Source organism: Rhizobium sp. AN73 (assembly GCF_030757975.1).
Taxonomy (GTDB): Bacteria; Pseudomonadota; Alphaproteobacteria; order Rhizobiales; family Rhizobiaceae; genus Agrobacterium; species Agrobacterium arsenijevicii.
Genome location: NZ_JARWME010000001.1, coordinates 1,806,649 through 1,864,319, shown reverse-complemented (window position 1 = coordinate 1,864,319; position 57,671 = coordinate 1,806,649). Strand labels below are relative to the sequence as shown.

At 59.5% G+C, this 57,671-nt stretch carries 48 protein-coding genes and 1 pseudogene (2 of these 49 only partly in view); 25 read left to right on the top strand and 24 right to left on the bottom strand.

Going from position 1 to position 57,671, the window contains the following annotated elements:
* The 3 genes from RBH10_RS08320 to RBH10_RS08310 all read right to left on the bottom strand — a co-directional run.
* On the bottom strand, positions 1–280 hold the 5' portion of the coding sequence (locus RBH10_RS08320) for a carbohydrate ABC transporter permease (RefSeq protein WP_045020668.1). The gene continues 569 nt to the left of window position 1, outside the view; 280 of the gene's 849 nt are visible here — the first part of the coding sequence; its start codon is at positions 278–280; its stop codon lies off the left edge, out of view.
* On the bottom strand, positions 273–1,211 hold the full coding sequence (locus RBH10_RS08315; RefSeq protein ID WP_045020670.1) for a carbohydrate ABC transporter permease: 939 nt from the start codon (positions 1,209–1,211) through the stop codon (positions 273–275). The genes RBH10_RS08320 and RBH10_RS08315 overlap by 8 nt, the downstream gene beginning before the upstream one ends.
* A 72-nt stretch (positions 1,212–1,283) precedes the next feature.
* Positions 1,284–2,585 (bottom strand): extracellular solute-binding protein, encoded by a 1,302-nt coding sequence (locus RBH10_RS08310; protein ID WP_045020672.1) that lies wholly within the window; start codon positions 2,583–2,585, stop codon positions 1,284–1,286.
* A gap of 196 nt (positions 2,586–2,781) precedes the next feature.
* Between RBH10_RS08310 and RBH10_RS08305 the strand changes: the two genes are divergently transcribed.
* The 3 genes from RBH10_RS08305 to RBH10_RS08295 are packed head-to-tail and all read left to right on the top strand — an operon-like array spanning position 2,782 to position 5,794.
* On the top strand, positions 2,782–3,981 hold the full coding sequence (locus RBH10_RS08305; RefSeq protein ID WP_281037460.1) for an ROK family transcriptional regulator: 1,200 nt from the start codon (positions 2,782–2,784) through the stop codon (positions 3,979–3,981).
* 53 nt (positions 3,982–4,034) lie between these two features.
* Positions 4,035–5,135 carry a Gfo/Idh/MocA family protein gene (locus RBH10_RS08300; RefSeq protein ID WP_281037461.1) on the top strand — a complete coding sequence of 367 codons (1,101 nt, stop codon included), beginning with the start codon at positions 4,035–4,037 and terminating at the stop codon, positions 5,133–5,135.
* A 17-nt stretch (positions 5,136–5,152) separates the two neighbouring features.
* Positions 5,153–5,794, top strand: coding sequence for a ThuA domain-containing protein (locus RBH10_RS08295; RefSeq protein ID WP_003510737.1), 642 nt, complete (start codon positions 5,153–5,155; stop codon positions 5,792–5,794).
* Between the two features lie 194 nt (positions 5,795–5,988).
* On the opposite strand, the gene RBH10_RS08290 is transcribed toward RBH10_RS08295, so the two are convergent.
* Positions 5,989–7,347, bottom strand: a complete 1,359-nt coding sequence (locus RBH10_RS08290; protein WP_281037462.1) for an amidase — start codon at positions 7,345–7,347, stop codon at positions 5,989–5,991.
* Between the two features lie 333 nt (positions 7,348–7,680).
* Between RBH10_RS08290 and RBH10_RS08285 the strand changes: the two genes are divergently transcribed.
* The 3 genes from RBH10_RS08285 (at position 7,681) to RBH10_RS08275 (ending at position 11,922) form a co-directional block, all read left to right on the top strand.
* Entirely contained in the window at positions 7,681–10,023 is a 2,343-nt protein-coding gene (locus RBH10_RS08285; protein WP_281037463.1) for an EAL domain-containing protein, read from the top strand.
* A 30-nt stretch (positions 10,024–10,053) separates the two neighbouring features.
* Positions 10,054–10,947 carry an amino acid ABC transporter substrate-binding protein gene (locus tag RBH10_RS08280; RefSeq protein WP_281037464.1) on the top strand — a complete coding sequence of 298 codons (894 nt, stop codon included), beginning with the start codon at positions 10,054–10,056 and terminating at the stop codon, positions 10,945–10,947.
* 72 nt (positions 10,948–11,019) lie between these two features.
* A complete protein-coding gene (locus RBH10_RS08275; protein WP_281037465.1) occupies positions 11,020–11,922 on the top strand; it encodes an amino acid ABC transporter substrate-binding protein in 903 nt (300 codons plus the stop codon).
* Positions 11,923–11,967: 45 nt separating this feature from the next.
* Here RBH10_RS08275 and minE read toward each other — a convergent pair whose 3' ends face one another.
* The 3 genes from minE to minC are packed head-to-tail and all read right to left on the bottom strand — an operon-like array spanning position 11,968 to position 13,809.
* Entirely contained in the window at positions 11,968–12,228 is a 261-nt protein-coding gene (gene minE, locus RBH10_RS08270; protein WP_035199409.1) for a cell division topological specificity factor MinE, read from the bottom strand.
* Positions 12,225–13,040 carry a septum site-determining protein MinD gene (gene minD / locus RBH10_RS08265; RefSeq protein ID WP_045020689.1) on the bottom strand — a complete coding sequence of 272 codons (816 nt, stop codon included), beginning with the start codon at positions 13,038–13,040 and terminating at the stop codon, positions 12,225–12,227. The genes minE and minD overlap by 4 nt, the downstream gene beginning before the upstream one ends.
* A 37-nt stretch (positions 13,041–13,077) precedes the next feature.
* A complete protein-coding gene (minC, locus tag RBH10_RS08260; RefSeq protein WP_281037466.1) occupies positions 13,078–13,809 on the bottom strand; it encodes a septum site-determining protein MinC in 732 nt (243 codons plus the stop codon).
* Positions 13,810–14,215: 406 nt separating this feature from the next.
* On the opposite strand from minC, the gene RBH10_RS08255 reads away from it, so the two are divergent.
* The 7 genes from RBH10_RS08255 (at position 14,216) to uxuA (ending at position 21,412) form a co-directional block, all read left to right on the top strand.
* Positions 14,216–14,902, top strand: coding sequence for an HAD family hydrolase (locus RBH10_RS08255; RefSeq protein ID WP_281037467.1), 687 nt, complete (start codon positions 14,216–14,218; stop codon positions 14,900–14,902).
* Between the two features lie 370 nt (positions 14,903–15,272).
* Entirely contained in the window at positions 15,273–15,989 is a 717-nt protein-coding gene (locus tag RBH10_RS08250) for a FadR/GntR family transcriptional regulator (RefSeq protein ID WP_281037468.1), read from the top strand.
* A 62-nt stretch (positions 15,990–16,051) separates the two neighbouring features.
* Entirely contained in the window at positions 16,052–17,026 is a 975-nt protein-coding gene (locus tag RBH10_RS08245; protein WP_281037469.1) for a sialic acid TRAP transporter substrate-binding protein SiaP, read from the top strand.
* A 61-nt stretch (positions 17,027–17,087) separates the two neighbouring features.
* Positions 17,088–17,660, top strand: a complete 573-nt coding sequence (locus RBH10_RS08240; RefSeq protein WP_045020696.1) for a TRAP transporter small permease — start codon at positions 17,088–17,090, stop codon at positions 17,658–17,660.
* A 4-nt stretch (positions 17,661–17,664) separates the two neighbouring features.
* A complete protein-coding gene (locus RBH10_RS08235; protein ID WP_281037470.1) occupies positions 17,665–19,071 on the top strand; it encodes a TRAP transporter large permease in 1,407 nt (468 codons plus the stop codon).
* A gap of 69 nt (positions 19,072–19,140) precedes the next feature.
* Positions 19,141–20,187 carry an L-idonate 5-dehydrogenase gene (locus tag RBH10_RS08230; protein ID WP_281037471.1) on the top strand — a complete coding sequence of 349 codons (1,047 nt, stop codon included), beginning with the start codon at positions 19,141–19,143 and terminating at the stop codon, positions 20,185–20,187.
* A gap of 16 nt (positions 20,188–20,203) precedes the next feature.
* Complete coding sequence (gene uxuA, locus RBH10_RS08225) at positions 20,204–21,412, top strand: mannonate dehydratase (RefSeq protein WP_281037472.1); 1,209 nt, start codon at positions 20,204–20,206, stop codon at positions 21,410–21,412.
* 28 nt (positions 21,413–21,440) lie between these two features.
* Here uxuA and RBH10_RS08220 read toward each other — a convergent pair whose 3' ends face one another.
* The gene (locus RBH10_RS08220; protein ID WP_281037841.1) at positions 21,441–21,794 is read right to left on the bottom strand and encodes an antibiotic resistance protein VanZ; all 354 of its coding nucleotides are present in this window, start codon (positions 21,792–21,794) and stop codon (positions 21,441–21,443) included.
* 244 nt (positions 21,795–22,038) lie between these two features.
* Here RBH10_RS08220 and RBH10_RS08215 point away from each other — a divergent pair, with 244 nt between their 5' ends.
* A complete protein-coding gene (locus RBH10_RS08215; RefSeq protein ID WP_281037473.1) occupies positions 22,039–23,550 on the top strand; it encodes an aldehyde dehydrogenase (NADP(+)) in 1,512 nt (503 codons plus the stop codon).
* A gap of 57 nt (positions 23,551–23,607) precedes the next feature.
* Here RBH10_RS08215 and RBH10_RS08210 read toward each other — a convergent pair whose 3' ends face one another.
* Genes RBH10_RS08210 through RBH10_RS08195 form a run of 4 tightly spaced genes read right to left on the bottom strand, consistent with a single transcriptional unit; the run spans position 23,608 to position 28,458 of the window.
* Positions 23,608–24,606: a TRAP transporter substrate-binding protein gene (locus RBH10_RS08210; protein WP_281037474.1), complete on the bottom strand. Its 999-nt coding sequence runs from the start codon at positions 24,604–24,606 to the stop codon at positions 23,608–23,610.
* Between the two features lie 16 nt (positions 24,607–24,622).
* Entirely contained in the window at positions 24,623–26,455 is a 1,833-nt protein-coding gene (locus tag RBH10_RS08205) for a TRAP transporter large permease subunit (RefSeq protein ID WP_281037475.1), read from the bottom strand.
* Positions 26,456–26,482: 27 nt separating this feature from the next.
* Positions 26,483–27,610, bottom strand: a complete 1,128-nt coding sequence (locus tag RBH10_RS08200) for an LLM class flavin-dependent oxidoreductase (RefSeq protein WP_281037476.1) — start codon at positions 27,608–27,610, stop codon at positions 26,483–26,485.
* Positions 27,607–28,458, bottom strand: coding sequence for an ABC transporter substrate-binding protein (locus tag RBH10_RS08195; protein ID WP_281037477.1), 852 nt, complete (start codon positions 28,456–28,458; stop codon positions 27,607–27,609). The genes RBH10_RS08200 and RBH10_RS08195 overlap by 4 nt, the downstream gene beginning before the upstream one ends.
* Before the next feature lie 211 nt (positions 28,459–28,669).
* Between RBH10_RS08195 and RBH10_RS08190 the strand changes: the two genes are divergently transcribed.
* Positions 28,670–29,035, top strand: coding sequence for a helix-turn-helix transcriptional regulator (locus tag RBH10_RS08190; RefSeq protein ID WP_097170444.1), 366 nt, complete (start codon positions 28,670–28,672; stop codon positions 29,033–29,035).
* Between the two features lies 1 nt (position 29,036).
* Complete coding sequence (locus RBH10_RS08185) at positions 29,037–29,666, top strand: glutathione S-transferase family protein (protein ID WP_281037478.1); 630 nt, start codon at positions 29,037–29,039, stop codon at positions 29,664–29,666.
* Between the two features lie 6 nt (positions 29,667–29,672).
* Here RBH10_RS08185 and RBH10_RS08180 read toward each other — a convergent pair.
* Positions 29,673–31,507, bottom strand: a pseudogene (locus RBH10_RS08180) (dipeptide ABC transporter ATP-binding protein).
* A gap of 49 nt (positions 31,508–31,556) precedes the next feature.
* Positions 31,557–32,753 carry an aminotransferase class V-fold PLP-dependent enzyme gene (locus RBH10_RS08175; protein ID WP_281037480.1) on the bottom strand — a complete coding sequence of 399 codons (1,197 nt, stop codon included), beginning with the start codon at positions 32,751–32,753 and terminating at the stop codon, positions 31,557–31,559.
* Between the two features lie 74 nt (positions 32,754–32,827).
* Between RBH10_RS08175 and RBH10_RS08170 the strand changes: the two genes are divergently transcribed.
* Positions 32,828–33,679: an IclR family transcriptional regulator gene (locus RBH10_RS08170; RefSeq protein ID WP_372339774.1), complete on the top strand. Its 852-nt coding sequence runs from the start codon at positions 32,828–32,830 to the stop codon at positions 33,677–33,679.
* 6 nt (positions 33,680–33,685) lie between these two features.
* On the opposite strand, the gene RBH10_RS08165 is transcribed toward RBH10_RS08170, so the two are convergent.
* From RBH10_RS08165 to RBH10_RS08145, 5 genes are all read right to left on the bottom strand, one after another.
* Entirely contained in the window at positions 33,686–34,180 is a 495-nt protein-coding gene (locus RBH10_RS08165; protein ID WP_281037482.1) for a RidA family protein, read from the bottom strand.
* An 85-nt stretch (positions 34,181–34,265) separates the two neighbouring features.
* Positions 34,266–35,489: an amidohydrolase/deacetylase family metallohydrolase gene (locus tag RBH10_RS08160; RefSeq protein ID WP_281037483.1), complete on the bottom strand. Its 1,224-nt coding sequence runs from the start codon at positions 35,487–35,489 to the stop codon at positions 34,266–34,268.
* 1 nt (position 35,490) lies between these two features.
* Positions 35,491–36,366: an ABC transporter permease gene (locus RBH10_RS08155; protein WP_281037484.1), complete on the bottom strand. Its 876-nt coding sequence runs from the start codon at positions 36,364–36,366 to the stop codon at positions 35,491–35,493.
* A complete protein-coding gene (locus RBH10_RS08150) occupies positions 36,366–37,307 on the bottom strand; it encodes an ABC transporter permease (protein ID WP_045020724.1) in 942 nt (313 codons plus the stop codon). Before RBH10_RS08150 ends, RBH10_RS08155 begins: the two co-directional genes overlap by 1 nt.
* Positions 37,308–37,413: 106 nt before the next feature.
* A complete protein-coding gene (locus RBH10_RS08145; RefSeq protein ID WP_281037485.1) occupies positions 37,414–38,940 on the bottom strand; it encodes an ABC transporter substrate-binding protein in 1,527 nt (508 codons plus the stop codon).
* Between the two features lie 516 nt (positions 38,941–39,456).
* Here RBH10_RS08145 and RBH10_RS08140 point away from each other — a divergent pair.
* From RBH10_RS08140 to RBH10_RS08120, 5 genes are all read left to right on the top strand, one after another.
* Positions 39,457–40,581: a glycosyltransferase family 4 protein gene (locus RBH10_RS08140; protein WP_281037486.1), complete on the top strand. Its 1,125-nt coding sequence runs from the start codon at positions 39,457–39,459 to the stop codon at positions 40,579–40,581.
* A gap of 55 nt (positions 40,582–40,636) precedes the next feature.
* Positions 40,637–41,674, top strand: a complete 1,038-nt coding sequence (locus tag RBH10_RS08135; protein WP_281037487.1) for an acyltransferase family protein — start codon at positions 40,637–40,639, stop codon at positions 41,672–41,674.
* 411 nt (positions 41,675–42,085) lie between these two features.
* Positions 42,086–43,282, top strand: coding sequence for a polysaccharide biosynthesis/export family protein (locus RBH10_RS08130; RefSeq protein WP_281037488.1), 1,197 nt, complete (start codon positions 42,086–42,088; stop codon positions 43,280–43,282).
* A 302-nt stretch (positions 43,283–43,584) separates the two neighbouring features.
* Positions 43,585–44,886 (top strand): efflux RND transporter periplasmic adaptor subunit, encoded by a 1,302-nt coding sequence (locus tag RBH10_RS08125; RefSeq protein WP_281037489.1) that lies wholly within the window; start codon positions 43,585–43,587, stop codon positions 44,884–44,886.
* The gene (locus tag RBH10_RS08120; protein ID WP_281037490.1) at positions 44,883–48,026 is read left to right on the top strand and encodes an efflux RND transporter permease subunit; all 3,144 of its coding nucleotides are present in this window, start codon (positions 44,883–44,885) and stop codon (positions 48,024–48,026) included. The genes RBH10_RS08125 and RBH10_RS08120 overlap by 4 nt, the downstream gene beginning before the upstream one ends.
* Before the next feature lie 5 nt (positions 48,027–48,031).
* Here the strand turns inward: RBH10_RS08120 and RBH10_RS08115 are convergent, their stop codons facing one another.
* From RBH10_RS08115 to RBH10_RS08095, 5 genes are all read right to left on the bottom strand, one after another.
* Positions 48,032–48,613, bottom strand: coding sequence for an invasion associated locus B family protein (locus RBH10_RS08115; protein ID WP_281037491.1), 582 nt, complete (start codon positions 48,611–48,613; stop codon positions 48,032–48,034).
* Complete coding sequence (locus RBH10_RS08110) at positions 48,613–52,590, bottom strand: autotransporter domain-containing protein (RefSeq protein ID WP_281037492.1); 3,978 nt, start codon at positions 52,588–52,590, stop codon at positions 48,613–48,615. Before RBH10_RS08110 ends, RBH10_RS08115 begins: the two co-directional genes overlap by 1 nt.
* A gap of 220 nt (positions 52,591–52,810) precedes the next feature.
* Positions 52,811–53,335, bottom strand: coding sequence for a flavin reductase family protein (locus RBH10_RS08105; protein WP_281037493.1), 525 nt, complete (start codon positions 53,333–53,335; stop codon positions 52,811–52,813).
* Entirely contained in the window at positions 53,335–54,228 is an 894-nt protein-coding gene (locus tag RBH10_RS08100; RefSeq protein ID WP_281037494.1) for an aldo/keto reductase family oxidoreductase, read from the bottom strand. The genes RBH10_RS08105 and RBH10_RS08100 overlap by 1 nt, the downstream gene beginning before the upstream one ends.
* Positions 54,228–55,385: an LLM class flavin-dependent oxidoreductase gene (locus RBH10_RS08095; protein ID WP_281037495.1), complete on the bottom strand. Its 1,158-nt coding sequence runs from the start codon at positions 55,383–55,385 to the stop codon at positions 54,228–54,230. Before RBH10_RS08095 ends, RBH10_RS08100 begins: the two co-directional genes overlap by 1 nt.
* A 100-nt stretch (positions 55,386–55,485) precedes the next feature.
* Here RBH10_RS08095 and RBH10_RS08090 point away from each other — a divergent pair, with 100 nt between their 5' ends.
* The 3 genes from RBH10_RS08090 to RBH10_RS08080 all read left to right on the top strand — a co-directional run.
* On the top strand, positions 55,486–56,190 hold the full coding sequence (locus RBH10_RS08090; RefSeq protein WP_281037496.1) for a GntR family transcriptional regulator: 705 nt from the start codon (positions 55,486–55,488) through the stop codon (positions 56,188–56,190).
* A gap of 335 nt (positions 56,191–56,525) precedes the next feature.
* A complete protein-coding gene (locus RBH10_RS08085; RefSeq protein WP_281037498.1) occupies positions 56,526–57,602 on the top strand; it encodes an ABC transporter ATP-binding protein in 1,077 nt (358 codons plus the stop codon).
* 53 nt (positions 57,603–57,655) lie between these two features.
* Positions 57,656–57,671 carry the beginning of an ABC transporter substrate-binding protein gene (locus tag RBH10_RS08080; protein ID WP_281037499.1) on the top strand. It continues 1,220 nt past the right edge of the window, so 16 of the gene's 1,236 nt are visible here — the first part of the coding sequence; its start codon is at positions 57,656–57,658; its stop codon lies beyond the right edge, outside the window.

Genomic DNA, 57,671 nt, shown 5'->3' with positions numbered 1-57,671 from the left:
AGACGGTGAGCGTCAGGAACACCGTCAACAGCGCGATGACAAGCGAATTGAAGATCTGCAGCCAGTAGCGCTTGCCGAAGAGAATATCGCCGTAATTGGCCCATTGCCATTCGGCCGGCACGCCGAACGGGTTGACGCGCAGGTCCCCCAGCGTCTTGAAGCCGCCGAGCGCCGTGGTGAGCAGCGGGATGAGCACGATGGCCGCGATGATACTGAGCGAAACGTAAAGATACAGCTTCGTTTGCAGGGGCATGCGGACGGAAGTGGACGTATCAGTCATGGCGCATGAAAATCCTTTTGTAACCGAAGGCGAGCGTCACGCAGATGATGAAGAGAACGACGCCGACTGCACTGCCAAGCCCCACCTGCATGCGCATGACGCCGTAGGTGTAGAGGAAGGTGACCATGGTTTGCGTGGAGTTGGACGGGCCACCGCCGGTGAGCGGCATGATCATGTCGAAAAGCTGCAGCGAGCCGATCACCGCAAAGAAGACGGACAGGCGCACGGTGGAGCCGAGCATCGGCAAGGTGACGTATCGGAATTTCTGCCAGCCGGAGGCACCGTCGATTTCCGCCGCTTCCAACACGTTCTTGTCGACGGATTGAAGACCGGCGATGAACAGCATCATATGGAAACCGAAATATTTCCAGACGATGACACCGAGCACGGCGTAGATCGCCACATCCTTGTCGGCAAGAACGTAAGGATTGGCGAAACCGAAGAAATTGGAGATGGCGGCGAACAGGCCATAATCGCCATCATAAACGAAACGCCAGATCAGGCCGGCCGCGACATCCGCCAGAACATAGGGCAGGAAAAAGACCAGCCGGAAGGCGACGACGCCCGGAATTCGGTGGGCCAGCATCATGGCGAGCCAGATCGCCAGCGGAATTTGGATCAATACGGAAATCAGAATGATGATGCCGTTATTCATCAATGCCTGCGAAAAGGCGGCATTGCCGAACAGGATCTGAAAATTCTTCAGGCCGACAAAATCCGTCGGCGTGCCGTAACCGTTCCAGCGGTAAAGGCTGTACCATGCCGCCTCGCCCATGGGCAGGATGACGAACAGGGTGAAAAGCAAAAGTGCGGGCGGCAGAAACACCAGAAGTGTCAGCGCCCGGTCATGCGCGACCGAGCTTTGCTTGCGCTTCGTCTTAGATGCGCCGCGCGCCGGTATGGACGCAGAAGTCATGGAAATATCCGTCATCTCTATCCGCTTTCATTCAGGCAGATACTGCGGCGCCGCGTCTTTCGCGCGGCGCCGTCATGGAACCGAAACTCAGCGAAGCTCGAAAGCGTCCTGAATTTGCTTGGCGCCCTCTTCCGCGCTCATCTGGCCGGAAACGATCTCGACGGAGACATCGTTGACGACGCGGCCAACGGCGGCGCCCAAAGTCTGGTCGAAGAAGTTCTGGTGCCAGGTGGAGGCGGCAAGCTGCTTGGCCGAATCCGCCAGCAGCGGGTTCTTGACGGCACCGGCAGCACCGGTCGCAACCGGCAGGATCATGCCGGCAGCGGCCAACTTCTCTTCGCTTTCCTTGCTGGTCAGGAAGGCTGCGAAATCGATCGCTTCCTTGGAGGCATTTTTCGTCAACGCCCAGCCGTTCAATCCGCCCAGCGTATCGGTAGCCTTGCCGGCACCGCCTTCAACGACCGGAAACGCAAAGCGGCCAATGTTTTCAGGCGCCAGCCCCTTGCCGTCACCAGCATTCTTGCGCTGGTTCGCTTCGGTATTGTCGAAGCCAAGGATCATCGCCGACTTGCCGTCACCGAAGACGCCAAGCGCCTGCGGCCAGGTGGAGCCGAGATAACCGGGCTGGAAGGGTTCAAGCTTGCCGAATTCGGCCAGCTGTTCGCCCGCCTTGATGATGGAAGGATCCATGAAACCTTCGCCCTCGCCCTTGCGGGCTGCATCGAACACGGCTTGGCCGCCGTTGCGCATGACGAGATAGCTCCAGTAGAAATGGATCGGCCATTTTTCACCGCCGCCACCGGCGATCGGAACGATGCCAGCTTCCTTGATTTTCTTGACCGTGGCGCCGAGATCGTCCCAGGTCTTGATGTCTTCGGCCTTCACGCCGGCCTTGGCAAAAAGCTCTTTGTTATAGAAGAAGCTGACGAGGCTGACGCGGTAAGGCACGGCCCAGACCTTGCCGTCAAACGACAGACCATCGATTGCGGCCGCACTATAGGCTTGGCGCAGCTTGCCGCCATCGGCGTCGAAAACTTCCGTCAGGTCCTTCAGCGCACCGGTTTTGGACTGTTCTTCAAGAACACCGCCACCCCAGCTATAAAAGAAATCGGGAACGTCGTTGGATTGCAGCAGGGTAGGCAATTTTGCCTTGAACGCCTCGTTTTCGAGAAACTGCAGTTGAATATCGACACCCGGATGTTTGGTCTCGTATTCCTTGGCAATCTCCTCCCAGACAGCCACGGATTTCGGGTCCAACTCCACATGCATCCATTTAACGACCGTTGCGGCCGAGGCGCTTGCGGCGCCGAGCATGAGAGCAATGCTTGTCGTCGTGGCAAAGCTAATCAGCCTGCCGCTCAGGCTTGCGCCTGCGTGCCTAATCGTCATGATCGTGATCCTCCCTCGGGGATTTCCTCATTTATTCCCCAATGCGGATTAATTCACATTAGGCCTCGCTCAATGTCAAGGCAGGTTGCCGATTTTTTGCGCGAACGGCTTGACACACCCCTCCCCTACACCGTTATTTAATCCGCAATCCGACATAAATCAGCTTTAGAACCAGCATCGATCGCAGCAGGACACCATGAAGACCGCAGACCCAGAACTGATGCGCGCGATCAACAGGCTAAGCGTGCTGGACAGCATCCGCCGCCATGGACCGATCTCCCGGGTGGAAATCAGCGAAAGAACGCAGCTTTCCACCACTACCGTCTCGGCGATCACCGCATCGCTGCTTGATGACGGGCTGATTTTGACCCGTCACCTCGGAGATATCCGCACCGAGGGCGCACGCGGCAGGCCACGGGTGATGCTGGAACTGAACCCGGATGCGGCCCGCGTGGTGGGCGCTAAGATCGCGGCAAGCCGCATGGTTTTCGTCGTCACAGATTTCTGCGGCAACGTGCTGTCCACCCTCGCCCTGCCGATCCGCGTCGACCGCCAGCCGATAGGCGTCATTGCCGATCTAGTGGAGGATGGGGTGCGGCGATGCGTTGTCGATGCCGGGCTTTCGCTTGAGGATGTGGACATGGTCTGTCTCGGCCTGCCGGGTGTCATCGAACACCGCACCGGCAGGATCCGTAGCAGCCCTATTCTGCGCGAAGTGAACGTCGATTTCGCCGAGGAAATGACGGCGCGGCTGAATTCTCCGACCATCATCGAAAGCGACGCCCACGCCATTACGCTTGCCCATCACTGGTTCGGCCATGCGCGCGATCTGGAAGACATGGTGCTGATCTCGCTCGAGCAGACACTCGGGCTTGGCGTGCTGCACCAGAATCAGCTGTTTCGCGGCGCCGGCGGCCTCAGCCACAATCTCGGCGACCTTGTCATCGGCCTTGCCAGCGAGGGCACTGTGCGACTGGCGAGCCAGGCGGGTGAAAATGCCATTCTCGGCTCTCGCCCGGTAGACGGGCGTTTTGCCGAGGCGATCCGGCTCGGTCGCGGCATGCAGCATGCCCATGCGCTGATTGCGGCGGAAGATAGCGACCTGATCACGGCGGCCTTGCGCGCCGGGGCGGCACTTGGCCTGACGCTTGCCAATATCGTCACCTTGTTTGCGCCGCCACGGGTCATCATCACCGGCTCCAGCCTCGAACTCGGCGAGCCTTTCATCACCAGCATTCGCAACAGCTACAACGCCGCGGTGCCGCCATCGCTGGCCGGCGTCGCCGAGCTGGTTTTCGACGTTGCGAGCGACGAATTATGGGCGCAGGGAGCTGCGGCCGTCGCACTTTACGAGCTTTACGAATCGCCATGGAACACAACCGGGCCAGCGCTCTAGCCGACAGGATATAGAGCGGGCTTCGGCATTTCTGATTTACGGGAGGAAATCACATGAACAAGGTCGGTATCGGCATCATCGGCTGCGGCAACATCTCCAGCGCCTATCTCAAGGCCATGGCGTCGTTTCCCATTCTCGACATTCGCGGACTGGCGGATATGAACGAGGAGGCCGCGAAGGCACGGGCGGACGAATTTGGCCTTCAGGCAAAAAGTATCGACGCATTGCTGTCCGATCCTTCCGTGGAAATCATCGTCAACCTGACGATCCCCAAGGCACATGTGGAAGTGGGGCTGCGGGCGCTGGACGCCGGCAAACACGCCTATTCGGAAAAACCGCTCGGCATCAATTTCGCGGAAGGCAAACGCCTTGCGGATGCGGCAAAAGCCAAGGGCCTGCGCATCGGTTCGGCCCCGGACACCTTCCTCGGTGGCGGGCACCAGACCGCACGCCGCTTGATCGACGAGGGCGTGCTGGGCCAGCCCGTCGGCGGAACGGCGACCTTCATGTGCCCCGGCCATGAGCGCTGGCATCCCAACCCGGCCTTCTATTACGAGGTCGGCGGTGGTCCGATGCTGGATATGGGTCCCTATTACATCACCGATCTCGTCAACCTGTTCGGCCCGGTCGCCAAGGTGGCGGGCTTTGCCTTTGCACCGCGCAACGAACGCCTCATCACCAGCGAGCCGAAGAACGGCGAAAAAATCCCCGTCCATGTCGCGACCCATGTTTCCGGCGTACTGGCATTCAAGAACGGCGCGGTGGTGCAGGTGGGCATGAGCTTCGATGTGGCGGGACACAAACATGTGCCGCTGGAAATCTACGGCACCGAAGGCACACTGATCGTGCCCGATCCCAATTATTTCGGCGGCGAGGTGCAATTGCTGAAAAAGGGTGGCCAATTCGAGCCGCAGGCACTCTCTTCGCCCTATGCTGACGGCAATTACCGTTCCATCGGCGTCGCCGACATGGCCTATGCCATCCGCGAAAACCGCCCGCACCGCGCCAATGGCGACCTTGCCCTGCATGTGCTGGAAGTGATGGAAGCCTTCCAGACGGCATCGGACAGCGGCACGACCGTTTCCATCACCACCGAGGTGGAGCGCCCTGCTCCCCTTGAAACTTCGCTGGTCGACGGCCAGCTCGGCAAATAATCCCGAGGAGGAAATAAATGCGCGAAGCACTCATCGTTTGGGGCGGCTGGAGCGGCCACGAGCCGCAGGAATGCGCCACCATCGTCAAGGACATTCTGGAAGAGGACGGTTTCAAGGTCTATGTCGAGCACAGCACGGAGGCTTTCGCCGATCCTTCCGTGCATGATCTGAGCCTTGTCGTGCCGATCGTCACCATGTCGAAGATCGAGAAAGAAGAGATCAAGAACCTGACGGCCGCCGTGGAAAACGGTGTCGGCATTGCCGGTTTTCACGGTGGAGCGGGCGACAGCTTCCGTGACTGCGTCGAATACCAGTTCATGATCGGCGGCCAATGGGTCGCCCATCCCGGCAATATCATCGATTACCACGTCAACATCACCCGCCCCGACGACCCGTTGATGGAGGGAATTTCCGATTTCCCCTACACATCGGAACAATATTACATGCATGTCGACCCTTCCAACGAAGTGCTGGCGACGACGAAATTCACTGGCGACCATGCCTGGTGGATCGACGGCGTGGTGATGCCGGTGGTGTGGAAACGCAAATACGGCAAGGGCCGCGTCTTCTATTCGGCACTCGGCCATCAGGCCAAAGAGTTTTCCGTGCCGCAGATGAAGACCATGTTCCGCCGCGGCGCCAACTGGGCGGCGCGCTGAGGCCTATCGGGAGCGGCTGCCCGCGACAGTAGGATTTCGGCCCCGTCCTGTACCCACGCGACGACGTCATCCTCGGCCTTGTGCCGAGGATCTAACCACGCATCAAAAATCAATCGACAGCAGATCCTCGGGACAGGCCCGAGGATGACGGAGGATGGGTTTTTACGTTACCGACGACCCGAGGGGATGATCGCTCAACCCCGCACGATCTCTTCCGCAGCCATCGCCACGCCCAGAACGTGGTCGTCCGTGCCGTGCAGGCCGGAAAGCAGCAGGCCAACCGGCATTCCCGCCTCACCCGTTCCACAAGGGATGGAAACGCCGCAGAGATCGAAAAAATTGCCGATCTGGGTGTTGCGCAGGGTTTTCGCATTCATGGCGAAGAACGCCTCGTCATTCTCGACAAGCGGCGCGACTTTGGCCGCGACATGCGGCAATGTCGGCGACACGAGCAGCTCGTTCTTGCCGATCATGCCGGAAAAAGCTGCCGTCATGCGTTCGCGCGCCTCGATAATGGCGATGTAATCCGGCATGGAGATATTCGCGCCGAGCTTCGCTCGCGCAACCACACGCGGGTCCATGCGTGCGGCATCCGCACCTTCCAGCCGCGCTTTGTGCAGGGCAAAGGCTTCCGCCGTCACCAACGCACCCTTTTCCTTGATAAGATCGAACAGTTGCGAAAAGACCGGAAATGCCTGCCGCCGCACCGAAGCGCCGGCGCGAACAAGCCGTTCCACCGCCTGCTCGAAAGCTGCTGCGACACCCTCCTCGATACCATCGAAAAACACCGTTTCCGGCACGACGAGCGACAGGCCGGACAAAGGCGCCCGCGCCAGATCCGCGACCGCCTTGCCGCGCATGGCCGCATCCACCCACACGGCGTCCTGCACGGTGCGGGTGAGCGGCCCGAGCGAATCGAGACTTTTCGCCAGCGGATAAACGCCGCGCATCGAATAACGGCCACGGCTTGCCTTGTAACCCACCACACCATTAAAGGCGGCGGGAATGCGCACCGATCCGCCAGTATCCGTACCAATCGCCACCGGCACCAGACCGGCCGCCACGGCCACGCCCGCACCCGATGAAGAGCCTCCCGGCAGGCGGTGGCCATTCGTGGAGGCGGGGTTGCGCGGCGTACCATAATGCGAGTTGATGCCGAGCCCCGAAAAGGCGAACTCACTCATATTGGTGCGGCCGACGCAGACCATTCCGGCCTGCTTCAGCGCGCTTACCACATCCGCATCGCGGGAAGCAGGAGCATCGTTCGAAAGTACCGTCGAACCGGCGGTGGTCGCCATGCCCTCGAGATCGAAAAGGTCTTTCCAGGCCACCGGAATACCATCGAGCACGCCACAGGAGCGGCCCTCGCGAATACGTTTTGCGGCACTTTCCGCGTCCGTCATGGCCCGCGCCGCCGTCAGACCGACAAAAATTGCCTGATCGTCGTCCTTACCGATTGCATCGAGCGTCTCTTCCGCCAGCGCGCGCGGATCGAGATGGCCGCTCTGGATGAGAATGGAAAGCTGCGCGATGTTTTTGCCCTTGTGAGCCATGATATGTTCCTTGAAACCGGCACGTTGCGCACAAGATGCCGTTTATCGGCCGCTTGGCAAGGCCAATCACCACACCCTTTGCAACCAGAAAGCCCGCTTGAGGAAAGCGCAAAAGACGCCATACTGCATCGGTGTCCCGCCGCAAGCGTTTTGATTTTTCAACCTCAGGTATACGTGCGTTACACTGTATATAAGCGGCGACTATAAAAAGACGGATTAATTCTTAATCGCATCTAAACTTTGTTGAATTATTTAGCAGACACCATTGAAATACATGCCCTATAAAAATTCCATAAAACAATCATAACGCGACATCGCGGGGGAATATCGCGAATGGAAGAGACTGCCTATCGGGGGATAGATAGACAGACTGAACCCGGCCATACGCCTCACTCGGCGACGGAGCCGACAACCAGCCGCTTTTCGCGGCGGCGTTCGCTCGCCAGCAAGATAACCCTGATATTTCTGGGCGGCGTCATCTTTTCCTACAGCATCGGCGCACTCGTAGGCTGGTACATGTTCGTTGCCGCCGCCAGCGAGCAATGGCTCAATCAGGCCCGCGTCAATTCGCAGATCGCCAGCGCCACCCTGCGCAGCATCTACACCTATGTCAGCGTCACCGCCGACACCGACGGACAGGTCAACGGCATATTGACCGACAAGCCGATCGGTGACGACGCATCCATTCTCGTCACCGGCTTCAACCCCAGCGACGTTCTTGCGCTCATCGGCGCGCAGACCAAGAATGCCGTCTGGCTTTTCCGTTACGACGAGGCCGATTCGGGCTTTCGACAGATCGCAGCGGCCTTCGACAACGCCACCGACGATGACGAAAAACCACTTGCCACCGATCCCATTTTCTCCCGAGATGCCGTTGCCGCGCGCTTCGCCACCGGTTTTGCTACAATTGGCGATTCCAGCCACTATATCGGCCTGCTGCCGATCATCAGTACGGAAACGAAAAAGCCGATCGGCGCAGTCGCCGTCAGCATCGGCGGTTCGGACGAGCTTTATGGCGCGCAACGCAAACTGATCTACAATTCGCTTGTCGCCCTGATCGTGGTTCTGACCGTGACCGGCGTTCTCGTGACGCTGATCGCCAGACACTTTCTGAAACCGGTTCCGGCTCTGGTGCAGGCAACACTCAGGATCGCCCGTGAGGAAACCGATGTCGTCACGCCGTTTCAGGAGCGACGGGACGAGATAGGCGACATGGCCACCGCCATCGAGACGCTGCGGGAGGCGGTTCTGGAACGCGGACGCCTCCGGCAGATACGCGACATGGCGCAGCAGCTGGAACATATGGCCCATCATGATGCGCTGACAGGGTTGCCCAACCGCGTGTTGCTGATGAAGACGCTGGAGAACCGTCTCGAACATCTTTCTACCTCTAGCCAGCCGTTCAACGTCATGTTGCTCGATCTCGACCGCTTCAAGGCCGTCAATGATACGCTGGGGCACGCGGCGGGCGACGCCCTGCTGGTGGCCGTAGCCTCGCGGATTTCCTCCGTGCTCGGTGAAAACGATATGGTAAGCCGGCTCGGCGGCGACGAATTCGCGATCATACAATCGGTGACCGGTAACTGTCGGGAGGATGCGGGCGCACTGGCAAAGCGGGTGGTGCATGCGGTCTCGCGCAGCTTCAGCCTTGAAGGCAGCCATATCAGCGTCGACACCAGCATCGGCATCGCCTGCGCGCCCGATCACGGCACCTCCGCCACCCAGCTTCTGCAACATGCGGACCTCGGCCTCTACCGGGCGAAATCCATGGGATGCGGCTTTTTCGTTTTTTACGAGCCCGGCATGGACATGGCGGCGCAGCACAAGCATGCGCTCGAAATAGACATGAAATCCGCCCTCGAAAACCACGAGTTCGAACTGTATTACCAGCCCGTGGTCAACCTGGAGAGCGGCCGTATCGTCGCTTACGAGGCCCTTGCCCGCTGGCGGCACAGCAAGCTTGGCATCATCACGCCGGACCGGTTCATCACGCTTGCCGAAGAAAACAATTTCATCAAGCCGTTGGGCGAATGGGTTCTGGCGCAGGCCTGCATGGACGCCATGACCTGGCCTCGGGATATCCGGCTTGCCGTCAATCTTTCCGCCGTGCAGCTTTGCAATGACGACATCGTACCGATCGTCGACAGAGCGCTTGAGACATCCGGCTTTCCGGCCGAGCGTCTGGAACTGGAAGTGACGGAAACGGCGATGCTGGAACGCGACAGCAGCGCCAGGGCCTTAAAGCTGCTGAAGGAAATGGGCGTTCGCCTCGTGCTCGACGATTTCGGCACCGGTTATGCCGGGTTGAGTACGCTGACGCATGTTGCCTTCGACAAGATCAAGATCGACCGCGAATTCGTGTCCGGCCTGCCGGAAAACCCCATGTGCTCGGCCATCGTCAACACCATCATCGACATGGCCGAACAGATCGGCCTGAAAGTCACCGCCGAGGGTGTGGAAGACAAGGAACAGGTCGAGGCGCTCAAGCTTTCCGGATGCGACGAGGCGCAGGGCTATTATTTTGCCGAGCCCGCGCCGCTTGCCCGGATACTCAAGAACCGTGCCGTCATCGCTCAAACCGGAAACGACGAATATTGCGACGGAGACGATCAGTCGCCTCGCGATGTGGGACGGCCGATGCAGGACACCTATTGCCCGCCACAAAAAGCGATTTGAGAACCCGGCCGTCAGCCAAAAGGACATAAAATGCGCATTTCAGTATTTTGCCTTTTCCTCACATGCTTTGCCCCCATCACTCCGGTGCACGCCGCCGGCGAAGGCGACACGCTTCGGCAGATTGCCAAGACCGCGAAAATCCGCATCGGTTATCGTGAGGCCGAACCGCCATTTTCGTACCTACTGCCGGACGGAGAAGTCACCGGCTTCTCGACCGATCTCTGTCGTGCGATCAGCGAGGATATCCGCACGCAGTTGAAGCTCGACAGGCTCGACATCGAATATGTGAAAGCCACGCCCGCGACACGCTTCATTCTCGTGCGCAGCGGCAAGATCGATATCGAATGCGCGGCGACGACCAACAATAGCGAACGTCGGAAAATGGTGGATTTCTCCTATCCGAATTTCATGACCGCGACGCAGTTCCTCTCCCGCAAGCAGGACAATCTGAAGAGCCTTGCGGATCTCGCCGGGCGCTCCGTCACATCCGCCTCCGGCACGGTCAACATCGAGCAGCTGAACGCGGTGAACCGCGAAAAGAACCTCAACATCTCGGTCATGCCGACGAAAACCAACGAAGAAGCCTTCGAACTCGTCGTTGCCGGCAAGGCGTCCGCCTTCGTCATGGATGGCATATTGCTGGCGGCACTGGCGGCGACATCAGACAATCCCGGCCTTTATGCGCTTTCCGACGAAACGTTGAGCGCGCCCGAACCCTACGGTCTGGTTTTCCGGCGCAACGACCCGGCCTTCAAGGCAGCGGTCAACGAAAGTCTGCGGCAGATTTTCACCGGTCCCGCCATTCACGGCCTTTACGAAAAATGGTTCACCAAACCCATTCCGCCTAATGGCATGAACCTGAACCTGCCGATGACAGCCTCCCTGAAACAAGCCTACGACCATCCGAACGAATACCGGGACTGAGGGCGTGAAGCCCAACCCCACCTCAATTTTTATGAAAACGTTTTGACAGATAATTTTGGCTGGAGATGCGCGATGCAGAGATCGACATTGTGGCTTATGCTTGGGGTCTTAAGTCTTCTACCCACCATTGCGGCCGCCGACGATACCCAACCGCCTACACTTGAAACCATTGCCAGAACCGGCACCATCCGGCTGGGTTTTGCCGACCGTAATCTTCCCTTTTCCTATATGGGAATAGGCCCGGAGCCGATCGGCTACAGCATCGAGCTGTGCCTGAAGGTTGCGGATTCCATCAAGAAAAAGCTGGGCCTGCCGGAATTGAAGGTGGATTTCGTCAAACGCACTCCCAGCAACCGCATCACGCTTCTCAATGACGGCACAATCGACATGGAGTGCGTGGCAAGCACGAATACGGAGGAAAGACGCAAGGCCGTATGGTTTTCCTACAGCCACTTCATCACCGGCACCCGTTATGTCGCACTGAAATCGAGCAGCATGCACAGTGTCGGCGATCTTGCCGGGCGCACCGTGGTGGTAACGACAGGAACGATCAATATCAGCCAGTTGAATGTGCTCAACCGCAAATTGGGGCTGAACATCGCCGTTCTGCAAAATGACAGCACCGAGGGCAGTTTCGACATGGTGACGGAAAATCGCGCCTCGGCCTTCGTCATGGACGATATTCTTCTGAGGTCCTTCGTCGCCGAAACCGGCAAGCCCGAAGACTATACCATCTCGAACGAATATCTCGCTCCGCCGCAACCCTATGGCCTGATGCTCCGGCGGGGCGATACCGCTTTCAAGAACGCCGTCAACGAAGCGCTGGGGCAAATCTATGCGAGCGGTGAAATCGAAACGATCTACGACAAGTGGTTCAACGCGCCGATCCCGCCGAACGGGATAAACCTCAAGCGCCCGCTTCCCGACGATCTTGCCGACGCGTTTCGAAAGCCCGTCGATACGACGGCCGAGTAAAGAAAAACGCCGCCCGGCAAGGGGCGGCGGGTTTCGCAGAAAACATCACGCGGCGCGCAGGTCGGCGCTCAAGGGTATCTCGACATCGATCTCCAATATGGAGACATGCTCGTCGCGGTCCATCTTCACATGCACCCGGTCGTTGTCGATCTGCACGTGTCTGGCGATGACGGCGAGAATTTCTTCCCGCAGGACGGCGACGAGATCGGTTCCCGACGACGCCCTTTCGTGGGCGAGCAGCACTTGCAAACGCTCACGCGCAAGCGGTGCCGACTTCTGTTTACGGAACAGGCCGAAAATGCTCATGCAGCCCTCCTTGCAAAGATCTTGGAGAAGATACCCCGCTTCTCGCCCGGAATGACCACCGGAATGTCTTCGCCGGACAGGCGGCGGGCAGCGTCGAAATAGGCCATGGCCGGTGCGCAACGGGCATCCGCAAGCGTAACCGGTGCGCCGACGTTGGAGGCGCGCAGCACATCCGAGCTTTCGGGAATGATGCCGAGCAACGGAATGGAGAGGATTTCCAGAACGTCGTCGACCTTCAGCATGTCGCCACGTTCGGCGCGAGCGGAATCGTAACGCGTCAGAAGCAGGTGCTTCTCCATGCGCTCGCCGCGTTCGGCCTTCAGCGTCTTGGAATCGAGCAGGCCGATGATGCGATCCGAATCGCGCACCGAGGAGACTTCCGGATTGGTGACGACGACGGCCACATCCGCATGGCGCATGGCCAACGTCGCGCCGCGTTCGATACCGGCCGGGCTATCGCAGATCACCCAGTCGAAATGTTTCTTCAATTCGGCAATGACCCACTCGACGCCTTCCGGCGTCAGATTGTCCTTGTCGCGCGTCTGCGATGCGGGCAGCAGGAACAGCGTCTCGAGGCGTTTGTCGCGGATCAGCGCCTGCGTCAGCTTGGCGTCGCCCTGAATTACGTTGACGAGATCGTAAACAACCCGGCGTTCAGCACCCATGACGAGATCGAGGTTGCGCAGGCCGACATCGAAATCGACGACCACGACCTTCTGCTTGTTCTGCGCCAGTGCGGCGCCAAGCGCTGCGGTCGAGGTGGTCTTACCAACCCCGCCCTTGCCGGAAGTAACAACGACTACCTTCCCCATACGGCTCTCCTGTTCCTGTGTTGTTTTCTCTGTGTCGTCAGCCAAGTTTTTCGGCCCTTATCGTATCGTTTTCCAGCCACAGCTGAACGGGCTGGCCGCGCAGCTTGTCGTCAATGTCCTCGGCGACCTTGTAGACGCCGTCGATAGCAAGCAGCTCCGCCTCCAGCTTGCGGCAGAAGATGCGCGCCGAAACATTGCCGAGCGAACCGGCCATGGCACGACCGCGCAATGCGCCATAAATATGTATCGAGCCACCAGCGATGATTTCCGCACCCGAGGCGACCGAGCCGATGACGGTCACGTCGCCTTCGGGAAACATGATCGACTGGCCGGAACGCACCGGCTCGTTGATAACCAGCGACTGCACGACAGCCCGAACCTCGCCCGCAGCACGTGGCTTCTCTTCCGGCAACTCGGCGGAAGCGACAGCAACCGGCTCCACCTCGACATCGGAAGCGGGTTTTCCGCCCTTAAGCGACGGCGGCATGCCCGGCTCGATCATCGAGGGGCGAACACCCTCGATGCCCATGATACCGACATTACGTTCCGTCAGCGCCGCCAGCAGAGCCTTCAGCCCCGCCTTGTCGAGCGACAGTTCGGACGCATCCAGAACTACCGGACGCGACAGAAAGAACCCGGCCGAACGCGCAGCGAGATCATCCAGCCGTTCCAGCCATTGATCGAGCGGAGCTTCAGGGGACAGAACGACCGCGAGGAAGGAGCGGCCTTTGATACGGATCGAACGCTGGTCTGTTAGCACTTTGGTCATCTTGGTAAACAAATCGTTGACAATTAGGTACCTCGAATATGGTTAACAAATGGTTAACGACGCCCTTAAAACGACGGTTTCGTTAAGAGAATTCCGCTACGAAAAATTTCATGCAAAACATTCAAAAGAGCCAATTAGCTTTTGATTTTGCGCGTCTTCATTGCTTTCGGAAACTCACAATAGCATCTCATGCTTGCTGCAACCTGACGCCCCGTCTGGCCGGATGCGGACACCGCCTCCCCTGCCTCACCCTGCCGAGTCGCAACCAAAGAAAACTGCCCGATCCGGGACAACATCCGTTGCTGACGCACAGGTGGTCATGCGCGTTCGAAGCGGAAAAACGATTCCGTTATGTGCGCCGATGCTGTAGACACGGGGCTAGCTCAACACCCAACGGAAGAATGCGATGCACAGCAAAGTCCCGCCGACCGCCCAGATTTTTTCGCGCGAATATGGCGCCTTCCTGTTCGACATGGATGGAACGCTGTTGAATTCGATCGCGGTGGTCGAGCGGGTCTGGCGCGAATGGGCCGTGGATAACGGCATCGAGCCGGAGGCCTTCCTGCAACGCATCCACGGCATGCGCGCATCGGAAGTGGTGCGCCGCGAGGCGGTTCCCGGCCTCAACGTCGAGGAACAGGCCGACATGCTGCTGCAAAAGGAAATGGAGGATGTCGACGGCATTCTGCAGATCCCGCAAGCCGCAGCATTTCTTGCACAATTGCCGGCCGGAAAATGGGCCATCGTCACGTCTGCCGCCCGCGCCCTTGCCGAACTCCGGTTGGCTGCGGCGGGCCTCACACCGCCCGCGGTGATGATCTGCGCCGAGGATGTGGTGAATGGCAAGCCCGACCCGGAGGGCTACAAAAAGGCTGCTGAGAAGCTCGGTGTCGCGCCGGAAGACTGCGTCGTCTTCGAAGATGCGCCTGCCGGCATTCAGGCGGGGGAAAGCATGGGCGCGACAGTCGTGGTCATCAACGCCACCCATTCACATCCCATTGAAACGCCGCATCTTTCCATCGGCGGTTATGGTGAGCTGAGTGTCACCATCGGCGACCACGGCGGCTTGAAGCTAGCGGGTAACAAGGGCTGAAAAGCCAACCCACACATGCGCCGTCATCCTCGGGCTTATCCCGAGGATCCAACCACGTATCGCAAAGCCGATCGGCTGTAGATGCCCGGGACAGCCCCGGGCATGACGGAGGAGACGTTTTCGGAAATTGCCATCACCCTCGGCCCAATGACTTGGGCTGACTGGTTTTCAGCGCAAGACCGGAACGACGGAAATGGTAAAAGCCCCGGAGTGCGGCAAATGCCAAGCCTGCTGCACCAACCTCAAATTTCGCCCTGTACTTTTCCACCAAGGGCTAATTGACAGCACCGCGTAAATGTTTCCTAATAAAATTGGTAAGACCATCTTACCGCTTGCGCGACGGGGGAGACTTTCGCGCTGGGAGGACATCATGTTTGTGGCTCTGGAACCGCGCCGTCTTTATAGGCTGGTCGCGGAACAAATTCGCTTGCTCATCGAGACGGGGGAGTTGACCGACGGTCAGCGCCTGCCGGCGGAACGCGACCTTGCGGAACGCTTCGGCGTATCCCGCCCGACGGTGCGGGAAGCGCTGATCGTTCTGGAAGTGGAAGGCCATATCCATATCCGCATGGGTTCGGGCGTTTATGTGAACGCGTCACGCAAACCGGGCAAAGAAAAGTCGCCGGTGCCGGATGCCCATGGGCCGTTCGAGATCCTGCAGGCGCGCTGCATCATCGAAAGTGCGATTGCCGAAGAGGCAGCTAGGCTTGCCACGCCCGAATGCATCGCCAGGCTGGACGATCTTATCGACCGTATGGCCGGCGCGCTCGACAACTCGCCGCAGGCCCTCAATTTCGATCGCGCCTTCCACACCGCCATCGCCGATATCATCGGCAATTCGGCGCTGAACCGCTTTACCGGCCTGATCTACGACGAGCGCAGCGTTTCGCCCTATTTCGAAAAGCTCGCCAGCTATTTCGAAGGGCCACACACATGGATCCTCGCCGTTCAGGAACACCGGCTGATCCGCGATGCAATTGCCGCCAATGATCCGGCAGGCGCACGCGAGGCGATGCGGCAACATCTGACGCTATCGCAAAAGAGATTTTCCGAAAGTTTCGGGGAGGAAACGATCGGAGAAGAGTGACCGACGCCGCAACCGGCGACGGGAAAAACAGAAATCTGGCTTTAATTCGGGAGGAGTTAAGAATGAAAATCAGATTGTCGACTTTGATGGGAGCAACCGCCGCCATTTTGCTTTCGGCTTTGGCAGCACAGGCACAAACCACGCTGAAATGGGCGCATGTCTACGAAACCTCAGAACCTTTCCATACAGACTCGGTCTGGGCTGCGGAAGAAATCGCCAAGCGCACCGACGGTCGCTACAAGGTGGATGTTTTCCCCGCCTCGCAGCTGGGCAAGGAAGCCGATATCAACCAGGGCCTGAAGATCGGCACGGTGGATATCATCATCTCCGGTTCGAGCTTCGCCGCGCGTGATTTCAAGCCGATCGGCGTTACCTATTTCCCCTATATCTTCCGCGATCCGAGCCATCTGATCGCCTATACCAAGAGCGATATCTTCAAGCGGTTGGCCAAAGGCTACGAAGACAAAACCGGCAACCACATCGCCGCCGTCAGCTATTACGGCACGCGCCACACCACATCGAACAAGCCGATTACCGCCTGCGCCGACATGGCAGGGCTGAAGATGCGCGTTCCCGACGTTCCGGCCTATCTCGCCATGCCACGCGCCTGCGGCGCCAACACGACGCCGATTGCCTTTGCGGAAGTCTATCTGGCGCTCCAGAACGGCACCGTCGATGCGCAGGAAAACCCGCTGACGACCATCGAGGCGAAAAAGTTCTTCGAAGTGCAGAAGAACATCGTGCTGACCGGCCACATCGTCGATCACCTCAACACGGTCGTCTCGAAGAACCTGTGGTCCAAGCTTTCCAATGACGACAAGAAAATCTTCTCCGACGTCATGCAGGAAGCTGCCGAGCGGACCACCAAGACCATCGAGGGACGCGAGAAAAGCCTCGTTGAAGACTTCAAGAAGCGTGGCCTGACCGTCGCCGAGGTGGACAAGGCCGACTTCGAGAAGAACGTCGTGGAAAAGGTGAAGTTCGAGGACTTCGGTTACGACAAGGCCGACTGGGAAGCCATTCGCGCCGTCAAGTGAGCCAAGATCCGGTGCGGCCCTTTTTGCCGCACCGCCCTTTCTCTCCAGACGGGATATCTCAATGTTGCAGGAAACTCATACTCAGGTCACGCCTGAAGAACTCGCCCATACGTTCGACGAGGCGCCGCCGGAAGTCGATCTCAAGGTCTACGCCTTCGAGGACTGGGTCACGCTCGGCCTTTTCTGGCTGATGACAGGTTGCGTGTTCCTTCAGTTCTTCACCCGCTACGTACTCAACAACAGCTATGCCTGGACGGAAGAAATCGCCGTCAACTGCCTGATCGGCGTGGTGTTTCTGGGCTCGGTCATGTGCGTGCGCATGTCGCGCCACATTCAGGTGGATGTGCTTTATCACTACGTTCCGCCGCAGGTGGCGCGCGTCATGTCGATCCTTGTCGACGTGCTTCGCACCCTGTTCTTCGCCTACACCTCATGGCTGATGTGGCGGTATCTGGAAATCGTCGCGGACGAGGAAATGGTCACCGTCGCCCTGCCGCGCAACATCGTTTTCTACACGGTTCTGGCCGCTTTCGTTCTGATGTTCTTCCGGTCGGTGCAGGTCTTCATCGCCAATATGCGGCGTGGCTATTCCGTTCTGGAACGGCCGGAAGAATTCCAGAGCGCGGGGGATTGATCGCATGCTTATTCTTATCGGCTCATTTCTTCTGTTGATGCTGATCGGCCTGCCGGTCGCCATTTCGATGGCCACGGCATCGCTGCTCTACATCGTCTCATACAATGTCGCACCTGACATCATCGCCGCACAGCGCCTGATCGCGGGCGTGGAAAGCTTCCCGCTGCTGGCCGTTCCCTTCTTCATCCTAGCCGGCAACCTCATGAACACGGCAGGTGTGACGGGACGCATCTATTCCTTCGCCGTGGCGCTGGTCGGCTGGATGAAGGGTGGTCTCGCACAGGTCAACATTATCGGTTCGGTGATCTTTTCCGGCATGTCCGGTACGGCACTTGCCGATGCCGCCGGCATCGGCACCATCGAAATCAAGGCCATGAAGGATCACGGTTATCCGGTCGAGGCGGCCGTCGGCGTCACCGCCGCCTCCGCAACGCTCGGGCCGATCTTTCCGCCGTCGCTGCCCTTCGTCATCTACGGCATGATGGCAAACGTCTCGATCGGCGCGCTGTTCATGGCCGGCATCGTTCCGGGCGTCGTCATGACACTACTGATGATGATCACGGTAGCGGTCTTTGCCTATGTCAAAGGCTGGGGCTCCGATACGCCCTTCAACCTCAGGACCATCTTCGGTGCGTCGCTTGAAGTGCTCGTCGTCATGATGGTGCCGCTCGGCATCTATCTCCTGACGCTGTTTGGCCTGTCGCTCAACCTGTCGATCCTGATCGTGCTGGTGATATTGCTGGCCTGCGATTGGTATTTCGACTTCTCCGCCGTGATGGCCCTTATGACGCCGGTGATCCTGATCGGCGGCATGACGATGGGCTGGTTCACACCAACGGAGGCGGCCGTTGCGGCCGTATTGTGGTCCTTGTTCCTCGGGCTTGTCCGTTACCGGACGATGACCTTCAAGACGCTGGCGAAATCGACGTTCGACACGATAGAGACCACGGCATCGGTGCTGTTCATCGTGGCCGCGGCATCGATCTTCGCATGGCTTCTGACGGTCAGCCAGGCCGCACAGCTTCTGTCGGCCGCGATCCTGACGATCACCGACAGCAAGTGGATTTTCCTCGTGCTGGTCAATCTGCTGATGCTGTTCGTCGGCTGCTTCCTGGACACCATCGCGGCAATCACCATTCTCGTGCCGATCCTATTGCCGCTGGTGCTGCAGTTCAACATCGACCCGGTGCATTTCGGCCTCATCGTCACGCTCAATCTGATGATCGGCCTGCTTCACCCACCGCTTGGTATGGTGCTGTTCGTGCTCTCGCGTGTGGCGAAACTCTCCGTCGAACGAACGACCGTCGCCATCCTGCCATGGCTGGTGCCGCTGTTCGTGGCGCTGCTGCTGATCACCTTCATTCCGTCAATCACACTGTGGTTGCCGACGGAAATGGGCCTGATCCGCTGACGGATATATCCCCTGCCCGCGCGGTTCATCGCGCGGGCTTCTTTCATCCATACATATGAGGGCACCGTCATGCAGACACGCGTGGCACGTCTATACGGCCGTGAAGATATCCGCGTCGAAACGCAGGACATACAGGAACCCGGCCCCGGTGAAGTGGCGCTCACCATGGCGGCGGGCGGCATTTGCGGCTCAGATCTTCATTATTATCAGGATGGTGGTTTCGGCCCCGTGCGGGTGCGCGAGCCGATCATCTGCGGCCATGAGGCATCCGGCCGTGTGCGGGCGCTGGGAGAAGGTGTCAGCGGGCTCGCCATCGGCCAGCTCGTTGCCGTCAATCCCTCGCAGCCCTGCGGCCATTGTCACTTCTGCCTGAAGGGCCAGCCGATCCATTGCCTCGAAATGCGCTTCATGGGCAGCGCCATGCGCCTGCCGCACGAACAGGGCATGTTCCGCGACCGGCTCGTCGTTCCCGCAAAACAATGCGCGGCATTTTCAGACACCACATCGCCCGCGGAAGCGGCCTGCACCGAACCGCTGGCGGTCTGCCTGCATGCTGTCGCGCAAGCCGGCGACCTCACGGGCGCCAAGGTGCTGGTGACGGGTGCCGGACCTATCGGTCTTTTGACGATCGCTGCCGCCCGTCATGCCGGTGCCGGCATCATCGTCGCAACGGACCTGACCGATGCGGCACTGGAGCGCGCGCCCGCCATGGGTGCGGATCGGACCATCAATGTCGCCAAAGACACCGAGGCGCTTATCCCCTATCAGGACAATAAGGGTTATTTCGACGTCATCTTCGATTGCTCTGCCGCAGGCCCCGCCCTGCGCACCGCCTTCGCCTGCGTCAGACCGCGCGGCACCATCGTGCAGGTGGGTGTCACCGGTGATATCACCATTCCGCTCAATGCACTGGTGGGCAAGGAGATCGTCTGGCGCGGCTCGCAGCGTTTCCACGACGAATTTGCCATCGCCGCCCGGCTGATCTCCTCGCGCGGGATCGATGTGCGGCCAATCATTTCCCACAGCTTCCCGCTTGAAGAGGCGAAAGCCGCATTCGAACAGGCCGGAGACCGCTCCACCGCCTGCAAGGTGCAACTGACCTTTTCCGCAGAATGATATTTGAGGATTAAAGATGAGACATACATGGCGCTGGTTCGGCCCGGTGGACAAGGTCACGGTTCAGGATGCGGCTCAGGCGGGCGCGGAAGGCATCGTCAGCGCGCTGCACCACATAACAACCGGCGATGTCTGGCCGATGGACGAGATCGCGAAACGGCACGAGGCGATCAAGGCAGGCGGGCTTTATTGGGACGTGGTTGAAAGCGTACCGGTCTCCGAGGAGATCAAGACCCAGACGGGCGACTGGAAAAACCATATCGCCAACTGGCAGGAGACGCTGCGCCGCCTGTCCGCCACGGGCATCCGCACCGTCTGCTACAATTTCATGCCGGTGCTGGACTGGACCCGCACCGACCTGCGTTGGGAAACGAAACACGGCGCCAAAGCCATGCGTTTCGATCTCACCGATTTCGCCGCCTTCGACATTCACATTCTGAAACGCCCTGAAGCAACGGCCGATTATCCGGACTGGCTGGTGGAGGAAGCAGCCAAACGTTTCTCCGGCATGCCAGACACGAAGATCGCAGCACTCGGCCGCAATATCGGCGCAGGCCTGCCCGGTTCGGCGGATGGCTACACGCTCTCCCAGCTTCTCGAAAAGCTGCGCTCCTACCACGGTATCAACCGCGAGAAGCTTCAGCAAAACCTGATCGATTTCCTGTCTGAAGTAACGCCGGTCGCTGAAGAGGTGGGCATCAATATCTGCGCCCATGGCGACGATCCGCCATGGCCCCTGCTTGGCCTGCCGCGTATTCTATCAACCGAAGCCGACTACGCCCATATGCTCTCGCAAGTCGACAACCGCGCCAATGGCGTGACGCTCTGCACCGGTTCGCTCGGCGCGCGGGCGGATAACGACCTGCCCTTCATCGCCAGCCGTTTTGCGGATCGCATCCATTTCGTGCATCTGCGCAACGTCACGCGCGACACCGATACCGTACCCTGCTCATTCTTCGAGGACGAACATCTGGAAGGCGGAACCGACATGGTCGCCGTTATCGCGGCACTTCTGTCGGAAGAATCCCGCCGCCGCGCGGAGGGCCGTGAAGACCACACCATTCCGATGCGACCCGATCACGGGCAGGAAATCCTCGACGACCTGACGCGCGGCGCGCAGCCGGGTTATCCCGCCATCGGCCGGTTGAAAGGGCTGGCGGAGCTGCGCGGCATCGAGCGCACGCTGTCGCATGGCCGTTTCGGATTGGCAAAGCGGACAAATTGAGCCGACAGGATTGGCCGCCAGCAGTCTCTCAGCTTGCGGCCAGCCGCGTCCGCAACAGCAGATATGAAAAGGCGGCAAGCCCTCCGGCCACGGCACCGGCAGCTTTCACGATGGCGTCCATCATATGCGGATGCCGCGTGGGCGACAGAAATTGTAGCGCCTCGATACCGAAAGCCGCCACGATGCCCGCCGCGATGACGGCAAGCCAGTAGCGGGGATAAGCCAGCACGAAGGCCGCCGAACAAAAGGCGAAGGCGGCGGCGCGGTCAATCCCCACCGTTGTCAGCGTGTGCGGACGCAAGCCTATCGGGCAAACCGTAACAATCACGATCAGTAGAAGAACCGACCAGGCAACATATTTAGCAAATCTATTTGTCATCATGGCGTCACAATAGAGCGCCGTACGCGTAAACGGAAGATCGTCTTTTTCTTTCGTTGTCCAATAAATCACACTTTTTGAACGGATACTGCACAAACCGGCTTTCGTTACGGCCCTACTCGGGCTAAGGCAGAGGGCAACCGGGCAAGGATCGCGGCTGATGGCCATGAGGTTGTCGCCCTTCGGTCCGGTTATACGGTATCGGGTGGATTTTCCACACAGGATCAGATTTTCAGGGATGAGCACAATGAGTTTCAAGCCGCACGGCAAACATCTGGTTGCAGGAGAATGGGTCGCCACGGATGCGAAATTCCGCAGCGAGCCTACACATGGCGAAGCTTTCGATTTTTCGGTCGGCACCGTCGATCTGGTGAACAAGGCCGCAGAAGCAGCCGAAGAGGCTTTCTGGAGCTACGGTTACACCACCCGCGAAGAGCGTGCCGCATTCCTCGACACCATCGCCGATGAGATCGAGGCCCGCGCCGACGCCATCACGGAAATCGGTACGTCCGAGACCGGCCTGCCCACGGGACGCCTGCAGGGTGAACGCGGCCGCACCGTTGGCCAGCTCCGCCTTTTTGCATCGCATATTCGCAAGGGCGACTATCTCGACCGCCGTCACGACGAAGCGCTGCCCGACCGCCAGCCGCTGCCGCGCCCGGATATCCGTCTGATGCAGCGTCCGATCGGCCCCGTCGCTGTCTTCGGCGCCTCCAACTTCCCGCTCGCCTTCTCGACCGCCGGTGGTGACACCGCAGCGGCTCTGGCAGCTGGTTGCCCTGTTGTCGTCAAGGGTCATTCGGCCCATCCCGGCACCGGCGAAATCATTGCCGAGGCCGTTCTCGCAGCCGTCAAGAAGCACAATTTGCATCCCGGCGTCTTCTCGCTGATCCAGGGCGGCCGCCGCGATGTCGGTTCCGCGCTCGTCCAGCATCCGCGCATCAAGGCAGTCGGCTTCACCGGCTCGCTCGCCGGTGGCCGCGCGCTGTTCGATCTCTGCGCCCAGCGCCCCGAGCCGATCCCGTTCTTCGGCGAACTCGGTTCGGTCAACCCGATGTTCCTGCTGCCGGAAGCCGTTTCCGCTCGCGGCGAAGCCATTGCCAAGGGCTGGGCGGGTTCGCTCACCATGGGTGCCGGCCAGTTCTGCACCAATCCCGGCATCGCCGTCGTTCTTGCCTCGCAGGCAGACACGGTTGCTGAAACCGCACGTGCTGCTCTTTCCGAAGTCGGCCCACAGGTCATGCTGACCGACGGCATCGCCGCAGCCTATCGCGATGGCCGCGACCGCATCGCTGCCGGTAGCGGTGTACGCGACGTGCTGACCACGTCCTGCGACCTGCGTAACGCGACACCTTACCTGTTCCGCGTTTCGGGCAAGGACTGGATTGCCAACCACGCGCTCGCCGAAGAAGTCTTCGGACCGCTCGGCCTGATCGTGACGGTCGACAGCGCTGAAGAAATGATCGAAGTGGCAAAGAGCTTCGAAGGTCAGCTGACCGCGACCATGCATCTCGACGCCGGTGATGCCGAACTCGGCCGCAAGCTGCTGCCGATCCTCGAGCGCAAGGCCGGTCGCGTTCTCGCCAACGGTTTCCCGACAGGCGTTGAAGTCAGCGAAGCCATGGTTCACGGCGGCCCCTACCCGGCCTCCACGAACTTCGGCGCAACGTCGGTCGGCACCATGTCGATCCGCCGCTTCACGCGCCCGGTTTCCTACCAGAACATCCCGTCGGACGTTCTGCCGCAGGATATTCGCTAATCAAAAAATGGGGAGGGCGCTGATGCACCCTCCCCATTCATAACACTACCCCAAGGATCAGGCCGACTGGATCGCCTGTATCTTTTCGATGCCGCCGACCGTGCCGGCGAAATCCTGCCAGACGCCCTGCGCGCCCTTGCGCCACTCATCCAATGCTTCCGGCTGCAACACCTTGCCACCCTTTGAAATCGCAAGCTCCACCGACTTCGCCTCGTCCTCGACGATCAGCCGGTTGAAATAGAGCGCGCCTTCACTGGAAGCCTCCGAAAGAACCTTCTTCTCTTCGTCATCAAGCTGGTTCCAGAACGTCGCACCGTAATAGACGACACCCGAGGCCCAGATATGGCCGGTCTCGGTCATGTAGGGCACAACCTCGTAAAGCTTGAACCCGGCATAGGCGGATTTCGTGAGATCCATGGCATCCGCCACGCCGGTTGCCAGCGCATTATAGGTTTCGGTGATAGGGATGCCGACCGGCGTGGTGCCGAAGGCGCTCCACAACTTGGTGTGCAGCGGGCTCTGGATGACGCGGATTTTCTTGCCCGCCAACTGCTCCGGCCGTGTCACCGGTTCCTTGGTCAGGAGATGGCGGGCGCCGTAATTGATGAAATCCACGGCGACGAATTGCTGCGCACCGAGCTTCGTCTTCAGCTCGCTGCCGGTCTCACCCGTCACCACCTTGCGCACATGGTCGGCATCGCGGAACAGGAAGGGCAGATCGAGGATTTGCAGTTCCGGCACCCAGCCGGAGAGCGAGGAGACGGTAGAAAGGCTCGCCTGAACCGATCCGAGACGGATATTTTCCGCCACTTCCTTTTCGCCTCCCAGCGCACCGCTCTTGACGATGTTGAAGCGGAAACGGCCGGGCAGTTTCGCCTCCACCAGCTCACTGATCTTCACCCAGATTTTCGTCTCCGGCTTGTCGTCGGCGAACAGGGAGGCGACCGTAATGTTACGGGTCTTGGCACTTGCAGTACGCACGAAAGCGGGCGCGGCAAGCGTCGCTGCACCTATGGCAGAGAGTTTCAGGAGATTGCGACGATCGATAATAGTCATGAGTAAAACCCCGGATTTAGAAGACAATGGCCCAGACGCACAGAATGGCGAGGGAGACGAGAAGGGATAGGAGATAGGGAACGACGGCCCGGAAAAGCGCTGTCGCCGGAATGCGGGTGACGCCGCTGACCACGAAGATCAGCATACCGAGCGGTGGCGTCAGGCCATGGATCATCAGATTGACCACGAGAATGACGCCGAAATGGATGGGATCGATACCGGCGGCAACGGCAGCGGGCAGCAGGATCGGCCCGAAGAGCAGGATGGCAGCACCGATATCCAGCACTAACCCCACCACGAGCAGGATGAGATTGGAGAGCAGAAGCACCGCGATCTTGCTCCCGCCGAGCAAGATGACGAAATCCGTGACGAGGCCGGAGACATTATCCACCGCCAGCAGGAAGGCGAAAGGACCCGCCGTGCCGATCAAAAGGCCGATGGCCGCCGCTTCCCCGGCCGATTGCCGGAAGGTCGCGAAGATGCGACCCGCACCCAGCCGGTAACCGAAGCCGAGAAGCAGCGTGTAGAGTGCCGCAAGTGCCGCCGCTTCCGTTGTCGTCACGACGCCGATGCGGATGCCGACCACCACTATGACGCCGAGACCGAATGCGGGTATGGCAGCGATGGCGGAGCGCCAGCGCTCAGTGCCCGTGGCACGCGGCAGGGTATCGACGCTGCGCACGCTGAAATGGATCGCCACCGCAAGGCAGACCGCCATCAGCCCGCCGGCAAAGAAGCCGCCGACCAGCAGCGAGCCGACCGAAAGGTTGGTGGCCGTTGCGAGGATAAGAAACGCGATGCTGGGCGGAATGACATTGTCGAGCACCGACGTGGCGGCAATGATCGCACCCGCCTGCGCCGGCGGATATCCGTGTTTGACGAGTTCCGGCTGGAACGTCGAGGCGCCGAAGGCGGCATTGGCGACCGAAGAACCGGATGCGCCGGAAAACAGCACGCTGGTCAACAGCGTAGTCTGCGCCAGGCCAGCCCGGCGGTGTCCGACCATGGCGGCGGCGAAACGAACCAGCTGGTTGGCAACGCCCGATTCCGTCAGCAGGCTTCCTGCCAGCAGGAAGAAGGGGATCGCAAGCAGCAGGAATTTCGACATGCCTGTTACCGTCGAGGAAACGATGGCCGGCTCCGGCAAGGTGCTGCCGAAGGCGATCGCCACGTAAGCCGCGGCGAGGAAGGCATGGGCGAGCGGTGCCGCCAGCACCAGCCCCACCGCCGCCGTCAGCGCCAGAAACAGGCTGGGCGGCAGGCTGGTATCGACGAAAACTTCCGGCAGGCCGAAATAGGCCACGACTGCGATGGCCAAAGACGCGAGAACGGCAAGCGCCTTACCTTCACTGACACGCTGAAGCGCCAGATAAAGAAGGATCAGCGCACCGCCCCCACCGAGAAAGCCGAAACGCACCCATTCCGGCAGACCAAGCGTCGGAGACGTGCCGCCCAGCATCGCCGCGATTTCAACCCCACCGAAGGCGAGGATGAGCGCCGCGACGAAGGAGAAGGCATCGGCCAGAACTTCGGTTGCTGCGTGAAAACGCTCAGGCAAAAACCGCACGAAAACGTCGAGCCGCATGGCAAGCGCGCTTTTGAGACTGAGCGGCGCGCCCACCGCGATCATGGCCACATGCAGCCAGATGCCGAGGTCTTCCGCGCCGATGAAGCCGGTGTGAAACAGATAACGCAGGGTGACATTGACCAGCACCACCACGAGAAGCGTCGCAAGGATGGCGGCGGCGACCGCGCCGAGCGTCTTGTCCAGAACGGCAAGCGCCCGCTCCGCCGCGCGTTGCGGGCCGATGCGCCGTTGCGCAATTGTTGTTGCCGGACTTGCCGTCATGTCTTTTTCTCCACTCCCGGGCCATGCTCACGATGCCTTGGCCGAGAGGTCGCGATCGAACAAAGTCGACCAGGTGAATTGTTTGGCTGACGAGACTTCCCGCGACACATCGAGACGCGGAAGCACCTTTTCCCCGAAGCGGAAGGCCTCTTCCAGCAATGGCATGCCGGACAGAATAAAGGTATTCACGCCCGCCTTTTTATAGGCCTCCAGTGTGCGGATGACCGTATCGGGCGAACCGACAATCGCGGTTCCTGGTCCCGGCCGGACAAGACCGATGCCTGCCCAGAGGTTGGGAGCAATTTCGAGATCGCGCAGGTTCTCAGGCTTCTGCCCACCATGCATCGCCGTCATACGCTGCTGGCCGACGGAATCCGTCTTGCCGACGAAACGCTGATTGGCGGCAATCGCGCTCGCATCCATGCGCCCGTAGAGATCGGCGGCGGCGGCCCATGCCTCTTCATCGGTATCGCGGACAATCACATAGAGGCGAATGCCGTATTCCAACTCACGACCGAGCTTTTCCGCCCGCGCCTTGACGAGATCGACCTTCGCGCCGATCTGGTCGGGCGTTTCGCCCCAGGAAAGATAGGTCTCGACATGTTTGGCGGCAACGTCGATCGCCTTATCCGAAGAGCCGCCGAACCATAGCGGTGGCGGCTCGATGCCGTGCCCCACCGGCAGCGCCAACTTTGCGCCCTCCGTCTGGAAATGCCGCCCCTTGAAATCGACCGTCTCCCCGGCAAAAAGCCGGTGCCAGATCTGCAGATATTCATCCGCCATATCGTAACGCTCGTCATGCGGCATGGTCATGCCGTAAGCGCCGAGCATCTTGGCATCGCCCGAGACGACGTTGATCAGCAGGCGTCCGCGCGAAAATTCCTGAAGCGTCGCCGCCATCTTGGCGAGCAGCGTCGGCGCGACAAGACCCGGATGAATGGCGACCAGAAGCTTCAGCCGCTCGGTATAGGAGAGCAGCGCTCCCGCCAGAACCCAGACGTCATGTGCGCCGGTGGCAAACAATGCGCCGGTGTAACCAAGCTGGTCATAAGCAAGCGCCAGCTGCTTGTAATAACCGAGATCGACCTTGCGGGATCCTTCCGGTTGCCACGGATAGGCGCCATCGGGCGCGCACATGTACCAGAAAACGTTCATCTGTCGCCTCCCGCGCTGGCTGATTGACCCGTCAGAACTGGTAAAGAGAAATGACCGTGCCTGTAAAGCGTATCGGCCTCCTCCTGCTGTTCGGCAAGGATATTTTTGGCGGCGGGCACTACCGAAAGATCGCGTGAGCGAAGCACCTTTGCCCATGACTGCGCGTCGCCCTCGCTGCCCGGTTCGGCGGCGAGAAGGGCTGCGGCCCGGTCTATATCCGCCATGACGGCGCGGCCGACGCGGTCCAGTTCGGCGGCAATCGCCTCACGGCTCTCCAGCGCTACAGTGTGACGCGCAAGCGTCCAGAACAGCGAGCGGTTGGGAATGGTGGAGCCGCAGCGGACCAGAAGGCTGATCCCGTCATGAGTAAGAGCTTTTTCGAGCCGTGGCGACATCGTCACCCAGGCATCGACGCGGCCTTCCACGAGGTCGCGCAGGCTATCGCTGTCGCCGCTTTCGATGCGTGTCACATCCGCAAGACCAAGCCGCGCCCCTTCCAGACTACGCGCCAGAAGATAGGTATGAAAAGACCCGTCGATCAGCGATATGCGTTTTCCCGAAAGATCAGCCGCAGAGCCGATCGGGCTATCCCGCCGCACGAGGATCGCGCCGTTTGCGGGCCGCGGCGCAGAGGCCGCGATATAGGCTGCGGAAAGCCCGCGCGCATCCGCCTCGATGGGCGGCGTCGAGCCCGTGCCGCCGAAATGGATTTCGCCCTTTTCCAGAAGCGCCGCGGTATCGCGCCCCTCGCGATAGGGCACGAATTCCGGATCGAATTCTTCAAAGGCGCCGGGCCAGAGCCGGGCGAGCCGCAAATGCAGATTGTTGGGATGGACCCCGATTTTCATGTCGATACCTCATTTCGCAATCAATCTACTTTTTTATAGAATGTTTTCGAGGAACGTTTTGGCGATCCTCGGCGGGAAAGCGAAAGAGAAATCTACTAATCCTGTAGATTTTAAAAAATGCTTGATCCTGTCAAACTCACCATAATCAAGCCATTGAAATTTATCGCCATACAATTTACTTTTTTATAGTTTGAAAAATGGGCCTGTAGTCGTGACGAAACCGGTTTCCAATCTCATCTGCCGCAGCGTGGTGGAAGCGAGCGAGCTCTTGAAGCTGGTCGCCAATGCCAACCGCCTGGCCATCGTCTGTTATCTCATGGAAACGGAAGCTTCCGTTTCCGCGCTGGAATATGAACTCGGCATCCAGCAGCCAACGCTTTCCCAGCAGCTTGCCGAATTACGCGACGCCGGTGTCATCGAAGGCTCACGAGAAGGCAAACAGGTGATCTACCGCGTTACCGATCCACGCATCATCCAGCTGGTTCTAACATTGCGCGGTCTTTATACTGATCTTTCCGACGTGACCGGCAAGAAAGGCAGGCGGGCTTTGCCATTAGATGAGGCGATGTTCGATTAGCATGATCGACCTTTACACCTGGATCACCCCCAACGGCCTGAAAATCTCGATTGCGCTGGAAGAACTCGGCCTGCCCTATGTCAGCCACGCCATCGACATCGAAAAAGGCGAGCAATTCTCAGCCGATTATACCCGCATCAATCCCGGCTCGAAAATCCCCGCGATCGTTGATCGCGACAACGGCACTATCCTGACGGAATCGAACGCGATCCTGATCTATCTCGCCGAAAAAGCCGGGCGGCTTCTGCCTGCCTCCACCGCTGCACGGCTGGCAGTCACCGAATGGCTGATGTGGCAGGGTGCAAATTTTGGCCCGACACTCGGTTATGCCCACTATTTTCTGACTTATAATGCCGGACAGGCACCCTTTGCCGAGACGCGTTTCGCGACAGATGTGGAGCGACTATACAGGACATTGAACGACCGGCTGACGGGCCGGGAATTCATCGCCGGTGATTTTTCCATAGCCGATATCGCCATCTGGCCATGGGTCTCGCGTTTCGCGCGTCACAAAATCAACCTCGACGACTTTCCGGCGGTACAGCAATGGTATCGCCAGCTCGGACAGCGCGAAACATTCCGGCGCGGTTACCGCGTGCCTTTCGCGACCTCCGACGTACCGGGTCTTTAACCTGCTTTAGCAGGCGACAAGGTGGCCGGGCGAAACCTCGCGATACTCACGCGGCTTCACCACGTAGTCGACCGCGCGGATCGGGCTTTTCAGCTCGTCATTCGCGGCATTTCGCCGGGTATTTCTGCGGTCCGGGTCCGGCACCGGCACGGCGGCCATCAGCTTGCGGGTATAATCATGCTGCGGATTGTCGAACACCGCCGCACGTGGGCCGATCTCGACGATTTCGCCGAGATACATCACCGCCACCCGGTGGCTGACACGTTCCACCACCGCCATGTCATGGCTGATGAATAGGAAGGCGAGATCGAGGCTCTGCTGCAAATCCAGCATCAGGTTGATGACCTGCGCCTTGATCGAAACATCCAGCGCCGAAACGCTCTCATCGGCGACAATCACCTTCGGCTGGAGTGCAAGCGCGCGGGCGATGCAGATACGCTGGCGCTGGCCGCCGGAAAATTCATGCGGGTAACGCGCCGCCATATCGGGCGAGAGGCCAACTTTTTTGAGCATATCCGCCACCACATCCTTCGCCTCGCGGGCGCTTCCCATGCGGTGTTCCAGAAACGGTTCGGCAATCGCCGCACCCACCGTCATACGCGGATTGAGTGAAGCGTAGGGGTCCTGAAAGATCATCTGCACCGTCTTGCGCATCTCGCGCATGCCGGATTTGCCGAGAGCGAGAATATTCTCGCCATTGACCATCACCGAGCCGGCAGTCGGCTCGATCAACCGCATGATGGCTCGTCCGGTCGTCGATTTGCCGCAACCGCTTTCGCCCACCAGCGACAATGTTTCACCGGCCCGCAGATCGAAGGACACATTCTCCACCGCATGCACGCGACCGCTGAGTCGGCCCAGCAAACCGGAGTGAATATCGAAGTGTTTGGTCAGCCCTTCCACTTTCAGCACCGGCTGGGCACTCGCGTCGACGGTATCGCCCGGGCGCGCCGGCTGCTGGGTTTCGCCTGTGGTGGTGTTGACGATGGGAAACCGCAGCGGTCTTTCCTCACCCGTCATGGAACCCAGAACCGGAACGGCGGACAAAAGCGCACGGGTATAGGGATGTTTGCCGCGATGGAAAATATCCGCCGTTGCGCCGACTTCCACCTGCTCGCCGCGATACATGACGACGGTGCGGTCGGCGATTTCCGCTACCACGCCCATATCATGGGTGATGAACAGAACCGACGTGCCTTCCTCTTCCTGAAGCGTCTTGATGAGGTCAAGGATCTGGCCCTGAATGGTTACATCGAGCGCGGTCGTCGGCTCGTCGGCGATCAGCAGCTTCGGGCGGACGCAAGCGCCATGGCGATCATCACGCGCTGGCGCATGCCGCCGGAAAAGCGATGCGGATATTCATCGAAACGCGATGCGGCTGAGGGAATACGGACCTTTTCGAGAAGGCGGATCGTTTCGGCCCGGGCATCAGCTTTCGACATGGGCTGATGGCACAGCAAGGCTTCGGAAATCTGGTCACCGATGGTGAACAGCGGATTGAGGCTGGTCATGGGCTCCTGAAAGATCATGGCGACCTCGTTGCCGCGCACCTGCCGCATGGCATCTTCGGAAAGGGACAGCAGGTTGCGTCCGCCGAGCAGAATTTCGCCCTGAACCCTGCTGCTTTCCCGATCCAGCAGCCGCATGATGGAGAGCGAGGTAACGCTTTTGCCCGATCCGCTTTCACCGACGATCGCGACCGTCTCGCCCGGCCCGACATCGAAGGAAATATCACGAACCACGGGTTTCCAGCCGCCATCCACGTGAAAGGATGTGGTGAGATTGCGGACGGAAAGCACGGCGTCTTCGGCACCAAGCGGTGCTGCCTGCAGCATGGTCATGATCGTTCCCTTCTTGTCGTTAGGTTTTGGCGGCGCCAGTGGTCAAGCCTTAGTCCGGCCAGCGCAGCATGCCATCGAAGCGGTGCCGGCTGCGGTCTTCGAACGGAGTGGCGATCACCTCGTTGGAAGCGCGCGCCTTGTCCAGTTCCTCAGCCAGACGCGAAGCCACGATGGTTTCCTGTCCGGGGTGAAGGTTGCATGGGTCGAGATAGAAATAGCGATGCTCCACCTCGTGATCGCGGGTGATGATCGGAGGATTGCCCCTGGCCAACGCCGTCGTCAGGTCCCAGGCGGTAATATGCGCTTCCTCGGCATCGATGATGACTCGCAGCCTGTCGAGCGGGTTATTGGTCGGGTCGGGCTCGATCAGCGCGGTCACGCCCGGGCGACCATCAAGCGTTTCCTTCCAGAGATTGAGATAGCCGGTCTCGCGCTCACGGATGCCAGCATGGTCGCGCTTTTCCCAGGCTTCCAGTGCCGCCATGACGCCAAAGATGCTTTCCTTGCCGACCTTCATGCCGCGGCCGATGCCCATATTCTGCAGGAAGGCGTTGCGCACCAGCTCCTTCTTGCCGGCCACGATGCCGGAGGTGGGGCCGCCGAGGAACTTGTGGCCGGAATAGAGGACAATATCTGCGCCTGCGGCCAGAAACAGCTCCAGATCATATTCGGAAGCCGCATCCACGATGACAGGCACGCCCTTGGCATGGGCGATTTCGACGAATTCGGAAAGATGCAGCAGGCCGTAATTCACGACATGGTGCGAAACGACATAAACCGCCGCTGCCGTCTTTTCAGTGATGGCGTTTTCCATGTGAAAACGATGGGTGGATGTCGCCTGCCCAACCAGCACCACCTTGCCGCCGGCAAGCCGGATCGCCTGATCCACCGGCGCGCCATAGCTCACCACATGCCCCATCTGCACCAGCACCTCGTTCTTTTCCGGTGCGATATCAGGCAGCTTTTCAATGGCCAGGAGATTGTTGCCGGTGATGGCGCCCGCAACCGCAAGGCTGATGCCGGAAGAGCAGGATGCCGTGACGAAACCGGCCTCGCCGCCCGTCAGCCTTGCGATGATTGCGCTCGCCTTGCGTTGCAGATCGTTGATCTCGACGAATTGCGGCAGGATCGCCGCCATGGCCTGAACCGCCTCCGGAACGACAATGGAAGCACCGAGCGACGTCATGGTGCCCGAGACGTTGATGACCGGGCGAAGGCCGATCCTGCTTCTGATATCCTCGGTCATGTCTTTCTCCTGTCTTTGCGATGCGATGGGCATCGACATGTATGCCATAATAATGTAATAGCTTCTCAAAATTCATGAGGAGCCGGAAATTGGACGCCCATAAACTGGACGAATTGTCTTCACCCGCCCTGTCCCCGACCGAGGAAACCGCGGACGCGAAGGGGGCCAAGCGCTCGCGCGTCAGCGGCATCGACCGCGCCCTTCAGGTGATTGATTACCTTTACGAAACCGGATCTCCCGCCGGTGCCTATGCCATTGCCAAGGCGATCAAGGCGCCGCTTTCCACCGTCTATGTGATCGTCGACGATCTCGTTGAAAAGAACATGCTGGCGCGCAACGCCGACGGCAATATCTGGCTCGGCGCGCGGCTTTATCACTACGGCCTTGCCTATGCCCGCTCGCTGGATTTTATGGGTGTCGCCACCCACGAAATGCATGATCTCTGCCGCCATGCGGGCGAGACCGTGCAGCTTTGCGGCCGCGACGGCGACCATATGCTGGTGCTGGCCATGGCCGATGGACCGAGCCATTTTCAGGTCGCCTCGCGCGTCGGCACCCGTGTTCCCTTGAACTGGACGGCGTCGGGCCGCCTGCTCGTCGGGCATCTGCCGGAGGCGGAGCGCGTCGAGCTTTTCAGACGCTGCGCCCGCAGCTCGCCTACCGGCCGCGCGGAAATCAACCCGGCGACCCTGTCGCAATCGGCCGGCGCCGCCTTCCATGACCGGCTGTCGATACAGGTTGCCGAATCCGATTACGCCGTTGCCTGCATCGCCTCGCCGATCTGCGACCGTAACGGCGAATGCGTCGCGACGATTTCCATCGTGCTGCCGGAACAGAAGGTGCTGGCGGACGAGAACCACTACACCGAACAGGTCAGGGTTTCGGCCGAAAGGATCGAGAAGCTGATGGGCTGGCGCAACCATTGAACGGCCTCAATCCTTCAGCGCGACGATCGCTTCTATCTCGACGGTGATGTTGCCCGGCAGCGAACCGAATCCCACGGCGGAGCGGGCGTGCTGCCCCGCATCGCCGAACACATCGATGAAGAGATCCGAACAACCGTTTATGACGCTTGGATGATCGCGGAAATCGCTGACCGCATTGACCATGCCGAGCAGTTTGACCACCTTCTTCACCCGCGACAGATCGCCCAGCGCCTCATGCATGACAGCGAGAAGATTGATGCCGGTGAGGCGCGCATGCTGGTACGCCTCATCCAGCCCGATCTCGGCACCTACCTTGCCGGCGTAAAGGTGTCCGTTCTCCTCCCTCGGGCCCTGCCCCGAGAGATAAAGCATGTTGCCTTCCACCACATGCGTGACGAAATTGGCGATCGGCGGCGGCGGTGGCGGCAGCGAGATGCCGAGCGCGGCAAGCCGGTCGTAGGGCGAATGACGCCCATCTGCCTCAAGCGAAGACTGTTTCACGCGAATTCCTCATAATGCCGGGACGGGTATCCCATAATCTCTGCGGAAGGCGGAGGGACTGCCCCCTCCGCGCATCCAATCTGGTTCAGCGCCAGGAATAACCATGGCTGTGGCGCACGAGCTTGCGCGCTCTTGGCACATAACGGCTGGCGGCAATGGCCTCGGCGCCGATGACCGCGTAACGCGGCTCGAACAGGCGCTTGAGACGCGAAACGTCGCCATTGGAATCGGTCGCTTCCAGATCGGCATCCACCAGATCGAAAACCGTGAAATCCGCGCGCTGACCGACATCGAGGCGGTTTTCCATATCGAGGCGGATAATGGAGGCCGGATTGCGGGTGACGGCCTCGACGACATTTTCGAAAGGCATATCCACCGACAGCAGCTTCGACATGGTCGTCGCCAGATCCCACACCGGGAAATTCATCGAATGGCCATGCAAATCCGTGGAAATCGAGAAGGGCAAAAGCCCGCGCGCGATAGCCGCTTCCGCCACCTTGAAGGAGAAGGATGCACCGCCATGGCCGATATCCAGCCGGATGCCTTCGCCGGCGCAGCGTTCCGCGAGGTTGAACAGGTCCTCGTCTTCCATGATGCTGGAGCCCGACTTGCCGTTGAAGCAATGGGTCACGACATCGCCGGGGCCGAGAATTTCCAGCACCTCGTCGTAAAGTGCCGGTGGTTCGCCCACATGCACCATCATCGGCACTTTCAGGATCTTGGCGATCTTCTTGCCGAGCTTGACCGGCGTAACACCCCAGGAACCGGTGATGACGTGGCTCGCCCGCACCTTGATGCCGACGATATGCTCGCTGTTTTCGGCGTAACACTCAAGAATCCGGTCAAGGTCGATATCCTTGATGTCGCGCAGTTCCGGCACCCGGTTGCAGGCGACAAGCCCGATGGAGCCGAGATTGAGGAAGGCCTTGATGCGTTCCTTCGAGGGCTCGATGATATATTCGCGGAAACCGTGGAAATTTGCCTCACCCGCCGACCCGGCATCCACCAGCGTCGTCACGCCGCGCTCGGCCCCGCATTCGGAGGGACGGATGGAAATATCGGTGCCGCCATGCCAGATATGCACGTGCAGATCCACCCAGCCGGGCGAGATGAAAGCGCCCTTCGCGTCGATGCGCTGCGCATCCGCTGGCGCTTGAATAGCAGGCCCTACCGCGGCGATCTTGCCGTCACCGCCGATCAAAATATCGGTAGAGGCCTGGGACGCCCCCTTTCCGAAACCGACGGGTTTCACATTGGAGAGAAGGATGGGAGCTTGAAGAGGCGTTTTTGCCTGTTCACCGGACGTCATATTACAAATCCCTTCGCAGTCTTGGGTCGAGCATGTCCCGCAGCCCATCGCCGACCATTTGCAGCGAGAGCACGGAAAGAATGATGGCAAAGCCGGGGAAATAGGTCATCCAGTCCGCCTGGCCGATATATTGGCGGCCGGCGGAGATCATGGTTCCCCAGGTCGGAATTTCGGGGCTGACACCAAGCCCCAGGAATGAAAGGCCAGCCTCAGCCAACATGGCGCTGGCGAAAAGGAAGGTGCATTGCACGAGGATCGGCGAGATCAGATTGCGCAGCACATGCCGCGTCATGATGTGGAAGGTGGAGATGCCGAGTGCCTTCGCCGCTTCCACATAGGGCAGTTCCCGGATTACCAGCGTCGAGGCGCGCACGATGCGGGCAAGACGCGGTGAATAAACAACGGCAAGCGCGATGATGACCGTCGTCAGCGATGGGCCGAGAGCGGCCACCAGTGCGATGGCCAGCAGAATATCCGGAAATGCCATCATGGCGTCGATCAGCCGGGCGATTGGCGTGTCCAGCTTCTGGAAGAAACCGGCGAGCAGGCCGAGCGTGATGCCGATCAGCGCCGAGAGCGCCACCACGGCGGCCCCCACCAGAAGCGACAGCCTTCCGGCAAAGATGGTGCGGGAAAAGACGTCGCGGCCGAACTCGTCGGTGCCGAACCAGTAGAGTTCGCTCGGCGGTTTCAGGCGGTTCACGATCGACAGTTTCGACGGTGAATAAGGCGCGATCATCGGTGCGAAAACGGCGAGCAACACGAAGACCAGCAGCACGATCAGACCGGCAGCGACCGTCTTGCGCTTCAGAAGACGCCGAATGAACAGGACGGTCGGGTTGCGTGCCGGCGGGACGGTGGAAACAATATCGGCCATCAGTAACGAACCCTCGGATCGACCAGCAGATAAAGCATGTCGATTGCAAAATTGATGAGCACGTAAAGCCCGGCGATGACGAGAAGCGCGCCCTGGATGACCGGATAATCGCGCCGGAGAACGGCCGAGACGACGAGATTGCCGACGCCCGGCAGACCGAAAACGGTTTCCGTGACGACCGCGCCGGAAATCAGCACGGCGGCGGTCAGACCAAGTACGGTGAGGATGGGAATGAGCGCGTTCTTCAGCGCGTGTTTCATCACCACCCGGCGCTCCTTCACGCCCTTGGCTCTGGCGGTGCGAACATAATCGTCGCCAAGAACATCCAGCATCGAGGCGCGGGTGAAACGCAGAATGAGGGCTGAGGAAACGAGGCCGAGAGCGATTGCCGGCAAGGTCAGGTGGTACATGCGCTCCATGAAGCTAGCACCCGGCCCGCCATAACCCGACACCGGGAACATATCGAGCCGCACGGCGAAGAACTGCATGAGGATGAGGCCGAGCCAGAAGCTCGGAATACTCGCCGCCAGCATCGCAATGGTGGTCGCAGCCTGATCCACGAAGGAACCGCGCCGGTAAGCGGCATAGATGCCGATGGGAAGCGCGATAGCACTGGCGATCAGCAGCGAAAAGATCGTCAGGAAGAAGGTCGGTTCCGCACGGTCCAGAAGGGCAGAACCCACCGGCATGTTGAGAAAGATCGACTGGCCGAGATCGCCCTTCAGCAATTGGCCGATATAATAGACATATTGCACGCCAAGAGATTGATCGAGACCCAGCCGGGTGCGCAGTTCCGCAATGTCCTGCGCCGAGGCATCCGGCCCAAGCATCACCGCGGCCGGATCTCCGGGGGTGACGCGCAGGATGACGAAAACGATGGTGACGACGAGGAACATCACCACGATCATTCCGGCAAGTCTCTGGAAAATATACCGTATCACGAATAAAGGCTCCCGGTGGCACAAGCGGCGGACCGCTCATGCGCGACAGTTGAAGCGAAGCTGCTGAAGGGTGCCGGCAGCCCGGCACCCGTTTGCCATGGCAATATTACTTCGTGACCGAAGCGTTCCAGAAATACGGCCATGGAGCCGGATCGACGCCTTCCAGCTTGTTGGACCTGGCCGCCACGGCGTTGAAGTCACCGATCTTGATGAGCGGCAGCTCGGCATAGATCGTCTTCTGCACATTGGCCCAGAGCGCGATGCGCTTGTCCGGATCGGCTTCCGAGGTGAAGGCATCAACCGCCGCCTTGCGCGCCGGCGTATCCCACCAGCCCGGCGAACTGGTGGACAACGCGCCCATCAGCGCCGGTTCCGGCAGGAAGGGGCTGTGGCTGATATAGATGTCCCACAGCTTCGGGTCGGCGCGGCGCTGCGTCAGCGTCGCCCAGTCCACCACCTGCATATCCACCTTGAAGCCGGCAAGCTTCAGATATTCCGCGGCGACCTGCGCCATCTTGTAGTGGAACTCATACTGGCGGCTGGTGAGGATGCGCAGCGGCTCGCCATTATAACCGGCCGCTTTGAGCTTTTCAGCAGCGGCTTCCGGGTTGCCGACGTTGTAATTGCCCTCGACGCCGTCTTCCGTGTGCCAGGAGAAATTGCCGGGATAATAAGCGCCATCAAGCGCGTAAAAATCCTTGCTACCGAAAGCGGCTGCCAGCATGTCTTCCATGTTCAGCGCCTCGGTTACCGCCTTGCGCACCTCAAGCTTGGAAGACAGCCCCTCCTTGGTGTTGAACACGAAGACCGGGAAACCGAAAGGTTTCAGCATCAGCGGCTGCGACGCCGAGGAAGACTTCACCTTGTCGAAGGATTCGACCGGAATGGAATCGACATAATCATACTGGCCGGAAACGGCGGCCTCGACACGGGTATTCGGGTCAGGAACCGGAACGAAGCGGATTTCATCCAGGTATTGATGGCGCGCGCCACCGTAACCATCGCTTTCGCCGCTGCGAGACTTATAACCATCGAAACGAACGAGCTGGATATATTGGTCGGCCTTGCGCTCCTTCAGCATGTAAGGACCGGTGCCGATGAATTCGGCCATCGGCTCGGCCTGCTTTTCAGCCGGAAGAATGATGGCTGCGGAGTTGTTGAAAGCAAGCAGGGAAGTCAGCGGTGCATAGGGCTGCTTGAGGGTGATCGTCACTGTTGCTGCATCGGGTGCCGAAATATTGTCGATGAAACCGGCGGCCTGCTTGCCACGCGAGGCGATCTTCATCCAGCGGCCAAGCGAGGCGACGACATCTTCCGAGGTCATGTCGCTGCCGTCATGAAACTTGATGCCCTGCCGCAGCTTGATCGTGTAGGTTTTACCGTCAGCACCAATCTCGGGCAGGCTTTCTGCCAGAAGCGGCGTCACTTTCCAGCCCTTGTCGAAGGTATAAAGCGTTTCGAAAATATGCTGCGTGACGATACCGACGAGATCGGCCGTCGAGGCCATTGGATCAAGCGTCGGTGGCTCGCCGATCGTGGCGACATTGATCACGCCGCCCTTGTCCGCAGCCATCATCACACCCGGCGCAAGCAGCAAAGCGGCGGTGGCGAGAAATGCAAGTTTACGTCTCATTGTTAAGCTCCCAGCTCTTCGTTCCGATCTTACGTATTCTATTATTATGTTATATCAATCTTTATAACAGAATATCTCGATAAGACGCCTTGTCAATGACAATGCGGCACGACGACGGATTTCGGGGATCGGCAAAATGGGAGACAGGTCTTCGCAGGAGGCGAAAACAGAACGTAAGGCGATGAAAATGCGGCCGTTTCACCCGAAACACGGTGCGCGGCGAGAACAATCGCTTCCGGCAGGCACGGCGGGAATCACGACGGCGTTCGGCGGGAAAACGAAGGTGGAGAATTAAGAGGGCTGGATATTTCGCATTTGCGAACAAAGTGCTATTGAGGATCAGAGCAAGACCAGATTACGACAGACCTTACCTCGCATTCTTATTAATCGTTACCTTATTCGCCTTCGCCAGCCGTGTTTTTAAGGGCTGCAGACAGACCTGATATTCCAAGCCGCCGAGTTTTATTCCAAGGCGGTCCATAAATTTTTTATTACGTTGAAATTATTGAGGAAATCATGAAGACGGCAATCGTGCATGACTGGCTCACCGACAGAGGTGGGGCCGAAAAAGTGCTTCACAACCTTCTTGAAATTTATCCTCACGCGGATCTCTATTGCCTCGTTGATTTCATGAGCGATCGAGACCGGGGCTTTCTCGGCGGCAGGCCGGTCAACACCTCCTTCATCCAGAAGCTGCCATTCGCCCGGAAAAAATATCGCTCCTATCTGCCGCTGATGCCGCTCGCCATCGAGCAATTCGATCTCAGCGGTTACGATCTGGTGATTTCCTCAAGCTACGCCGTCGCCAAGGGCGTCATCACCGGTCCCGGCCAGTTTCACGTCTCCTACATCCATAGCCCCATCCGTTATGCCTGGGATCTTCAGCATCAGTACCTGAAGGAATCGAAGCTCAATCGTGGTTTAGCCTCCTGGATCGCCCGTGCCGTTCTTCACTATATTCGCATGTGGGACATCCGCACTGCCAACGGCGTCGATCTGATGACGGTCAATTCCAAATTCATCCGTAGCCGGGTTCGAAAATGCTACGGACGCGACTCCACCGTGATTTATCCGCCCGTGGATACCTCCCATCTTTTCCCTTCCGACCGGAAGGGCGATTATTTCGTCACGGCTTCGCGGCTGGTACCCTATAAAAAGGTCCACCTCATCGTTGAAGCCTTTGCAAAAATGCCTGACAGACGACTGGTCGTCATCGGCGACGGGCCGGACATGAAACGCATCAGGGAAATCGCCACACCCAATGTCGAAATCCTCGGCTTCGTCGGCAATGAGGAGCTTCATAAATACATGGCGGAAGCCAAGGCATTCGTCTTCGCGGCCGAAGACGATTTCGGCATCGTTCCGGTTGAGTCGCAAGCGCTAGGAACACCCGTCATCGCCTACGGAAAAGGCGGCGTACTAGAGACTGTGGTTCCACTTGGCGCCTCCAATCAGCCAACCGGGCTTTATTTCCGTGAACAAACACCTGAGGCTATCTGCGCTGCGGTGCAGGAGTTTGTCGATAATTCTGACAGTTTCGACAAGAATGCCTGCGTCGACAATGCCGCCCGCTTTTCAAGTGAACGCTTCCTGCGGGAATTTGCCGATACCGTGAATTTCGCGCTGGCTGAGCGGGCTTGATGACAAGTAGCGCTCGGCAAGAGCCCGTCCACAAAAACTCATATTGAGCGCTTGCATGGAACCTAAAAAGTCGCGTGACAACAGCTACGATGTTGCCAAAGGCCTGTGTATAGTCCTTGTCGTCTTCGGCCATGCGGAAAGAGGGCTAAATGGTTCTGGCGCGCCGCCGCATTTCAGCCCCATGGGCTTTGTTGACTATGCAATCTACACCTTCCATATGCCGTTTTTTTTCTTCGTGTCGGGACTGTTTTTCTCCGGGGAAAATGCCGCTCCGAAGAATTTTCTCGCCAAGCTCGGAAAGAATATCGCTTATCCCTATCTGTTCTGGTCACTCCTGCATGGCAGCCTGATGGTGGCGATGGGGCACTTTGGTCTCACCAACACGACCATCGATTTCACCAGAGTCCTCGAAGTCCTGTGGAACCCGATCAGTCCCTTCTGGTTTCTCTACGCGCTGTTTTTCTGCCAGCTTGCATCATATGTGTTCGTGCAGGTACCCGCCCTTGTCCGCATGGCAATCGCGCTCGCCCTGTTCGCAGTTTTCTATCTGCAGAGCCAGCCGGTCCTATGGGATATCGCCTACGGGTTCAGCTATTTCACACTGGGAATTGTCGCCAAACAATATGGCTTTCAGCAGAGGCGATATACGGTGCGCTCATTTCTCGCGCTTCTGGCCGCCTTTGCAATTTCCACCTATTTCTCGTGGCAAACCGAAATTCCCGAACGGCTTCCTTTCATATCCGCAATCCTCGGCATATTTCTGGTTATCGCAATTTCACGCGCACTGGTTATTCGCGAAAGCGCAATTTCATCGATGTTCAAGATACTCGGCCAGTTATCCGTCGGCGTCTATGTGATGCATATCATCGCCATCGGCTTTGGCCGGGCCGTCGCGGTGAAACTGCTCCACGTAACGGACACGGCGAGCTTATTGGCGATCACAACGGTCATTGGCGTTGCCCTGCCGGCCATTGTCCAGATGGCCGCTATCCGTTTCGGGATCCATGAATGGGTGGCTCTGCCCGCCTCGGCCCACCGTCAGCGCAAAACGGACACCGCAGACCGATCACAGAGTCTGACGGGTAATCGCTAACGCAGGAAAAAATCTTTTTAAAACAAATAAATAACCCGTATTCAAGTCAAACATGAAAGAAACCGGGCAAGCGTGACAAAACTGCACTAGCGCTATGCAGCAATCGCAGTGATTATGGCGTCCACTAAATATTGAAGAGCAACGATACTGACACCACTCGGGATCATGAATATTGCGCATGTTACGGATTTTCCGGCGCAATTGAGCGATGGTCGAACTTGAAGCATCGCCTGAAATTAGGCATATGCCTGATACAAGCGTGAATATTTCGGGATGCGATTCTGCTGAACGGATGTAATGCCCGGTTGAGATTTCATTTACCGGTGTCAATTATGAAGTGCTTATTTTTTAAAACTTATACGACGTCCGGTTTGTTTCTGTTTTTCGGACAAAATTTATTTTGAGGACCAAATGCGTTTATTGAATGTTTCGATTCTGCTTGCCTCTGCAGCACTGACGGGTTGCACGGTCACCGCGGCATCCGGCCCCGATGCAGCAACCATTGAATCCAACGCTTCAGTAAAGTTCGGTTCCAAGGACAAGCAGAAAACCGCGGGCGTTGATTACGCTCTTATCGACATCAACAGTTCCGTTCTGAACTATGTCGGCGACACCACCACAGCCACCCTGCTCGGCAGTTTCGGCGGCGGCAAGGGTGGCGTTCCGGCGTTGCCGATGGGTGTTGGCGATGTGGTGCAGGTCGCAATCTTCGAAAGTCAGGCGGGCGGCCTGTTCATTCCAAACGATGCGGGCAGCCGTCCCGGCAACTTCATCAGCCTGCCGAACCAGACGGTGGACCGGGAAGGCAATATCAGTGTTCCCTATGCCGGCAAGATCCGTGCGATCGGCCGCAATGTCGAGGATGTGCAGCGCGAAATCGAAGAGCGTCTGGCCAACCGCGCCATCGAACCGCAGGTCCTCATCACCAAGATCTCCAGCCGCTCCGCGCAGGCATCCGTGCTTGGCGACGTCAAGGAACCGACGAAGGTCCAGCTTTCGGAAGCGGGCGATCGCGTTCTCGACGTTATCTCCTATGCAAAAGGCCTCAGCGCTCCGAATATCGAATCCTATGTCACGCTGATCCGTCGCGGGAAGACCGCACGCGTCAACTACAATCACCTTGTCAGCACGCCCTCCGAAAACATCTATGTCGTTCCGGGCGACACGGTCATGGTGGAGCGTGAACGCCGTACCTATCTCGCCTTCGGCGCTTCCGGTCTCAATGGTCGTTTCGAATTCGAAGATGCCGCTCTCAAGCTCTCAGATGCGCTCGGCAAGGCCGGCGGATTGCTCGATTCCCGCGCAGACCCTGCGCAGGTCTATGTCTATCGTACCGTCAAACGCGATCTTCTCGTGAAACTTGGCATCAACATGTCCAAGTTCCCGGGGCAGGAAGTTCCGGTCATCTTCCGCGCCAACCTGCGCGATCCGTCAACCTTCTTCGCCACCACGAAATTCCCGATGCAGGATCGCGATATCATCTACGTCACCAACTCGCAGGCCACCGAACTTTACAAGTTCCTGGATCTCGTCGGCTCCGTTCCCGCAACGGCAGGCAACGTCTCCGACGATGTGCTTGCGACACGCAACGCCATCCGGGCGTTCTGATCCTCGGCAACTCGAAGCTCCTGTTCAAAGCCGCCCCGGAAACGAGGCGGCTTTTTCTTTTGGCCGGAAACAGATCAGGCAAGATCCACCGTCGCGCGTTAAGCCTTGCGACCGGCATATTCTGAAAATCGCTGCGCCCCTTGTTTCGCAAGGCAACATCGAGGCCGACATTGTCGCCGCCATTACAAAAGTTTAAGGTGATTTTGCAGCGCATTGGGTGTCTTGTGGGAGGAAAGCTGCTCCCACGGCTTACCGCACATGTTCGGGAAACATGTATTGCTCTCATTTTGCGGAACCGTCAGATGAAACGTTTATGGACCGCCCTCAGCGTTCTCGCCATCGCAGCCGCCGGCGCGTGGTATTTTAAAGATCGCCTGCCGCTGGATCAAATTCCCTATCTCAAACAATTCGCCAGCGTTTCGCCACAGGCTGAAACGGCAACGGCCGATGGATCTACGGCCAAGAAGGGGCAACCGTCACAGAACGGTCAAGCGACCCAGCAGACAGGCCAAAGACAGGGCAGCGGGCGGCGCAATGGCGGCCCTCCTACCGTCAGCACCATCGCCGTCAACAAGGCGACGCTGCCGATGGACGCAACGGCGACGGGATGGGCGGTTGCGGCCGACATCACCAATATTGCGCCGCTTCAGGCCGGTCTCGTCACGGAAATCTCGGCGAAGGACGGCCAGCACATCAAGGCGGGCGATCTGATCCTCAAGATGGATGACCGTATCGCCCGTGCGGCCGTCGACAAGGACAAGGCCAATATCGCCGCCGATCAGGCAACGCTGGAACAGACGGAGGCCGCCTTCCAGCGCGCCGTCAATCTCGTCAAGCAGAGTGCAGAGTCCCAGCAGGTGCTGGATCAGGCACGGGCAGCGCGGGATTCCGCCGCCGCCAAGATCGATGCCGACAAGGCAGCGCTCGCTTCCGACCAGGTGACTCTCGAACATATGGAGATCCGCGCGCCCTTCGACGGGCGGCTCGGCGATATCACCGTCAGCCCCGGCGCCTATCTCAGCGCCGGCATCAATATTGTGACAATCACGAAATACGACCCCATCTCGGTCAGTTTCCGCCTGCCGCAGCGTTACCTGCCGCAATTGCGCGAAGGCGTCCAGAAGGACACCGCGGTGGACGTCGACCCGGCAGCGACCGGCGGCGAACCCATGAGCGGCATGCTGCGTTTTTACGACAACGTCGTGGACCAGACATCTGGAACCGTGCTTGCCAAAGCGGAATTCAAGAACGATCGCGGCCTGTTGTGGCCCGGCCAGTCCGTCAATGTCACTGCCCATTTCGTCTCGGACGAGGAAATGATCGTCGTGCCGACGGTTGCCGTGCGGCCGGGACCAAAGGGCAATTTCGTCTACACTGTCGATGGCGATCACCGCGTCCATATGACAACCGTGGAAGTCGCCCGCTCGAACGGCGATCTCACCGCCATTGCAGGTGGCCTGTCCGGCGGCGAGCATGTGATCATCGAAGGCCAATCGGGACTTGCCGACGGCCAGCAGGTGGTCGAGCAATTCTCCGACAAGGGTGGCGCGGCCGCCAATCTGGCCGCCAATATTCCGCAGCAGGAACAGGTTGGTAACCCATGATCCCGAATTTCTGCATCAACCGCCCCGTCGCAACCACCCTTCTCGCCATAGGCCTCGTGCTCGCGGGGCTTGCCGGTTTCCGCCTGCTACCCGTCGCCGCATTGCCGAAAGTCGATTTTCCGACGATCAGCGTCTCGTCGTCGCTGTCGGGCGCTTCGCCGCAAACCATGGCCACATCAGTCACCACGCCACTGGTCAAGCAGTTCGAGACCATTCCAGGCGTCAGCGAAATCAGCGCCACCAACACGCTGGGCAACAGCTCCATCGTGCTGCAGTTCGATCTCAACCGTGACATCGACGCCGCGGCAGCCGATGTGCAGGCCGCAATCTCGCGTGCGCAGCGGCAGTTGCCGAGCAACATGACGACGACGCCGAGTTACCGCAAGACCAACCCGGCCGATGCGCCGGTGCTGCTGCTTGCCATCAACAGCAAGGAAATGCCGACCAGCAAGGTGGACGAAATCGCCGAGAATATCATCTCGCCGCTGCTTTCGACCATTTCCGGCGTCGCGCAGGTGAGTATCTACGGCGCGCAGACCTATGCCGTGCGCATCGGCCTCGACCCGTCGCAGCTTCAGGCAAGAGGGCTCGGCGTCGATACCGTCACAACCGCCATCGCGCAGGCGAACAATCAGGTGCCCGTGGGCGCATTGCAGAACGATAACCAGCGCCTGACGATCGAGGCCGATACCCAGCGCACCGACGCGGCGGCCTTCCGCTCGCTGGTCGTGGCGACAAGCAACGGCGCATCCATCCATCTCGGCGATATCGCCAATGTCACCGACAGCATCGACAACCCTAATGCCGGCAGCTGGTTCGACGGCGAACAGGCAATCGTTCTTGCCGTGCAGCGCCAGCCGGACGCCAACACCGTGGACGTGGTGGATGCCATCAGGGCCAAGTTACCGGCGCTGCGCCAGCAATTGCCGCCCTCGGTCAATATCAACGTCATGAACGACGCGTCGACCGCAATTAAGGACGCGATCTCCGACGTGCAGTTCACGTTGCTCCTCACCATCGGGCTGGTGGTTGCAGTCATTTATCTCTTCACCGGGCATCTGACGGCAACCATCATTCCGGGCCTTGCCGTGCCGCTGTCACTGATCACCGCCTTCGGCGCCATGTATGTTCTGGGATACAGTATCGACAACATCTCGCTACTCGGACTGACCTTGTCGGTCGGGCTTGTGGTGGACGATGCGATCGTCATGCTGGAAAACATCCTGCGACTGCATGAAGAAAAGGGCCTGACGATGCGCGAGGCGGCCCTTCAGGGCGCGGCGGAAGTCAGCGGCACCATTCTGTCCATGTCCATTTCGCTGGTTGCGGTGTTCATTCCCATTCTGTTGATGGGCGGGGTAATCGGCAGGCTGTTCAACGAATTCGGCATGGTCGTCACGCTGGCGATCATGGCGTCGGCGCTGGTTTCCCTGACCGTCACGCCGATGCTCGCCTCGCGGCTTTCCGGCCAGTCCTCCAGACCGCCGGCGATCATCCGCTGGTTCGATGCCGGCTTCGAGCGCACGCTTCGCCTCTATGGCAACGCCGTCGGCTGGTGTCTTTCCCATCGCCGCGTGGTTCTGGGCGCGTTCCTGGCATCGGTTGCGGCTTCGCTCTATTTGTTCGAAACCCTGCCCTCCAGCTTCTTCCCGCAGGAGGATATCGGCCGTCTTTCCGTATCAACGCAGGCGCGCGAGGACATTTCCTATACCGCGATGCGTGATCTTCAGGCGCAGGTGGCTGATCAGATCCGCAAGAACCCGGCCGTGGTGCATGTCACCTCCACCGTCGGCGGCAATTCCCGCAATCCGCTGAATAACGGCTCGATGTTCGTCGAGCTGAAACCCAAGGAAGAGCGCGCACCGCTCAGCCAGGTACTGGCGGAACTGGGGCAGGCCACGTCGAAGGTGGCGGGCATCCGCACCTATATCAATCCGCAGCAGAGCCTGCGTTTGGGCGGACGCAGCTCCGCGAGCCAATACCAGCTCGTCATTCAGGGCCTGAATGCCGACTCGACCAATGAATGGTCGAACAAGCTGATGGAGGCGATGCGCCGCGACCACACGTTCACCGCTGTCACCTCCGACGCCCAGAACGGCGCAATCGCCGCCACGATCTCGGTCGACCCGGAAAAGGCCGCCGCCTTCGGCATCACCAACGATCAGCTGCGCAAGACCTTGGAAATGTCGTTCGGTGGTTATACCGCGGCACAGATACAGTCGACCGGCGACAGCTACGACGTGATTGTGGAGTTCGACAGCTCGAAACAATGGAATGACGATTTCCTCAGCGACATCAACATTCTCTCGGCAAAATCGGGCGCTCTGGTTCCGCTTTCCAACTTCGCCACCCTCACCCGCACGCAAGCACCAGTCACCATCAACCAGACGGGCCAGCTTGTTTCCACCACGGTCTCCTTCAATCTGCCGGATGGCGTGGCGCTTTCGGATGCAACGAGCCGCATCGACCAGATCAAAACCACCATCGGCCTGCCGCAGGACGTCTTCACCAGCTATGGCGGCACGGCGGCGATCTTCCAGCAGAGCCAGGGTAATACCGGCATCCTCATTCTGGCGGCGGTGCTGACCATCTATGTGGTGCTGGGCGTGCTCTACGAGAGCTTCATCCATCCGCTGACCATCCTTTCCGGCCTGCCGGCGGCGGCCTTCGGTGCGCTGGTGGCGCTGAAGGTGATGGGCATGGATTTCTCGATCATCGCGCTCATCGGCCTGTTGATGCTGATTGGTATCGTCAAGAAAAACGCGATCATGATGATCGACGTGGCGGTTGAACTGATACGCGAAGAGGGCGAACCGCCCACCCGCGCCATTCACGAAGCCTGCGTGCGCCGTTTCCGGCCGATCATGATGACGACTTTCTGCGCGTTGCTGGGCGCCCTGCCCATCGCGCTTGGCTCCGGCGCCAGCTCTGAATTGCGCCAACCGCTCGGCGTCGCCGTGGTCGGCGGTCTTATCGTCTCGCAATTGCTGACGTTGTTCATCACCCCGGTCATCTTCGTGGAAATGGACCGTTTGGGCACCTACCTCACCGGACTGTTTTCGCGCAAGAAATCGGTCGAAAAACATGCCGAACCGCAAAAGCCGGAAGGTGCGAGCGAACCCGATTCCGTCGCGGCCTGAATGCTCTAATGCAAGCTTCCGAGGCGCTCCAACGCCTCGGAAAATCCCTGCCCCTGCAACTGGAACGAAACCGTTCGGCCTTGCAGATCAGGAGCCTCTATCGTCAGGGTTTGCCCCGCCTTCAACGCAGAGACCAGCTCGACGAACGGCGTGAAGGAAACGATGCAGCCCACCGGCAGGCAGGTGCTGACCTGAACTTCCTGGAGCCTCACATTTCCGGATTTTACCGAAAATAGCTTAGTGACGGCAAGGCCGAAAGGCATGACGATGGTGCCGGAAAGCTTGTCCGACGTACCGCTATCATCAAGCCGGAACTCGACGGAGACGACCAGCTTGCGCGTCTTTTCCTCTAGCTGGACCTGTGCGATGGCGCAGAGCGGTTTTACCGCCTCCGCCACCGGAGTTTTGGCGTCGGCACCATCTTTTTTCGCAGGCGCCGCGCAGGCAAGCTGCCAGCTTCCGTGAACCTCGTGCAAAGGTGCAGTGGTCTTTACCGCCTCTTGCGCATTTGCATCGCCTGCCGTCACTCCGGCGGACAGGAGCACCGCGAGAGCCGTCTTCCAGAGCATGTTTTGACCGCGTTTCATCAGAAACGAACTCCCAGTTCGGCAAAGGCGGATTGATCCAGCACACCTGCCCCGAAAACCGCACCGTAACGGAATGTCAAAGTGGCGGAGGGATTGAGGTCATAGCTCAGCCCCAAATTCAGCAATGCTACGTCGCGCGCTGTCGCGGCACTCGTGACGGAAAAGGCACTCCCGCCCTCGTAGAACAATGTGCTCGCAAGCGTCGGATCACCATAGGTATGACGCCATGCCACATCGAACATCGCGCGGCCAAGCATTCCCTCAAGGGCGATATCGCGCGTGACGCGCGCGCCGAGCGTCGAATAGAGTTGACCATGGTTTTCGGAGCCGGAAGAAACGGCAGCGATGCCGCCCGTCTCCCGGAAAGCATCCGTATGAGTGCTCACGTAGCCGATATTGGCATAAGGCTCGATATGGGTAAGGTCGAAATCGAAACGCCAGGCGGCCTCAGTAAAGACCTGCGTGGTCGAGGCGTTGTAGCTGGCGGCAAGCTCTTCCTTCAACGTCGAAAACGAAATCGCCCGGCGAGTTTCGACATCCTGAAAGGCGTGGATTGCGCCAAAGCGCAGAGATGCCGGGCCGACAGCTGTGCCCGCATAGGCGGCCAGATAATAGCTATCCACATCAGCAGTCGCGCCGAGCGCAGCCTGACTGATGGCATCGCGCCCGTAACCGGCTGCCACCCCGGCGCGCCAGCTATTGCCCAAGTCTCCATCGAGACCGAAAAGAGCGCCGCCGCCCTTGGTATCGACCGACGAACCATTACCGTCGCCATCTGTCCGTCCACGCGAACCGAAACCGCTGGACCAGAATGTCAGTGACCCATCATTGAGGTTGAACGGGTCCGGCTCGCCCTGCGCATAGGCAACCGGCAAGATCGGGCGCGCATCGACACCTTCAAAGGCGCTGCGCAGCCGGTTGAGAATGACATCGCGGGTCTGGCCACTGCGATTGATCAGCGCCATGGCGAGTGAGGGATGGATTTCCCCGGCAAGCTGCGAGAAGGCGGATTGCGTTTCACCCCGCCCCATAAACACGGCCGCCCCGTAGACTGGCGAGGCTTCTCCCAGCGCCTCGACGGCATTGGCGGCCGCGTGTGCATTCGCCGTCGATGTCCCGGCGGCAAGAAAGCCGGCGTCCTGCGATGCGAGGCCGAAAGACAGGTAGGCGGTGCCATTGTCGGCGCTCTTTGCGGCCTTGGTGGTCAGATAGGCGAAATTTCCGTCAATGCTTGAGAATGTGCCGCTAATCCCGCCTGTCGCTGTCAGGATCGTGTATCGGGTGCCGAGGCTGTAGGCCGAATGCCTCTCAAGCGGCGTGACGATGAGGCTCACATCATTGTCGATGGTGACCGTGCCGGTCACGGCAAGCCTGTCGGAGTTGCCGGCAGCATCGATTTCGACGGCATAGGTCGAGCCGCTGGCAAATGTCGCATTACCTGTGGAAGTCAGCGTGCCGATGGAATTGCCGGGCGCAAGCGTGCCGCCCGACCTCACGGTCAGGCCGCCAATGGTACCGGAACCGCCAAGCGTCGCGCCGCTGCCGACCGAGACGGCGCTGGCAAGCGAACCGTTGACGCTGAGCTTTCCGGACGAAACTTCGGTGACGCCGGTATAGGTGCTGTTTCCGGTCAGGACCAGATTGCCGTCGCCGGTCTTTTCAAAGGCGCCGGTACCGTTGATGGCATTGGAAAGCGTGCCCGCCCCGTCAACGACCAGTTGCGCATTGTTGGCGATCCCACCCGAGCCGAAACTTTTCGCGTTTCCCTTCAGCGTACCACTCGAAATCGTGGTGCCGCCTGAATAGCTGTTATTGCCGGCAAGTGTCGTGACGCCGCTTTCCGCAACAACGCGACCTGCCCCGGAAATATCGGCGGAAAGCACATAGCCGGTCTCGGAATGGTTAAAAACAACGCTGCCATTACCAGCACCGAAGGCGATCGTACGCGCTTCCACCGCACCGGCCGAACGAGCCGTTTGCCCGGCCGCCGCGCCGATGTTCAAAACCCCTGTCGACCCTGCATCCATGGCGATGAGAATGGTTGGGGCAGCAAGCGAGGCACCGCCTGTCACCTCCACGGAACCGTTTCCGGCGATGCCCGCGACCATAAGATCGTCGGCGACGACACGAGATCCCGCGCCGCTGACCACCACCCTGCCGTTCGATCCGACCTCACTGCCGACATAAAGTTCGTAGGCATGGAGCGAGGCGCCATTCGTGACGGTCAAATTGCCGGATCCCTCGAAACCGACATTCACGGAACCGGAAATAGCCGAGCGATTGTCGACATAGGCGGTGACGTTCGAACCTGCACCGGTAATCGTCATCGTGCCGGAGGAACCGGCAAATTCACCGAGCAGAACCGACGCCGCGCGGATGCCGCCGCCGGCGCTCACCGTCACCTCTCCGGCAGTCCCGCTGCCGTATCCGACGAAAAACGTGCCGGTCATCGTCCAGCTCGATCCGCCGCCAGTCACGGTGACGGCCGAAGCGGAGGCGCCACGGGTCGCGACATATCCGTCACGGCTCTCCACCGTGCCCCCAGCCCCGACAGTCATGGATCCATTACCGTCGAGGCCGACATGAAGATCGCCGCGGCTTTGCAACGTGCTGCCAGCCCCGGACACCGTGGCGGAGCCGGTGCCGCCGCCATTCGTCCCGATGATGGTATTTGCCGCATCGACAAGGCCGCCGCCGGTAACAGCCAATGAACCCGTGCCGGTTGCCCCCACTTCGAGATTGCCGCCACCAACCGTCCAGACCGAGCCCTGCCCATCCACGACGGCAGCGCCGGTTGCGCCCGCGACGACGCCAAGGCGCGCCTTTGTGCTTTGCACCGAGCCGCCCGCCGTGACGTTGAGTGTGCCGTTGCCGGCTGGACCATTCGGATCGGAGATGTCGCCGCCGACCTGCAGATCGCCCGTCGTCCATTTCGAACCGTCGCCGATCACCGTCGCCGAGCTTTCCGAATGGCGACCGATAACCGCGTCAAAGCTGTTGACCGTTCCCGCTGCCTCGACCCGAAGCGTCCCAGCACCTCCATTGCCGACCATCAATGTATCGCCGCTTTGCAGCGAAGAGCCGAGACGGCTGACCGTGACGGCGCTTCCATCCGCCGAAGCCAGATTGGCGATTATCGTCGTCGTTTGGCTGATGACGGCTCCACCGCCGGTGATGGTGAGCGTACCGACACCAGCGTCGCCGACCACCATACCGTTCGTTACGTTCCAGCGGCTATCTTTGCCGGAAACGAGCGCGTTTCCCGTCGTACCCACATCCTCGGCCAGAACGCCCACTCTGCTTTCCAGAGTGCTGGCGGCTAGTACGTTCAGACTGCCGTTACCGCCGGAAGGCAACGCGCTGCCGGTGTTGCCCACGGAAACAGTACCGGAACTTGTGAGGCTGGACGAATTGTCGAGCGTGAGTGAGCCGTTTCCCGCTCCGATCCCGCCAATAAGGATGTCCTTGGAAGACGCCGTCGTGCCGTGCAGCAAACGAAGGTCGCCTATACCGTTACCGCCGACAGAGACTGCACCGGCATTCACCCAGTTCGCACCCGAAAAGGTCGCGGTTCCGGACGATCCATTGGCTATACCGAGGTCAAACGAATTCGTCCGAAGGCCGCCTTCCACCACCAGCGTGCCGACGCCGCCAACATTGACACCAATCGACAGTTCATGGGCTTCGGCGTTTGTGCCTATCGTGATTGCCGGTCCGAAGCTATTGATCATGACATCATCGCCGGCACCCGGCACATGACGCGACGGGCCCCAGTCAGCGCCCGTAAACCAGTCACCCCCACCGGAACCTGTCCAGAGCAATGTTTCAGCCGCAGCATTCGGCACGGCAACAACAGAGAACATCAGGGAAAAAACGCCTGTCACGCTGCAGGCGACAAACCCGCGCAACGTCGTTCCACGCATTTCCGCTGTCGGGCAGGTTTCCCTTTCCGAAACATGGCAGAAACAAGCGGACATTCGATCTCCTTCACCCGCCCGAGACGTGGCTCTCTTTCGACCGACGAATCATTTTCGAATCAAGTCAATTAGACCCGTTTTAAAGATCATTTCGAGTATGAATAGTGTAGAACTGCGTTTTTACTGTCTGAAAAAAATATAAAACGGAGCACGACGGGCGCGCTCCGTTTGTATAGATGGCAAGGCGGGAGACCGGGAGAGAAAAGCCCCCGGCTTTTGCTCACTGCTTGGAAAACCGACCGAAAGCCCCACCCGAAAAACACAAGGGATCGCCATCGCGGTGAGCGGCGCGCAACACTTCGCCGACGATGATGGTGTGGTCACCCGCATCATGGGCGGCAGCCCGACGGCATTCGAAACGGGCAAGCGTACCGGGAATGACCGGAACGCCTTCGTCGTTCATTTCCCAGTCGAGATCGTCGAAGGCGTGACCGTTGCGCGTAAAGCGGGCGCTCAGCACGTCCTGATCGGCACTCAGCACATGGATGGCGAAATGGGTCGCACCGCTGAAGGCCGGATATCGCGACGAGTTTTTGGCTGGAGACCACAGCACCAGCGGCGGATCGAGCGATACCGACGCAAAACTGTTGACCGTCATGCCGATCGGCCCCTCCGGCGTGGTAGCCGTCACCACCGTGACACCGGTGGTGAAAGCGCCGAGCGCGTTGCGAAAGCTGCGGCTGTTTTCGCCGCCGGGAACGAATATGCGCTCGTTCGGCATTTTGATTGCTTCAGTGACTGACATCAGGGCACCTCGCTTCCGGTCGCAAGTGTATAAAGCTCAAACCACGTCTGGCGGTCGATCGTGACGCGCAGGGCGTCAGTCGCCGTTTTAATACGCTGAATATTGTTGGTGCCGAGCACCGGCACGATCTTCGCCGGATGCCGCAGCAGCCAGGCGATGGCGACGGCGGTAGCATCGACGCCCTGCTCCTTGCCGATGCGCTGCAGGGCAGCCATGGTTCCACCGTGAGCGCCGGAGAACAGCGAGCCGCCGCCAAGCGGCGACCATGCCATCGGAGAAACCCGCTTTTCCTGTAGGAAGGCCAGATCGCCATTGGTGAAGCTATCTGTGGCAAGAAGGCTCATTTCGATCTGGTTCGTAACCAGCCTGTTCTTCATGGCCGATTGCAGCAGCGAGAAATCCCACGGGCGGAAGTTGGAAACGCCCACAGCCTTGACCTTGCCGGACGCCACCAGCGCGTCGAGCGCCTTGCCGGTTTCCTCCGCATCGATCAGCGGATCGGGCCTGTGGATGAGCAGCAGATCGACATGATCCGTTCCCATGTCGCGCAGGGAGGCTTCGACCGAAGCATTGATATGGCCGGCCGTCGTATCGTAGTGCTTGACGCGGGCGGCGGAGTGACGTCCGGCTGGCGCCACGATGCCACATTTGGTGACGATTTCGATCTTGTCGCGAAGGGACGGAGCAGCCTTCAGCCCCGCGCCCAGAATGGCTTCCGCCGTATATCCGCCGTAGATATCGGCCTGATCCATGGTGGTGATGCCCTGCGCCAGGCAGGCTTCGATCTTGGCCTGCACATGGGCGGGCGAAGTGTCTGCATCGTCGCCGATGCGCCACATGCCGTAAACGATGCGGCTTAGTTCCAGTGTTTCAGAAAGAGCGATACGTTCCATCAGTGGCGTTTCCCGTTGCCGAGCGGCGTCGCCGGCGTTTCAGAAGGCACCCGGCCGTAGGCATGCGGCAGGGAGCAGGTTTTCATCTGCGGCAGAACCTTCGTACCGAAGTGTTCCGCCTCGTCGATGTGGGGATAACCGGAAAGGATGAAGGCACGAATGCCCATCTTCTGGTACTCCTCCAGCGTCGACAGGACCTTGTCAGTCGAACCGACCAGCGCAGCACCACAGCCAGACCGCGCCCGGCCGATGCCGGTCCACAGATTGGGTTCGACATAACCGAACTTGTCGGCCAGTTCGCGGCTGCGCGCCTGATGCGACACGCCGAGCGAGCTGCTGTCATGCGCGCGGTTGCGGATCAGTTGCCCATATTCGTCATCGAGCTTCGAGACAAGATGCTCGGCATATTCGCGCGCTTCCTGCTCGGTATCGCGCACCACCATATGGACACGCAGGCCGTAATCCAGCGTGCGGCCATGGGCGGCAGCGCGTTCATTGGCGGCGCGCATGCGTTCAGCCAGTTGGTCCTTCGTCTCCGGCCACATCAGATAGACGTCGCATTGCGCGCCGCAAAGTTCCAGCGCATCCGGCGAATAACCGCCAAAATAGAGCAGCGGACCGCCATTCTGCTGGTAAGGCCGTGCCGGCTCGGTCGAAACACCCTTGAACTGGTAGATTTCACCGTCATGGTCAATGGTGTCGCGCGTCCAGGCCTGTCGCAGTATCTGCACGACTTCATGGCTGCGCTTGTAGCGAAACGCGCTGTCGGCCACCTCTCCGGGGAAATCGGAGCTGATGACGTTGAGCGTGAGACGTCCTTTCAACATATGGTCGAGCGTCGCAACCGTGCGCGCCAGCATGATCGGCTGCATCTCGCCGCAACGGATCGCGGCAAGAAAATTGATGCGATCGCTGATGGGCGCGCAGCCGGCAACAAAGCTCAGCGTATCCTGCCCGACCTGATAGGACGAGGGGCAGAGGATGTTGCGGAAACCGAGCTCTTCTGCCTTTTTGACGATGTCGTAGCAATGCTCGAAGCTGGAACGCAGGCTGCCATCCGGCACACCCAGATAGGCGTAATCGTCGGAACACAGGGCGGAGAACCAGGAGACCTCGGCAGCATCGAGATCAGCGGATGTAACGGGTACGACGGTCATTCAATTCCTCCTCAAAGCCGCTCTCGTTTTTCTTGCATAACATCAAGAAATATGTAAATCAATGATGTATCAATTTTTGTTTCGGGGAGGAAACGGCATCATGAAACACACTGGCGGCAGCCTGCCCATGTATCTGCAGATCGCGGAAATGCTGGTGCGCGAAGTAGCGGCAGGCCGATTGATCGACGGGGAAAAGCTGGCGCCGGAGCGCGACATGGCAGCCGATCTCGGCATTGCCGTCGGCACGCTTCGCAAATCACTCGCAGAGTTGCAGGAGCGCGGCCTGCTGGAGCGCGTGCAGGGTTCGGGCAATTACATCCGCGCCGTCAGCGACCCGCAAAGCGTCTACGCCTTCTTCCGTCTCGAGATGATCGAGGGTGGCGGCCTGCCAACGGCAGAGGTTCTGGATGTTGCGCGCCTCGCCAAACCCTCCAGCCTGCCCGTTTTCGGCACGTCGACGGAAGGACACCGCATCCGCCGCCTTCGACGCATTGCCGGCAAACCCGCGGCAATCGAGGAAATCTGGCTGGATGGCTCCTACGTCGACACCATCGCCATCGAAAACATGTCGGAATCCCTTTATCTTTATTACCGCACCCGCCTCAACCTCTGGATATCCAAGGCAGAAGACCGCATCGATCTCGGTGAAGTGCCCGACTGGGCACCGGATACATTCGGCCAAAAAACGGGCGCGACAGTACCCCGCGTGCTGCGATTGAGCCAGGCGCAGGACGGCGCAGTCGCCGAAGTCTCATGGACCTGGTTCGACCATACCGTCGCCCGATACGTTTCTCGCATACGTTGAGTTTGCGGAAAATTCGCGTGATCCACACCGATGGGGAAATTTGACGGCAGACAAGGAAGCCGTAGCCTGTCACGCGACTGATATCGTCGATATATTTCTTTAAATCAACAACTTAATAGTTTTTGATTTCTGTCAGAAATAAAATTGATACACTATTGATTTCCTTTTTGTGAACGGTAATATCACGAACTCAGGGAGACAGGCGTTTCGCCATCCCACGATATCGCCAGATGATCGGGATAAATTTTCGAAAGCGCGATGCGTGGAACATGAAGGTTGATACCGGCTTTTGCGTCCATTCGGATTTTGAACGCGCCGGTCGTGAGGAGGAAAATATGGCTTCGGTCAGCCTGCGCAAGCTGGACAAGAGTTACGGTGCCCTGCGCATCGTCAAGGGCATCGACCTTGAAATCAACGATGGTGAATTCGTGGTTTTCGTCGGCCCTTCCGGCTGCGGAAAATCCACGACGCTGCGCATGGTCGCAGGACTTGAAAGCATCAGCGGCGGCGAGGTCATGATCGGTGAGCGCGTCGTCAACAAGCTTCCGCCGCGTGAGCGCGACATCGCCATGGTGTTTCAGGACTATGCGCTTTATCCGCACAAGACGGTGCGCGAAAACATGGGCTTCAGCCTGAAGGTACGTGGTGTCAGCGCATCGCAGGCCAATGCCAGCATCGACGAAGCGGCAAGAATGCTCGGCATCGAACATCTGCTCGACCGCCGGCCCGGCCAGCTCTCCGGCGGCCAGCGCCAGCGCGTGGCCATGGGCCGCGCCATCGTGCGCCGCCCGCAAGTGTTCCTGTTCGACGAACCCCTCTCCAACCTCGACGCCAAGCTGCGCGGGCAGGTGCGCACCGAGATCAAGCGGCTGCACCAGCAGTTGGGCACCACGATCATCTACGTCACCCACGACCAGGTGGAGGCCATGACGCTGGCTGACCGCATCGTCATCCTGCGCGGTGGCGATATCGAGCAGGTCGGCACTCCGGATGAGGTTTACAACCGACCGGAAAGCGTGTTCGTCGGCGGTTTTGTCGGTGCGCCCGCCATGAATTTCGCCAAGGCGAAGGTAAACGGTGACCGGCTGACATTTTCCGATGGCAATTCCCTGCCGATGGCGGCCATCCGGCCTTCCCGCGAAGCGGCACTCGATGGACGGGAGGTCATTGTCGGCATTCGCCCGGAGCATTTCGGTCCCGCCGAGGGCTTCGATGTCCAGCTGACGGTCAAGGTGCAGGTGGTGGAGCCGCTCGGGTCCGATACGCTGGTGCATTTCAGCCTTGGCGATGCGGCGCTGACCGCAAGGATGCCGCCGCAGCTGAGACCCGCACCCAACGAGGAGCTGAGGATCGGCGTCGATCCGTCCAAGGTCCATCTTTTCGACGTTGCGACGGAACGCTCCATTCACTGACCAGCCGGGGCCGCAACCGGCCCGGCCAAAGATTTATATAACGGGAGGAAAACATGACATTCAAAGCCA

Excerpts from the sequence above, each read along its gene's own strand:
- minE (WP_035199409.1), bottom strand. The coding sequence starts at position 12,228 with ATGAGCATTTTCGGCCTGTTCCGTAAACAGAAGTCGGCACCGCTTGCG.
- RBH10_RS08215 (WP_281037473.1), top strand. The coding sequence starts at position 22,039 with ATGAGTTTCAAGCCGCACGGCAAACATCTGGTTGCAGGAGAATGGGTC.
- RBH10_RS08250 (WP_281037468.1), top strand. The coding sequence starts at position 15,273 with ATGTTTGTGGCTCTGGAACCGCGCCGTCTTTATAGGCTGGTCGCGGAA.
- RBH10_RS08145 (WP_281037485.1), bottom strand. The coding sequence starts at position 38,940 with ATGAGACGTAAACTTGCATTTCTCGCCACCGCCGCTTTGCTGCTTGCG.
- RBH10_RS08140 (WP_281037486.1), top strand. The coding sequence starts at position 39,457 with ATGAAGACGGCAATCGTGCATGACTGGCTCACCGACAGAGGTGGGGCC.
- RBH10_RS08240 (WP_045020696.1), top strand. The coding sequence starts at position 17,088 with ATGTTGCAGGAAACTCATACTCAGGTCACGCCTGAAGAACTCGCCCAT.
- RBH10_RS08135 (WP_281037487.1), top strand. The coding sequence starts at position 40,637 with ATGGAACCTAAAAAGTCGCGTGACAACAGCTACGATGTTGCCAAAGGC.
- RBH10_RS08185 (WP_281037478.1), top strand. The coding sequence starts at position 29,037 with ATGATCGACCTTTACACCTGGATCACCCCCAACGGCCTGAAAATCTCG.
- RBH10_RS08305 (WP_281037460.1), top strand. The coding sequence starts at position 2,782 with ATGAAGACCGCAGACCCAGAACTGATGCGCGCGATCAACAGGCTAAGC.
- RBH10_RS08235 (WP_281037470.1), top strand. The coding sequence starts at position 17,665 with ATGCTTATTCTTATCGGCTCATTTCTTCTGTTGATGCTGATCGGCCTG.
- RBH10_RS08195 (WP_281037477.1), bottom strand. The coding sequence starts at position 28,458 with ATGAAAATCGGGGTCCATCCCAACAATCTGCATTTGCGGCTCGCCCGG.
- RBH10_RS08205 (WP_281037475.1), bottom strand. The coding sequence starts at position 26,455 with ATGACGGCAAGTCCGGCAACAACAATTGCGCAACGGCGCATCGGCCCG.
- uxuA (WP_281037472.1), top strand. The coding sequence starts at position 20,204 with ATGAGACATACATGGCGCTGGTTCGGCCCGGTGGACAAGGTCACGGTT.
- RBH10_RS08090 (WP_281037496.1), top strand. The coding sequence starts at position 55,486 with ATGAAACACACTGGCGGCAGCCTGCCCATGTATCTGCAGATCGCGGAA.
- RBH10_RS08125 (WP_281037489.1), top strand. The coding sequence starts at position 43,585 with ATGAAACGTTTATGGACCGCCCTCAGCGTTCTCGCCATCGCAGCCGCC.
- RBH10_RS08120 (WP_281037490.1), top strand. The coding sequence starts at position 44,883 with ATGATCCCGAATTTCTGCATCAACCGCCCCGTCGCAACCACCCTTCTC.
- RBH10_RS08275 (WP_281037465.1), top strand. The coding sequence starts at position 11,020 with ATGCAGAGATCGACATTGTGGCTTATGCTTGGGGTCTTAAGTCTTCTA.
- RBH10_RS08170 (WP_372339774.1), top strand. The coding sequence starts at position 32,828 with ATGAGGAGCCGGAAATTGGACGCCCATAAACTGGACGAATTGTCTTCA.
- RBH10_RS08245 (WP_281037469.1), top strand. The coding sequence starts at position 16,052 with ATGAAAATCAGATTGTCGACTTTGATGGGAGCAACCGCCGCCATTTTG.
- RBH10_RS08200 (WP_281037476.1), bottom strand. The coding sequence starts at position 27,610 with ATGAACGTTTTCTGGTACATGTGCGCGCCCGATGGCGCCTATCCGTGG.
- RBH10_RS08105 (WP_281037493.1), bottom strand. The coding sequence starts at position 53,335 with ATGTCAGTCACTGAAGCAATCAAAATGCCGAACGAGCGCATATTCGTT.
- RBH10_RS08155 (WP_281037484.1), bottom strand. The coding sequence starts at position 36,366 with ATGGCCGATATTGTTTCCACCGTCCCGCCGGCACGCAACCCGACCGTC.
- RBH10_RS08115 (WP_281037491.1), bottom strand. The coding sequence starts at position 48,613 with ATGAAACGCGGTCAAAACATGCTCTGGAAGACGGCTCTCGCGGTGCTC.
- RBH10_RS08100 (WP_281037494.1), bottom strand. The coding sequence starts at position 54,228 with ATGGAACGTATCGCTCTTTCTGAAACACTGGAACTAAGCCGCATCGTT.
- RBH10_RS08310 (WP_045020672.1), bottom strand. The coding sequence starts at position 2,585 with ATGACGATTAGGCACGCAGGCGCAAGCCTGAGCGGCAGGCTGATTAGC.
- RBH10_RS08280 (WP_281037464.1), top strand. The coding sequence starts at position 10,054 with ATGCGCATTTCAGTATTTTGCCTTTTCCTCACATGCTTTGCCCCCATC.
- minD (WP_045020689.1), bottom strand. The coding sequence starts at position 13,040 with ATGGGGAAGGTAGTCGTTGTTACTTCCGGCAAGGGCGGGGTTGGTAAG.
- RBH10_RS08175 (WP_281037480.1), bottom strand. The coding sequence starts at position 32,753 with ATGACCGAGGATATCAGAAGCAGGATCGGCCTTCGCCCGGTCATCAAC.
- RBH10_RS08220 (WP_281037841.1), bottom strand. The coding sequence starts at position 21,794 with ATGATGACAAATAGATTTGCTAAATATGTTGCCTGGTCGGTTCTTCTA.
- RBH10_RS08130 (WP_281037488.1), top strand. The coding sequence starts at position 42,086 with ATGCGTTTATTGAATGTTTCGATTCTGCTTGCCTCTGCAGCACTGACG.
- RBH10_RS08210 (WP_281037474.1), bottom strand. The coding sequence starts at position 24,606 with ATGACTATTATCGATCGTCGCAATCTCCTGAAACTCTCTGCCATAGGT.
- RBH10_RS08085 (WP_281037498.1), top strand. The coding sequence starts at position 56,526 with ATGGCTTCGGTCAGCCTGCGCAAGCTGGACAAGAGTTACGGTGCCCTG.
- RBH10_RS08315 (WP_045020670.1), bottom strand. The coding sequence starts at position 1,211 with ATGACGGATATTTCCATGACTTCTGCGTCCATACCGGCGCGCGGCGCA.
- RBH10_RS08290 (WP_281037462.1), bottom strand. The coding sequence starts at position 7,347 with ATGGCTCACAAGGGCAAAAACATCGCGCAGCTTTCCATTCTCATCCAG.
- minC (WP_281037466.1), bottom strand. The coding sequence starts at position 13,809 with ATGACCAAAGTGCTAACAGACCAGCGTTCGATCCGTATCAAAGGCCGC.
- RBH10_RS08230 (WP_281037471.1), top strand. The coding sequence starts at position 19,141 with ATGCAGACACGCGTGGCACGTCTATACGGCCGTGAAGATATCCGCGTC.
- RBH10_RS08095 (WP_281037495.1), bottom strand. The coding sequence starts at position 55,385 with ATGACCGTCGTACCCGTTACATCCGCTGATCTCGATGCTGCCGAGGTC.
- RBH10_RS08160 (WP_281037483.1), bottom strand. The coding sequence starts at position 35,489 with ATGACGTCCGGTGAACAGGCAAAAACGCCTCTTCAAGCTCCCATCCTT.
- RBH10_RS08300 (WP_281037461.1), top strand. The coding sequence starts at position 4,035 with ATGAACAAGGTCGGTATCGGCATCATCGGCTGCGGCAACATCTCCAGC.
- RBH10_RS08255 (WP_281037467.1), top strand. The coding sequence starts at position 14,216 with ATGCACAGCAAAGTCCCGCCGACCGCCCAGATTTTTTCGCGCGAATAT.
- RBH10_RS08110 (WP_281037492.1), bottom strand. The coding sequence starts at position 52,590 with ATGTCCGCTTGTTTCTGCCATGTTTCGGAAAGGGAAACCTGCCCGACA.
- RBH10_RS08285 (WP_281037463.1), top strand. The coding sequence starts at position 7,681 with ATGGAAGAGACTGCCTATCGGGGGATAGATAGACAGACTGAACCCGGC.
- RBH10_RS08295 (WP_003510737.1), top strand. The coding sequence starts at position 5,153 with ATGCGCGAAGCACTCATCGTTTGGGGCGGCTGGAGCGGCCACGAGCCG.